This is a genomic window from Shouchella xiaoxiensis (genome assembly GCF_016907895.1).
Taxonomy (GTDB): Bacteria; Bacillota; Bacilli; order Bacillales; family Bacillaceae_D; genus Shouchella; species Shouchella xiaoxiensis.
The window spans coordinates 1-56,011 of record NZ_JAFBCV010000018.1 but is presented as its reverse complement, the minus strand read 5'-3'; the positions used below and the strand labels follow the sequence as shown (position 1 = coordinate 56,011).

Below are 56,011 nucleotides of genomic sequence, written 5' to 3'. Positions count from 1 at the left end.
GTTTTTGAAAAGCATGTAAGGTATGAGCTGTTAAAACAAGGGGCGGTTAAGCCAAATAAACTACACAAAACCGCAACGAACTATGTATCTGCTAAGGCACAAGCTTATATCTTACATGAGCTATACCAACAAGAATTTTTATCAGAAGCGGAGCAAGCGGTTGTTCGTAGAGGACGTAATGCGAAATCAAATAGCGTGCCCAAGAATACAGATATGACGACATATCGAAATTCAACAGGGTTCGAAGCATTGATTGGCTATTTATTTATTACGAAAGAAAATGAACGACTCGAAACAATTATGAACAAGGCTGTATTATTAATACATACGAAAGGGGAAGAGACGTAAGATGAGTAAGAGACCAGAAAGAAGTAGAGATCGCAAAGTAGATCATTCTGAAAGGCAAGAGAAAGATACAGGAGAATTTATTGTTGGTAAAAATCCAATAATGGAAGCAATTAAAGCGGGTCACGAAATCCATAAATTGTGGATTGGCGATCAGTCTCAAAAAGGGAATATGACAAAGTTAATTCAACTTGCAAAAGAGAAGAACGTTTTAATTCAAACAGCTCCAAAGCGGAAATTGGATCAGCTTGTTGGTCATAGCAATCACCAAGGAGTTGTTGCTTCAATTGCCGCCTACGAGTACGCATCAATTGATGACTTATTTAAGCAAGCAGAAGAAGCAAATGAGCAACCTTTCTTTTTAGTGCTAGACGAGCTGGAAGATCCACATAATTTAGGTTCAATCATGAGAACAGCCGATGCTGCAGGTGCTCATGGAATTATTATCCCTAAAAGAAGATCGGTCGGGTTAACGCAAACAGTAGCAAAAGCATCAACGGGTGCAATCGAATATATCCCTGTTGCGCGAGTGACCAATTTAGCTAGAACAATGGACGAGCTAAAGAAGCGTGGTTTATGGTTTGTTGGTACTGATGCGAAAGGAAATGAAGAGTATACAGAAACAGCTTATGATATGCCAGTCGCTTTAGTAATTGGTAGTGAAGGGAAGGGCATTACTCGTTTAATAAAAGAAAAATGTGATTTTCTTGTAAGCATCCCGATGCAAGGGAGAGTGACTTCTCTTAATGCTTCAGTAGCAGCAAGTTTATTAATGTATGAGGTGTTTAGAAAGAGAAGTAGGTCGAGTTAGGATGACAAACATTCTGCTGGTTGATGGCTATAACATGATTGGTGCTTGGCCAGAGCTGCAAAAGCTAAAGGACACGGACCTTGGGTTAGCAAGAGACAAGCTAGTAGATATGCTTGCCGAATATGCAGCGTATACAGGATATGGAGTAAAAGTGGTCTTTGACGCGCACATGGTGCAAGGAATTGGAAAGACTTACGATACACATCGTGTGGAAGTCCTTTATACGAAGAAAAGTGAAACTGCGGATGAACGGATTGAAAAACTTGTTATCGAATTAAAGCGCATCGACCGTACAATTCATGTAGCCACTTCTGATATGGCAGAACAATCTCTTGTATTTGGTAACGGTGCTTTAAGGAAGTCGGCAAACGAATTATTAATTGAGACAAGTATCGCTTCAAGGAAAATCGACAAATTGGTGCAAAAAACTCGAAATGCGCAACAATCGTCGAAAATTAAGTTATCAGAGGAAGTTGCTGAAATTTTTGAAAAATGGCGTCGAGGAGATAAATGAGTGGTTGACCTGCTGGAAAAGTGTGCTATATAATGTGAGTAACTTTTCACACAATTATGTCTACGTAATCGCGAGGAGTGATTCGTTTGGGTGCAGGTCTAGTAGGTGAAACATTAACGTTTAGAGAAAATCAGTTTGATGATTGGGAAGACGATTCACTAATTTATGCAGTTCGAACCGGTAATACGTTGGCATTGGAGCATTTGATTGGAAAGTATCGTAACTTTGTACGAGCAAAAGCAAGGTCGTATTTTCTTATTGGTGCTGATCACGAAGATATTGTTCAAGAGGGTATGATTGGTTTGTACAAAGCGGTAAGAGATTTTAATGGGGACAAGCTAGCTTCTTTCAAAGCATTTGCAGAGCTGTGCATTACCAGACAAATTATTACTGCAATTAAAACCGCTACAAGGCAAAAGCATATTCCGCTTAATTCCTATGTTTCTTTGGACAAGCCATTATATGACGAGGAATCAGACCGAACGTTAATGGATGTGATCTGTGGAAATAAGGTAACAGACCCTGAAGCGCTGTTAATTAATCGTGAGGAGTTTTCTTATATTGAAGGTAAGATGAGTGAAATCCTCAGTGAGTTAGAGCGTCAAGTATTAATGCTTTATCTAGATGGACGGACGTATCAAGAAATATCAATGGATCTAAAAAGGCATGTAAAATCTATTGATAATGCTTTGCAGCGTGTAAAACGAAAGCTGGAACGGTACGTTGAATTAAAAAGCGTCATCTTTTAAGCAAGGGCGGGGCAATAGCCTGGTCCTTTGTTTCTTATGGTTGGATTGACACTACTATACAGCTGTGCTAGAGTCAAAGAGTATGTGTAAAGTACGGAGGTGTGCATATGAGTCTAAAGCGAATACTCGCTTGTGAACTGTGTCATTCAAGAAATTACTCATATTCTACGGAAAAAATAAGTGACGCCCGACTTGAAGTAAAAAAATATTGTAAACGATGCAATGAACATACGATACATTCAGAAACAAAGTGAGAAACGCAATATTCACTTCTAATAAAATGGATTAAACGTCTTTAAGAGGCGTTTCTTTTTCGATATAGTGGACTGGTGGAGGTGTATGGATTCACATGGCTAACGATAAAAAAGGCCCTGTTTCTTTTCTGCAAGATGTAGGAAAAGAAATGAAGCGTGTTACATGGCCGACTAGAAAAGAACTGACGAGGTATACATTGGTCGTATTAGCAACTCTTGCTATTATGGTGGCGTTTTTCTTTTTAGTGGATGAAGGTATTTCATTCTTATTGCGCTTTTTACAGGGTTAGAGCTTGTTGATAGATAAAAGGAGGGAAGGACAACAGTCCTGAATAATGGAAAAAAACTGGTTTGTTGTACACACGTATTCTGGGTATGAAAATAAAGTAAAAGCAAACCTTGAAAAACGCGTAGAGTCAATGGAAATGATGGACCATATCTTTCGTGTCCTTGTTCCAGTTGAAGAAGAGACAGAGACAAAGAATGGAAAGACGAAGCAGATAACACGTAAAGTGTTTCCAGGTTATGTATTAGTTGAAATGATTATGACAGATGACTCTTGGTATGTTGTTCGTAATACACCAGGGGTAACTGGATTTGTTGGATCGGCAGGTGCTGGTTCAAAGCCAACTGCGTTAATGCCTGATGAAGTTGACCGGATTCTGAAACAAATGGGTGTGACGGAGCTTCATGTAGAAGTTGATTTTGAAATTAAAGAATCTGTTAAAGTGAAATCTGGACCATTTGCTGATTTTGTTGGAACAATTGAAGAGATTCAAATTGAAAAACAAAAGCTTAAAGTTCATGTGAATATGTTTGGAAGAGAAACACCGATTGAGCTTGAATTTGGACAAGTTGAAAAGATTTCTTAAAAAAACTTGCGTTCAAGGGTTTTTGGTGATAGAATCTTGATGTTTAGTATTCATGAATACTATGTAAGTCGGATGCAACGGCATCCGTCTTTTTGAGTGGGAGGGTATGAATTTGACATATCCGGCTAACCACATCACGGACTTAAGGAGGTATGTCACGTGGCTAAAAAGGTAATTAAAATGGTAAAACTACAAATCCCAGCAGGTAAAGCCAATCCGGCACCACCAGTTGGACCAGCACTTGGTCAAGCAGGTGTTAATATCATGGGATTCTGTAAAGAGTTTAACGCTCGTACATCTGACCAAGCGGGTCTAATCATTCCAGTTGAAATCACTGTATTTGAAGACCGTTCGTTTACATTCATCACAAAAACGCCACCAGCTGCAGTTCTTTTGAAGAAAGCAGCAGGAATCGAATCAGGTTCTGGTGAGCCAAACCGTACTAAAGTTGCAACGGTTAAGCGCGATAAAGTACGCGAAATCGCTGAAACGAAGATGCCAGATTTAAATGCCGCTTCTGTTGAAGCAGCAATGCTTATGGTTGAAGGTACTGCCCGCAGCATGGGTATTGTGATCGAAGACTAATTGGTTCGTTTGCTGAAGGGTTGCGCTCACTCTTGGGTTGCAACCTTTCAAATAGTGGGAGGACTATCCGTTAATACCACATACGAGGAGGAAATAGAATGGCAAAAAAAGGTAAGAAGTATGTAGATGCTCTTAAACTTGTTGACCGTGATGCGGCATACCAAGCAGAAGAAGCACTTGAGTTAGTAAAGAAAACATCTATCGCTAAGTTCGATGAATCAGTTGAAGTAGCTGTTCGTCTTGGCGTTGACCCTAAAAAAGCAGATCAACAAATCCGTGGTGCAGTCGTGCTTCCGCACGGTACTGGTAAAACACAACGTGTGCTTGTATTTGCAAAAGGGGATAAAGCAAAAGAAGCAGAAGCAGCTGGAGCTGATTTCGTTGGTGAAGATGATCTAATCAACAAAATCAACCAAGGTTGGTTTGACTTCGATGTAATTGTTGCAACTCCTGATATGATGGCACAAGTTGGTCGTCTTGGACGTGTGCTTGGACCAAAAGGTCTAATGCCTAACCCGAAAACAGGGACAGTTACATTTGATGTAACAAAAGCTGTTGAAGAAATCAAAGCTGGTAAAGTGGAATACCGTGTTGATAAATCCGGTAATATTCACGTGCCAATTGGAAAGGTTTCATTTGAGTCTGGAAAGTTACTTGAGAACTTCAAGACAATTATTGAAACTCTCCATAAAGTAAAACCATCCGCTGCAAAAGGTACGTATGTACGTAACATTGCTGTAGCATCAACGATGGGACCTGGCGTTCGTGTGGTCACTTCAGCTTTCGCTAAGTAATAGTTGACACTTATCTTAATATAAGCTAAACTATTCAATGGTAATTAAATAGTCATACCGTAGACAGTAGGTGCGTTTTTCGCTTAAATAACCTACCGAGGTGAGCAGATAGATCTCTAACATTCTTAGAGTACAGTGCCCTCGCGTGTCTAACGTGAGGGTTTTCTATATGGAGCCGATCGGTGTGCAATTAGTTGTACAGGAGGTGTAACGATGAGCAAAGTACTAGAGCAAAAACAACAAGTTGTATCTGAAATCGCATCTAAGCTTAAAGAGAGCAAATCAACAGTAGTTGTTGATTACCGTGGACTTAATGTAGCACAGGTCACTGAATTGCGTAAGCAACTACGTGAAGCTGGTGTTGAATATAAAGTCTACAAAAATACTCTTGTTCGCCGTGCGACAGCAGAAGCTGGTTTAACTGGATTAGACGAGCATCTTGTAGGTCCAACTGCTATTGCATTTGGCGCTGAGGACGTTATTGCTCCTGCAAAGGTCCTTAACGAATTTGCGAAAAAGAACGAAGCGCTTGAAATCAAAACGGGTGTAATCGAAGGAAATATTGCAAGTGCGGATGAAGTAAAAGCATTGGCTGAACTTCCATCTCGCGAAGGTTTACTTTCTATGCTTGCAAACGTACTTCAAGCACCAGTTCGTGGATTTGCAATTGCTACAAAAGCAGTTGCCGATCAAAAAGAAGAGCAAGGCGCGTAAGTTAGCAATATAAACTATATTTCATAATTGAATTAGGAGGATTTATAATGAGTAAAGATCAAATCATTGAAGCGATCAAAGAAATGACAGTTCTTGAACTGAATGACCTTGTTAAAGCAATCGAAGAGGAGTTTGGTGTAACTGCAGCAGCTCCAGTAGCAGTAGCAGCAGGCGGTGGCGAAGCGGCAGCTGAGCAAACTGAATTTGATGTAGTTCTTGCATCTGCTGGTTCTTCTAAAATCGGCGTAATCAAAGTGGTTCGTGAAATCACTGGCCTTGGACTTAAAGAAGCGAAAGCACTTGTTGATGGTGCTCCAGCTCCAATCAAAGAAGGCGTTTCTAAAGAAGATGCTGAAGAAATCAAAGGCAAGCTTGAAGAAGCAGGCGCTAGCGTAGAAGTTAAGTAATAACGACTTAACTTAATAAGAAGGTCCGTGGACTAGAGTCTGCGGACCTTCTTTTCCCATTAAAATAGGGGGGTGACGGTTTTGTCTGATCACTATTATACAAATAAACCGACATCAGAGAGTGATGAAAGAACGTGGGCATATCAGCTGAAAGGCGAGCGTTTTTCTTTTATAACAGATCGAGGTGTTTTTTCGAAAAATGAAGTCGATTTTGGTAGTAAGCTTTTAATCGAATCAATTGATCTACCTAAAGTGCAAGGAGCCATACTAGATGTTGGTTGTGGGTATGGGCCGATTGGATTAGCCCTCGGGAAGACAAATCCAGAACGCAAAGTTGTTATGATTGATGTAAATGAGCGCGCCTGTGAACTAGCAGAAAAAAACGCTCAAAAAAATGGCGTTGAGAATGCAGAAGTTCGTTTTATGGAAACTGGTATGCTAGAGTTAAATGAGCAAGAACTGTTTGCGATGGTGGTAACTAACCCTCCAATACGCGCGGGGAAATCGGTTGTTCATGGTATCTATGAAAGTGCGTACAAACATTTGCTATCAAAGGGAATATTGTTTGTTGTTATTCAAAAGAAGCAAGGTGCTCCGTCTACGAGACAGAAGTTGGAAGAGCTTTTTGGGGTAGCGAACGTTGAATTAATAGAGAAGAACAAAGGGTACTTTATTTTTTCGGCACAAAAAAATTGACTAGTTTTTTGGGTTATGATATTATTATTTAATGCGTATAACTGCCTAAATTGCCGTTTCCAAATTCATGAGAGTAAGCTCAGTGATTGAAACGGTTCATTTTTGGTTAAGCTAATACAATGCGTATTGTATATGAAAAAAGGTTTCTGATTTTCATACTATAAAGCTTTTTTTTCATTTTGTATAGTCTAACATGTTTTTTATGAAATGAAAAAGAGACAAAAGGATTGATCTATTTGTTCGTGTAAGCATGAACAAATGGTTGCTATTTAGATACTATAATGCGAGATTTAAGGGGTGAATCAGTTGACAGGTCAACTAATTCAGTATGGACGTCACCGCCAACGGAGAAGCTATGCGCGAATTAATGAAGTGCTGGAACTGCCAAACTTAATTGAGATTCAGACAGCTTCTTACCAATGGTTTCTTGATGAGGGTTTAAGAGAAATGTTTCAAGATATTTCTCCGATCCAAGACTTTACGGGCAATTTAGTTTTAGAGTTTATTGATTACAGTCTAGGAGAACCAAAGTATCCTGTTGATGAGTCTAAAGAACGTGATGTTACGTTTGCAGCGCCACTTAGAGTTAAGGTGCGTCTCATTAACAAAGAAACAGGCGAAGTAAAAGAACAAGAAGTCTTTATGGGTGATTTCCCTCTAATGACTGAAACGGGAACGTTTGTCATTAACGGGGCAGAGCGAGTAATTGTTTCACAGCTTGTTCGTTCGCCGAGTGTTTACTATAGCCAAAAGCTTGATAAGAATGGAAAGAAAGGCTTTACGGCTACAGTAATTCCGAATCGAGGCGCATGGCTCGAACTTGAAACGGATGCGAAAGATATTGTGTATGTTCGAATTGACCGTACACGAAAAATTCCTGTGTCTGTTCTTTTGCGTGCCTTGGGCTTTGGATCTGATCAAGAAATCATTGACCTCTTAGGGGAAAATGAGTATTTACGTACAACTCTTGAAAAAGATAATACAGATTCAACAGACAAAGCGTTGCTTGAAATTTACGAACGTCTGCGTCCTGGTGAGCCACCGACAGTTGAAAATGCGAAAAGTTTACTTGAATCTCGCTTTTTTGATCCAAAACGCTATGATTTAGCGAATGTTGGTCGCTATAAAATCAACAAAAAACTTCATATCAAAAATCGTCTTTTCAACCAACGCTTAGCAGAGAAATTGGTTGATCCCGAGACTGGTGAAGTACTGGCTGAGGAAGGTACGTTACTTGATCGTCGTACGTTAGATAAGCTCATTCCTCATCTTGAAAAAAATGTTGGATTCCGCACTGCTCGTACTTCTGGTGGAGTATTAGAAGAGTCTGATGTTGATATTCAATCAATTCGAATTTATGCCGCTGATGATTACGATGAAGAGCGCGTTATTTCTGTAATTGGTAACGGTATGGTAGAGCGTGATGTCAAGCATATTGCTGCTTCAGATATCATTGCTTCAATCAGCTATTTCTTTAACTTATTACATGGTGTTGGCGACACAGATGATATTGATCACCTCGGAAACCGTCGTCTTCGTTCTGTAGGGGAGTTGCTACAAAATCAGTTTAGAATTGGTTTGTCCCGTATGGAGCGTGTCGTTCGAGAGCGTATGTCAATTCAAGATCCAAACGTTATTACACCACAAGCTTTGATTAATATACGTCCAGTAATAGCATCAATTAAAGAGTTCTTTGGTAGTTCACAGTTGTCACAGTTCATGGACCAAACAAACCCGCTTGCAGAGTTAACGCACAAGCGTCGTTTATCAGCGCTTGGACCAGGTGGTTTAACGCGTGAGCGTGCTGGAATGGAAGTTCGAGATGTTCACTACTCCCACTATGGTCGTATGTGTCCAATTGAAACACCTGAGGGACCAAACATTGGTTTGATCAACTCCTTATCTTCTTATGCAAAAGTAAATGAATTTGGTTTTATGGAGACACCATACCGTCGCGTTGATCCTGAAACGGGTAAGGTGACCGCTCGAATTGATTACTTAACGGCGGATGAAGAAGATAACTATGTTGTTGCCCAAGCAAATGCAAAGCTAGCCGATGATGGCTCATTTATTGATTCAAACATCATAGCTCGTTTTCGTGGTGAAAATACCGTTGTTCCATTTGAGCGTATTGACTATATGGATGTATCGCCTAAACAAGTTGTATCTGCCGCAACGTCTTGTATTCCATTCTTGGAAAACGATGACTCCAACCGTGCCCTAATGGGAGCGAACATGCAACGTCAAGCTGTACCATTACTTGTTCCTGAAGCTCCGCTTGTTGGGACTGGAATGGAGCATATGTCTGCGAAGGACTCAGGTGCTGCTGTTGTATCTAAATTCCCGGGTGAGGTTGAGCGCGTAACTGCTAAAGAAATTTGGGTGCGCCGCATCGAAGAAGTAGATGGAAAAGAAACAAAAGGCGATTTAGATAAATACCGCCTACAAAAATTTGTGCGCTCCAACCAGGGCACAAGCTACAACCAACGCCCGATCGTTCGTGAAGGTGATATGGTTGATAAACGAGAAATTCTTGCTGACGGACCTTCAATGGAGCAGGGCGAGATGGCACTAGGTCGTAATGTGCTTGTTGGTTTTATGACTTGGGAAGGCTATAACTATGAGGATGCAATTATCCTTAGTGAACGCCTTGTAAAAGATGATGTGTATACATCTATTCATATTGAAGAATATGAATCAGATGCTCGTGATACAAAGCTAGGGCCAGAAGAGATTACTCGTGACATTCCAAACGTAGGGGAAGATGCCTTACGTAACCTAGATGAGCGTGGAATCATTCGGACTGGTGCTGAAGTGAAAGACGGCGATATTTTAGTTGGTAAAGTAACGCCTAAAGGTGTAACGGAATTAACCGCTGAAGAACGCTTGCTACACGCTATCTTTGGTGAAAAAGCTCGTGAAGTTCGTGATACCTCTCTTCGTGCTCCTCATGGTGGAGATGGAATTGTTCTTGACGTTAAGATCTTTAATCGTGAAGACGGGGATGAATTACCTCCTGGAGTTAATCAGCTTGTGCGAGTATACATTGTGCAAAAGCGTAAGATTAACCAAGGCGATAAGATGGCCGGTCGTCACGGGAACAAAGGTGTTATTTCGCGGATTCTTCCTGAAGAAGATATGCCTTATATGCCAGACGGAACACCAATTGACATCATGCTTAACCCACTAGGTGTACCTTCACGTATGAACATCGGACAAGTGCTTGAGCTCCATCTCGGAATGGCTGCTCGTAAGCTAGGTATCCACGTTGCCTCACCTGTATTTGATGGTGCGCGCGAGGAAGATGTTTGGGGAACGCTTGATGAAGCAGGTATGGCTCGTGATGGTAAGACTATTCTCTATGATGGACGTACAGGTGAAGCGTTTGATAACCGTGTCTCAGTCGGGATTATGTATATGATTAAACTGGCGCACATGGTAGATGACAAACTTCACGCTCGTTCAACTGGACCGTATTCACTCGTTACGCAACAGCCGCTTGGTGGTAAAGCGCAATTTGGTGGACAGCGTTTTGGTGAGATGGAAGTTTGGGCTCTAGAAGCCTATGGCGCTGCTTACACGCTTCAAGAAATTTTGACCGTTAAATCCGATGACGTGGTTGGTCGTGTGAAAACATACGAAGCGATTGTCAAAGGTGAAAATGTTCCTGAGCCTGGAGTGCCAGAATCGTTTAAGGTATTAATTAAAGAGCTTCAATCTCTCGGAATGGACGTTAAGATGCTTTCAAGTAACGAAGAAGAGATTGAAATGCGTGAACTAGATGATGAAGATGACCAAACATCAGAGAAATTAAATCTGAATTTGGAAACGAACGAATCACAAGCTTAAATGGTTAAGGGGAGAAGCCTGCGTTTCTTCCCCTTATCCGTCTTAAGATCGTATTTATGAAGTGTCACTAGGGTGTAAATTTTAAGGGAGGTTGGCCCCTTGATCGATGTAAATAACTTTGAATACATGAAAATTGGTTTGGCTTCACCAAACAAGATTCGTTCTTGGTCTCGTGGAGAGGTAAAAAAACCAGAGACAATTAATTACCGTACATTAAAGCCGGAGAAAGACGGTTTGTTTTGTGAGCGTATTTTCGGACCACAAAAAGACTGGGAATGTCATTGTGGAAAGTATAAGCGCGTTCGCTATAAAGGCGTTGTCTGTGATCGTTGTGGCGTTGAAGTTACACGTGCAAAAGTGCGCCGTGAGCGTATGGGGCACATTGAACTAGCGGCACCTGTATCGCATATTTGGTACTTTAAAGGAATTCCGAGCCGGATGGGGCTTGTGCTAGATATGTCTCCTCGTTCATTAGAAGAAGTGATTTATTTTGCTTCTTACGTAGTGACTGAACCTGGTGATACGCCGTTAGAAAAGAAGCAACTCTTATCTGAAAAAGAGTACCGTGCTTATTACGATAAGTATGGTCGCACATTCACAGCATCTATGGGTGCTGAAGCGATTCGCAAACTCTTAGCAGATATTGATTTACCAAAAGAAGTAAATGCTTTAAAAGAAGAGTTGGAGACAGCTCAGGGACAAAGAAGAACACGTGCGATTAAGCGATTAGAAGTTCTTGAAGCCTTCCGTAATTCTGGAAATGGGCCATCATGGATGGTGCTTGATGTATTACCAGTCATTCCGCCAGAGCTGCGTCCAATGGTGCAATTAGATGGTGGACGTTTCGCAACTTCTGACTTGAATGATTTATACCGTCGTGTGATTAACAGAAACAATCGCTTGAAACGTTTACTTGATCTTGGTGCACCGAATATCATTGTTCAAAATGAAAAGCGGATGCTACAAGAAGCGGTTGATGCGTTAATTGATAACGGTCGTCGTGGTCGTCCAGTTACAGGACCAGGTAACCGTCCATTAAAGTCTCTTTCTCACATGTTAAAAGGGAAACAAGGACGTTTTCGTCAGAATCTACTAGGTAAACGTGTTGACTATTCTGGTCGTTCAGTTATCGTTGTAGGTCCTAACTTAAAAATGTACCAATGTGGACTCCCTAAGGAAATGGCGCTTGAATTATTCAAGCCTTTCGTTATGAAAGAACTTGTCTCAAAAGGGCTTGCTCACAACATAAAAAGTGCGAAGAGAAAAGTAGAACGCGTTCAGCCAGAAGTGTGGGATGTCCTTGAAGAAGTCATTCGCGAGCATCCAGTGCTACTGAACCGTGCGCCAACTCTTCACCGTCTTGGAATCCAAGCGTTTGAACCGATTTTAGTTGAAGGTCGCGCGATTAAGCTTCACCCACTCGTTTGTACGGCTTATAATGCCGACTTTGATGGTGACCAAATGGCTGTACACGTACCTTTATCCGCTGAAGCTCAAGCAGAAGCACGTATTTTAATGCTAGCTGCACAAAACATCCTAAATCCCAAAGACGGTAAGCCAGTTGTTACTCCATCACAAGATATGGTTCTTGGTAACTATTATTTAACGATGGAAAATGCAAATGCTCGTGGTGAAGGCTCTGTTTTCAAAGATATGAATGAAGCATTAATTGCTTATCAGAATGGTTATGTTCACCTTCATACACGTGTTGCGGTTCCAGTTCATTCATTGAATAAGCCGACATTTAAGGAAGAGCAACAAAACCTGCTTCTATTAACAACAGTAGGGAAATTGCTATTTAATGAAATTATGCCAGATTCATTCCCTTATATGAATGAACCAACAAACACAAATCTTGAAGTAGAAACGCCAGACAAATATATGGTTCCAAGCAGCACGGATGTTAAGGCTTTATTTAAAGAACGGCCGATCGTGGCTCCATTTAAGAAAGGTTTCCTTGGTAACGTTATTTCTGAGGTGTTTAAGAAATTTAAAATTACCGAGACATCCAAAATGCTTGACCGCATGAAAGACCTTGGCTTTACGTATTCAACGAAAGCGGGTATTACGGTAGGGGTTTCCGATATCGTTGTACTTTCTGAGAAAAAGGAAATTCTTGAAGATGCCGATAAGAAAGTAGACCGCATCGTTAAGCAATTCCGTCGTGGTTTAATTACTGAAGAAGAGCGTTATGATCGTGTCATTTCTATTTGGAGTGAAGCGAAAGACGTGATTCAAAGTAAGTTAATGGGTACGCTTGATGAGCGCAATCCAATCTTTATGATGAGTGATTCCGGTGCTCGTGGTAACGCCTCAAACTTTACGCAGCTTGCGGGTATGCGTGGTCTAATGGCTAACCCATCTGGACGTATTATCGAACTTCCAATCAAATCTAGTTTCCGCGAGGGGCTAACAGTACTTGAATACTTTATCTCTACACACGGTGCTCGTAAAGGTCTTGCCGATACAGCTCTTAAAACAGCCGATTCAGGTTACCTAACTCGTCGTTTAGTTGATGTAGCCCAGGATGTTATTGTTCGTGAAACGGATTGTGGAACGGATCGTGGTCTAGAAGTTGCAGCAATTAAAGAAGGTACTGAAACGATTGAAAATCTTTATGATCGTCTTGTTGGACGCGTAGCGTTTAAGACGGTGCGTCATCCAGAAACAAATGATGTACTCATTCGTCGTGGTGAATTGATGGATGAGGATATTTCAAAACAAATCGTTGACGCAGGTGTTGAAGAAGTTACAATTCGCTCTGTCTTTACTTGTAACACACGTCATGGTGTTTGTAAGTCTTGTTACGGACGTAACCTTGCTACGGGTACCGACGTTGAAGTTGGTGAAGCAGTTGGAATTATCGCTGCGCAATCAATTGGTGAGCCAGGAACACAGCTTACAATGCGTACATTCCACACAGGTGGGGTTGCCGGAGATGACATCACGCAAGGTCTTCCGCGTATCCAAGAATTGTTTGAAGCTCGTAATCCGAAAGGTCAAGCGACAATCACAGAAATTGATGGTGAAGTTATTGATGTTAAGGATGGCGATAAGCGTGAGGTCACAATCCAAAATGCGCTTGAAACGAAAAACTATGCGATTCCGTATGGCTCCCGTTTAAAAGTTGTTGTTGGTGATAAGTTAATCGCAGGTGACACGCTCACTGAAGGTTCAATTGATCCAAAAGAATTATTAAAAGTAACGGGTATGGGTGGCGTTCAAGAATACCTCCTACGTGAAGTACAAAAAGTATACCGTCTACAAGGGGTAGAAATTGGCGATAAACACGTAGAGGTAATGGTTCGTCAAATGCTTCGTAAAATTCGTGTGGTTGATGCAGGTGATACAGGTGTTCTACCTGGTTCACTTATTGAGATTCAGAAATTCAACGACGCGAACAGCAAAGTATTGGTGGACAATACACGTCCTGCTACTGGTCGTCCTGTGCTGCTCGGAATTACTAAAGCATCGCTTGAGACGGATTCCTTCTTATCAGCTGCATCGTTCCAAGAAACAACTCGTGTTCTTACCGATGCTGCGATTAAAGGAAAAAGAGATGAATTACTCGGCTTGAAAGAGAATGTTATCATAGGTAAGTTGGTTCCAGCAGGTACTGGACTTCAGCGTTATAAAAACCTAGGAATTCATTCAGAGCATGATGAGAAAGCAAAGCCGGAAGAAGTAACGGTTCCTGAAGAAATGCTCGTTCAAGAATAAAATTTATTTTCACCGAGATAGGCTGTTGACACAGCCTATCTTACGGTGATACTATATCAAAGTGTGCCTGAGACCCTGTTGCTTTGGAGGATGGAATATGTCTTATGAAAAAGTAGAACAGGCAATGAATCCGATTATCGGAAAGAAACAGACACTTAAAGCATTACACGCTCGTCTAGTGAAAGAGCTATACGTGGCAGAGGACGCTGATCTGCGAATAACGCAGGAAGCGCTTGAAGTTGCGAAGCATACAGATGTTACGGTCGTGTATGTCGAATCGATGAAGCGGCTTGGAAAAGCATGTGGAATTGAAGTCGGCGCAGCCACTGTGGCGTTAAGGAAATAAAGAATTTGTTTAGCTTGCAGAGCTTAACAAACTATTCTTTTGCCTAAACATGAACCACCTGGATCAGTGGTCTTAAAAATCCGGAAGGGAGGAACTAAAAACATGCCTACTATTAATCAGTTAATTCGTAAAGGTCGCGTAGACAAAGTGAAAAAGTCTGATTCACCAGCGCTTAACAAAGGGTATAACAGCTTCAAAAAAGCTCAAACAAATGTGTCTTCTCCACAGAAGCGCGGTGTTTGTACTCGTGTTGGTACAATGACTCCGAAGAAACCGAACTCGGCTCTTCGTAAATATGCTCGTGTACGTTTGACTAACTCTATTGAGGTAACTGCATATATCCCAGGAATCGGCCACAACTTACAAGAGCACAGCGTTGTTCTTATCCGTGGCGGTCGAGTAAAAGATTTACCGGGGGTTCGTTACCATATCGTACGTGGTGCACTTGATACTGCTGGTGTACAAAACCGTATGCAAGGTCGTTCTAAATATGGAACAAAAAGACCAAAAGAGAAAAAATAATAAATCCTATAATGGATAACGTTGAAAGGAGGGGGACTCATGCCTCGTAAAGGTCCTGTTACACGTCGTGACGTATTACCTGATCCAATTTATAATTCCAAGCTTGTAACCCGCCTCATTAACCGTATTATGGTTGACGGGAAGCGTGGAACAGCTCAAACAATTTTGTATAATGCGTTTGATCTAGTAAAACAACGTAGTGGAAATGACCCAATGGAAGTCTTCGATCAAGCTTTGAAGAACATCATGCCTGTGCTTGAAGTTAAAGCACGTCGCGTTGGTGGTTCGAACTATCAAGTACCAATCGAAGTAAAACCAGATCGTCGTACGACTCTTGGTTTACGTTGGTTAGTAAACTACTCACGTCTTCGTGGCGAAAAGACAATGGAAGAACGTCTTGCTAACGAAATTCTTGATGCAGCAAACAACACTGGTTCTGCAGTTAAGAAACGTGAAGATACGCATAAAATGGCGGAAGCAAATAAAGCATTTGCTCATTACCGCTGGTAGGATTATTGAATATCTAATTGAGAAAGGAGAACGAACCTATGGCAAGAGAATTCTCCTTAAAAGATACGCGTAATATCGGCATCATGGCTCACATTGATGCCGGTAAAACGACGGCAACTGAACGTATTTTATTCTACACAGGTCGTGTGCATAAGATTGGTGAAACACACGAAGGTGCTTCTCAAATGGACTGGATGGAGCAAGAGCAAGAGCGTGGTATTACAATCACATCTGCTGCAACAACAGCTCAATGGAAAGACCACCGTATCAACATTATTGATACTCCTGGACACGTAGACTTTACGGTTGAAGTTGAACGTTCTTTACGTGTACTTGATGGGGCTGTAGCGGTACTAGATGCACAATCGGGCGTTGAACCGCAAACAGAGACAGTATGGCGTCAAGCAACAACATATGGTGTACCTCGTATCGTATTCGTTAACAAAATGGATAAAACAGGTGCAGACTTCATGTATTCAGTAGGAACGTTACGCGATCGCTTACAAGCAAACGCGCACCCAATTCAATTACCAATCGGTGCTGAAGATGAATTCACTGGATTCATTGATTTAATCGAAATGGACGCTCACATCTCAAAAGATGACCTTGGGCAAGATTGGGAAGTAACGGAAATCCCTGCTGAATATAAAGAGCAAGCTGAAAAGCTTCGTGAATCCCTTGTGGAAGCCGTGGCAGAGCTTGATGAAGAATTAATGATGAAATATCTTGAAGGTGAAGAATTATCGAAGGAAGAACTTAAAGCTGCAATCCGTCAAGGAACTTGTAACGTTGAGTTTTATCCTGTAATTTGTGGTTCTGCCTTTAAAAATAAAGGTGTTCAAGCTCTATTAGATGCGGTTCTTGCTTATCTACCATCTCCACTTGACGTTGCGGCTATTCGTGGTCATGTTCCTGACACGGAAGAAGAAGTAACGCGTGAGCCTGGTGATGATCAGCCGTTCTCAGCACTTGCCTTTAAAGTAATGACGGATCCATTTGTAGGGAAACTTACATTCTTCCGTGTTTACTCTGGTACACTTAACTCTGGTTCTTACGTGCGTAACGCAACGAAGGACAAGCGTGAACGTGTAGGTCGTATCTTGCAAATGCACGCCAATTCACGTGAGGAAATCTCAACGGTTTACTCTGGTGATATTGCTGCTGCAGTTGGATTAAAAGATACTACGACTGGAGATACTCTATGTGATGAAAAGAGCCTTGTAATCTTAGAATCCATGCAGTTCCCAGAACCAGTTATTCACTTGTCTGTTGAACCTAAATCAAAAGCAGACCAAGATAAAATGGGTATTGCTCTTGCTAAATTAGCAGAGGAAGATCCGACTTTCAAAACGCATACAGATGAAGAAACGGGACAAACGATTATCGGAGGTATGGGTGAACTTCACCTTGATATCCTTGTAGATCGTATGAAACGTGAGTTTAAAGTAGAAGCCAATGTGGGTGCTCCACAAGTTTCTTACCGCGAAACAATTCGTCAGTCTGCTAAAGTTGAAGGTAAATTTGTACGTCAATCTGGTGGACGCGGTCAGTTCGGACACGTTTGGGTTGAGTTTTCTCCTAACGAAGAGGGCGCAGGCTTTGAGTTCGAAAACGCTGTTGTTGGTGGTGCTGTTCCTCGTGAATACATCTCCTCTGTAGAAGCTGGAATTGAAGAAGCGCTTGATAATGGTATGATTGCTGGTTACCCAGTAATTGACCTTAAAGCGAAACTTTACGATGGTTCTTACCATGACGTCGATTCATCTGAGATGGCCTTTAAAATTGCCGCTTCAATGGCACTTAAAAACGCTAAATCAAAATGTGCTCCAGTACTACTTGAACCATTGATGAAAGTAGAAATTGTTATCCCAGAAGAATACATGGGTGACATTATGGGCGATGTAACAGCTCGTCGTGGCCGTGTTGAAGGTATGGAAGCTCGTGGTAATGCACAAATCGTTAAAGCGTTTGTTCCACTTGCTGAAATGTTTGGATATGCAACAAGCCTTCGTTCACGTACTCAAGGACGTGGAACGTATTCTATGTTCTTCGACCACTATGAAGAAGTACCTAAGAGTGTTTCTGAAGAAATCATTAAAAAGCAAACTGGAGCTTAATTGTTCTTCGTTGTTTTGAATGATAAGATATTGTAAGCTAGGAGAGAAAATGGTTGTATAATCAGCCGTCTATCTTATCCTAATAAACTATAACCGTATTTAAGGGAGGAAATGAATCATGGCTAAAGAAAAATTCGATCGTTCCAAAACACATGCCAATATCGGTACAATTGGACACGTTGACCATGGTAAAACAACTTTAACTGCTGCAATTACAACTGTACTTGCTAAGCGTTCTGGTAAAGGTCAAGCAATGGCATTTGACGCAATTGACGGTGCTCCTGAAGAGCGCGAGCGTGGAATCACAATCTCAACTTCTCACGTTGAGTATGAAACTGACACACGTCACTACGCTCACGTTGACTGCCCAGGTCACGCTGACTATGTTAAAAACATGATCACTGGTGCTGCACAAATGGACGGAGGAATCCTAGTAGTATCTGCTGCTGATGGTCCAATGCCACAAACTCGTGAGCACATCCTTCTTTCACGTCAAGTAGGTGTACCTTACCTTGTTGTATTCATGAACAAATGTGACATGGTAGATGACGAAGAGCTACTTGAACTAGTTGAAATGGAAGTACGCGACCTTCTTTCTGAGTATGACTTCCCTGGTGATGACATTCCAGTTATCCAAGGTTCTGCTCTTAAAGCACTTCAAGGAGATGCTGAGTGGGAAGAAAAAATCATCGAGCTAATGAACGCTGTTGATGAGTATATCCCAACTCCAGAGCGCGACAAAGATAAGCCTTTCATGATGCCAGTTGAGGATGTATTCTCAATCACTGGTCGTGGAACAGTTGCAACTGGTCGTGTAGAGCGTGGTCAACTTAATGTTGGTGACACAATCGAAATTCTTGGAATTAACGAAGAGAAAAAATCAACAACTGTTACAGGTGTTGAGATGTTCCGTAAGCTTCTTGATTATGCTGAAGCTGGCGATAACATTGGAGCTCTTCTTCGTGGAGTAGCACGTGAAGATATTCAACGTGGTCAAGTTCTTGCTAAGCCGAACACAATCACTCCACACACAAACTTCAAAGCTGAAGTTTATGTTCTTTCAAAAGAAGAGGGTGGACGTCACACTCCATTCTTCTCTAACTATCGTCCACAATTCTATTTCCGTACAACTGATGTAACTGGTATCTGCCAATTACCAGAAGGTACTGAAATGGTTATGCCTGGTGATAACATCGAAATGACAATTGAGCTTATCGCTCCTATCGCGATTGAAGAAGGTACTAAATTCTCAATCCGTGAGGGTGGCCGTACTGTAGGCGCTGGCGTTGTAGCTACAATTCAGAAGTAATAATTGATAAAAGAGGGTGGTTCATATCACCCTCTTTTATTTTTTTGAAGAAAGTATTGCAATATTAGGCGGAAGTCTATATAATAGTAGAAGTGTGCCCCGATAGGTGCATTATTTTATATTTAGCTATGAAATAATGGGGTATCGGTTATGTACACGTTTGACAGCGATGATGTGGAAGGTTGCTGACACACCCGGCCCCTTTGCCATGGGAGGGTGAGGAAATTTCCACGGAGTATGTCTATTTTAAAAATGGACGATAAAGGAGGGCTATTATGGCAAAGCAAAAGATTCGTATTCGTTTAAAAGCGTATGATCATCGCGTATTAGATCAATCAGCAGAGAAGATTGTTGAAACGGCAAAACGTTCAGGTGCTAGTGTATCAGGACCGATTCCACTTCCAACTGAGAAGTCTGTCTATACGGTACTTCGTGCGGTTCACAAGTATAAAGATTCTCGTGAGCAGTTTGAAATGCGTACGCACAAGCGTTTAATCGACATCGTTAATCCAACACCACAAACTGTAGATGCACTTATGCGTTTAGATCTACCGTCTGGCGTTGACATTGAAATTAAACTGTAAGACCCATATAAAATTAATTAATAGTAGGAGGTGTAACGGATGACCAAAGGAATCTTAGGTAGAAAAGTTGGAATGACACAAGTATTCGCCGAAAACGGTGAAGTCATCCCAGTAACGGTAATTGAAGCAGAGCCAAACGTTGTTCTTCAGAAGAAATCAGTAGAATCTGATGGCTATGAAGCAATTCAAATTGGTTTTGCTGATGCGAAAAAACCAAACAAACCAGAAACAGGCCATGCTGCTAAAGCAGAAACGGCTCCTAAGCGCTTCATTAAGGAAATCCGTGACGTTAATCTTGATGAGATCGAAGTTGGTCAAGCGATTAACGTAACAACATTTGCAGTAGGAGATATCGTAGACGTAACAGGTACGTCAAAAGGGAAAGGTTTCCAAGGTGCGATTAAGCGTCATAACCAATCTCGTGGACCTATGTCTCACGGTTCTCGTTACCACCGTCGCCCGGGTTCAATGGGACCTGTAGCGCCAAACCGCGTATTTAAAGGGAAGTTACTTCCTGGCCGCATGGGTGGAGAGCAAATCACAATGCAAAATCTTGAAATCGTTCGTGTTGACGAAGAGCGTAACTTGCTTTTAGTTAAAGGGAATGTTCCAGGTGCTAAAAAAAGCTATGTAACTGTACAATCTGCAGTTAAAGCGTAATGTTATAGAAAGGAGGCCATTCGAATGCCGAAAGTAACAGTTTTTAACCAAACAGGTTCTGAAGTTGGAGATATTGAACTTGCTGATGCAGTGTTTGGTATTGAACCAAATAAAAGTGTTCTTCACGATGCTGTAGTCATGCAACAAGCTTCACTTCGTCAAGGTACACATAAAACTAAAGGTCGTTCTGAAGTTCGTGGCGGTGGAAGAAAGCCATGGCGTCAAAAAGGAACTGGACGTGCGCGTCAAGGTTCGATCCGTTCACCACAATGGGTTGGCGGTGGAGTAGTATTTGGACCAACACCACGTAGCTACAGTTTCAAACTTCCTAAGAAGGTACGTCGTCTTGCAATTAAATCAGCATTGTCTTCTAAAGTACAAGGTTCTGAATTAGTTGTTCTTGACTCTCTTTCTTTTGATGCAATTAAAACAAAAACAATGAAGGAAGTACTAGTAAGTCTTTCAGTAGATTCTAAAGCTCTTGTTGTAACAGCTGATTACAATGAAAATGTTGCTTTGTCTACACGTAACTTACCGGGTATTACTTTCCTTACAGCCGACAGCGTAAACGTTCTTGATGTGCTTAAGCATGATAAGCTTATCATCACTAAAGACGCAGTCGAAAAGGTAGAGGAGGTGCTTGCGTAATGTCAAACGCACGTGATATCATTAAGCGCCCTGTCATCACTGAGAAAACTGCTGACTTAATGGAGAACAAAAAGTATACTTTTGATGTTGACGTTCGTGCGAACAAAACACAAATCAAAGATGCAATTGAAGAGATCTTTGAAGTGAAAGTCGACAGCGTTAATACTGTAAATTATAAAGGTAAATCCAAGCGTTTCGGACGTTATACTGGACTTACTCCTAAGCGCAAAAAAGCATTTGTACAACTAACTGCTGACAGCAAAGAACTAGACTTCTTTGAAGCGTAATTAATTAGAGAAGGAGGGAATCACACATGGCTATCAAAAAGTATAAACCGACCAGTGCCGGTCGTCGTAATATGAGCGGATCTGATTTCGCTGAGTTAACGACTGACAAGCCTGAAAAGTCGTTACTTGCCCCTTTACACAAAAAAGGTGGACGTAACAACCAAGGTCGTTTAACTGTACGTCATCAAGGTGGCGGACACAAACGTCAATATCGTATTATTGACTTCAAACGTAATAAAGATGGAATTCCAGGACGCGTTGCTACGGTTGAGTATGATCCAAACCGTTCTGCTAATATCGCATTGATTCATTATGCTGATGGTGAAAAACGCTACATTCTTGCTCCAAAAGGTCTTACAGTTGGTACTGTTATTGAATCTGGAGCAGAAGCGGATATTAAAACAGGTAATGCGTTACCACTAATTAATATTCCTGTAGGTACTGTTATTCATAATATTGAACTTCGTCCAGGAAAAGGCGGACAGTTAGTGCGTTCTGCTGGTACGGAAGCTCAACTTCTTGGTAAAGAAGGTCAATACGTACTTGTTCGTTTAAATTCTGGAGAAACTCGCTACATTCTTTCTACTTGTCGTGCAACAATTGGTCAAGTTGGGAATGTTGAGCATGAGTTAATCAACATCGGTAAAGCTGGTCGCTCACGTTGGAAAGGTATTCGTCCAACTGTACGTGGTTCTGTAATGAACCCGAATGATCACCCACACGGTGGTGGTGAAGGTAAAGCACCTATCGGTCGTCCGTCACCAATGTCACCTTGGGGTAAACCTACTCTTGGATTTAAAACACGTAAGAAAAACAAGCACTCAGACAAGTATATTGTCCGTCGTCGCAAAAAATAACGTGGTTTGCCTACGGTTCTCGTTTAGAACCGTGGTCGAATCTCGAAGGGAGGCACTCACATGGGCCGCAGTTTGAAAAAAGGACCTTTCGTCGATGATCATTTGATGAAGAAAGTTGAAGCGTTAAACGAAACAAACGACAAGAAAGTTGTTAAGACTTGGTCTCGTCGTTCTACAATCTTCCCTGACTTTATTGGCCACACGTTTGCTGTATATGATGGTCGCAAACACGTACCGGTATATGTTTCTGAAGATATGGTTGGTCACAAACTTGGCGAATTTGCTCCTACACGTACGTATAAAGGGCATGCCGCTGATAAGAAAACAAGACGTTAAGTAAGAAAGGAGGACAACTCTCATGGAACAAGCTAAAGCTGTTGCGAAACAAGTTCGCATTGCGCCTCGTAAAGTCCGTCTTGTAATCGATCTTATTCGTGGTAAACAAGTCGGTGAAGCAATTGCTATCTTGAAGCACACACCTAAGTCAGCTTCTCCTGTAGTTGAAAAGCTTCTAAATTCAGCAATTGCGAATGCAGAGCACAACTACGAAATGGAGCCTAATAATCTCGTTATTTCAGAAGCTTTCGTTGATGAAGGCGTAACTCTTAAACGTTTCCGTCCGCGTGCACAAGGTCGTGCTAGCCGGATTAACAAACGTACGAGTCACATTACATTGGTTGTAACAGAAAAGAAGGAGGGATAACACATGGGTCAAAAAGTAAATCCGATCGGACTACGTGTCGGCGTCATTCGTGATTGGGATTCTAAGTGGTTCGCTAGCAAAAAAGACTATGCTGATCTACTACATGAAGACATCGCGATTCGTGAGCATGTTGAAGGTCGTCTAAAAGACGCATCTGTGTCTAAAGTAGAAATCGAACGCGCTGCAAACCGTGTGAATATCACAATCTCTACTGCCAAGCCAGGAATGGTGATCGGAAAAGGCGGTTCAGAAGTAGAAGCACTTCGTAAGTCACTTAATGATCTTACAGGTAAACGCGTGCACATTAATATTTCCGAAATTAAATTAGCTGATATGGATGCGAAACTTGTTGCAGAAAATATCGCTCGTCAATTAGAAAATCGTATTTCTTTCCGTCGTGCAATGAAGCAAGCTATTCAACGCACAATGCGTTCTGGCGCTAAAGGAATTAAAACACAAGTATCTGGTCGCCTAGGTGGCGCGGATATCGCTCGTGCTGAGCATTATAGCGAAGGAACTGTTCCACTTCACACACTTCGTGCTGATATCGATTACGGTACTGCTGAAGCTGATACAACATACGGTAAAATTGGAGTTAAGATCTGGATTTATCGTGGTGAAGTCCTTCCAACGAAAGGAACGAACAAAGAGGAAGGAGGCAACTAATCATGTTAATGCCTAAACGTGTAAAATATCGTCGCGAACATCGCGGAAAGATGCGTGGTCGTGCAAAAGGCGGTACAGAAGTTCACTTCGGTGAGTATGGTTTACAAGCTCTAGAAGCTTCGTGGATCACAAACCGTCAAATCGAATCTGCTCGTATTGCAATGACTCGTTACATGAAACGTGGAGGTAAAGTATGGATTAAGATCTTCCCATCTAAGCCATACACTGCTAAGCCACTTGAAGTTCGAATGGGTTCAGGTAAAGGTGCTCCTGAAGGTTGGGTTGCCGTCGTAAAACCTGGAAAGATTATGTTTGAAATCTCTGGTGTTTCTGAGGAAGTAGCGCGTGAAGCATTGCGTCTTGCTGCTCATAAATTACCGATTAAATGTAAGTTTGTAAAACGTGAAGAAGTGGGTGGTGACTCAAATGAAAGCAACTGATATCCGCAACTTAACCACTGCTGAAATCGAACAGAAAACGCAATCTCTTAAAGAAGAGCTTTTTAACCTACGCTTTCAACTAGCGACTGGACAACTTGAAAATCCAGTTCAAATCCGTGAAGTCCGTAAAGGAATTGCACGTGCTAAAACTGTATTGCGTGAGCGTGAGCTCGGAATTAACAACGGCTAAAAAAGGAGGTTTGCTGCATGGAGCGCAACAATCGTAAAGTTTACCAAGGTCGTGTCGTATCTGACAAAATGGATAAAACCATTTCAGTTCTTGTTGAAACATATAAAAAAGATCGCTTGTATGGTAAACGTGTAAAGTACTCTAAAAAGCTTAAAGCACATGATGAACAGAATACAGCTAAAGAAGGCGATATCGTTCGCATTATGGAAACTCGCCCTTTATCTAAAGACAAACGTTTTCGCTTAGTAGAAGTTGTAGAAGAAGCGATTATTATTTAATAAGGCTACTGGTGAAAGGAGGTAACACGGTATGATCCAACAAGAAAGCCGTTTAAAAGTTGCTGATAACTCTGGTGCACGTGAAGTTTTGTGTATTAAAGTATTAGGTGGCTCAGGTCGTAAAACTGCTAACATTGGTGATGTTATTGTTTGCTCGGTAAAACAAGCAACACCAGGTGGCGTTGTTAAGAAAGGTGACGTTGTTCGAGCTGTAATCGTTCGTTCTAAGAGTGGCGTTCGCCGTAATGATGGTTCTTACATCAAGTTTGACGAGAATGCTGCTGTAATCGTACGTGACGATAAAAGCCCACGCGGAACTCGTATTTTCGGACCAGTTGCACGTGAACTTCGTGACAACCAGTTCATGAAAATTGTTTCTCTTGCTCCTGAGGTTCTTTAAGGAAAGAAAAGAGATCAATCAAAAGCTCAGGGAGGTGCAAATCGATGCATGTCAAAAAAGGCGATACAGTTATTGTCATTGCTGGCAAAGATAAAGGGAAGCAAGGTACGATTCTAGAAGCTTTCCCTAAGAAAAGCCGTGTACTTGTTGAAGGTGTTAACATGATGAAAAAACATGCGAAGCCATCACAAGATAATCCACAAGGTGGAATCTTAAACCAAGAAGCACCAATTCATTCTTCAAACGTTATGCTTGTTGATCCTAAAACAGGTGAACGCACGCGTGTTGGATATAAAGATGAAGATGGTAAAAAAGTACGTGTAGCTAAAAATCTGGCGAAGTTATTAAGTAGTCAGTTGTGTGAAAGGAGGACCATATAATGAACCGTTTGAAAGAGAAATATCAAAGCGAAATTGTTTCTTCTCTTACTGAGAAATTCAATTATTCATCTTCTATGGCTGTGCCAAAGATTGAAAAAATCGTTGTAAACATGGGTGTTGGTGAAGCTGTTCAAAACGCTAAAGTATTAGATAAAGCGGTTGAAGAACTTCAGTCAATCACAGGTCAAAAACCTGTTGTTACAAAAGCTAAGAAATCAATTGCTGGGTTCAAACTACGTGAAGGTATGCCGATCGGCGCTAAAGTAACTTTGCGCGGAGAGCGTATGTATGATTTTCTAGATAAATTGGTTTCTGTATCATTGCCACGTGTACGTGATTTCCGTGGTGTATCAAAAAAAGCATTTGACGGACGTGGGAATTATACTCTTGGTGTTAAAGAGCAATTGATTTTCCCAGAAATCGACTACGATAAAGTTGATAAAGTTCGTGGTATGGATATCGTAATTGTTACAACTGCACAAACAGACGAAGAAGCGCGTGAATTACTTACTCAAGTAGGCATGCCGTTCCAAAAATAATCTCTTAAAGAAGAGGAGGGAACACGTTGGCAAAAAAATCAATGATTGCAAAACAGAAACGTACACCGAAGTATAATGTTCAAGCTTATACACGTTGTGAGCGTTGCGGCCGTCCTCATTCAGTGCTGCGTAAATTTAAACTTTGCCGTATTTGCTTCAGAGAACTTGCTTATAAAGGGCAAATTCCTGGTGTGAAAAAAGCAAGCTGGTAAAACGATTGGGAAGGAGGTAAATAACAATGGTCATGACTGATCCGATTGCAGATATGCTGACACGTATTCGTAACGCGAACCTTGTACGTCACGAGAAACTTGAGCTTCCTGCTTCTATGTTGAAAAAGGAAATTGCTGATATTCTTAAACGTGAGGGTTTCATACGCGATTATGAGTACATTGAAGATAATAAACAAGGTGTTATCCGTATCTTCCTTAAGTACGGTACATCAAATGAACGTGTTATCACAGGACTAAAACGTATTTCTAAACCAGGTCTACGCGTATACGCGAAATCAACTGAGGTGCCTCGTGTACTTGGTGGTTTGGGAATCGCACTTGTTTCTACATCAAAAGGTGTATTAACAGATAAAGAAGCTCGTAAACAACAAGTAGGCGGCGAAGTATTAGCTTACGTTTGGTAAAATCTTTTTAATGAATGGAGGTGGAGATGAATGTCTCGCGTAGGTAAAAAACCTGTTACAATCCCTGAAGGGGTTACAGTAACGTTAGATAATAACCTTTGCACAGTTAAAGGACCTAAAGGTGAGTTAAGTCGTGAACTTCACCATGCAATTAAAGTGAACGTAGAAAACAACGAAGTCACTTTCGAGCGCCCATCTGATCATAAAGAGCACCGTGCTCTTCATGGAACAATGCGTGCGATTGTAAACAACATGGTTGAAGGTGTGACAAAAGGATTTGAGCGCGCGCTTGAGCTTAACGGTGTCGGTTACCGTGCTACTAAATCTGGTAACAAGCTTGTCCTTAACGTAGGTTACTCTCACCCAGTTGAGATTACTCCTGAAGACGGACTTGAAATTGAAGTACCATCTAATACAAAAGTTATCGTAAAAGGTATTAATAAAGAGCGTGTTGGAGCACTAGCTTCAAATATTCGCGCTGTACGTAAGCCTGAGCCTTACAAAGGTAAAGGGATTCGTTATGAAGGCGAGTATGTGCGTCGTAAAGAAGGTAAAACTGGTAAATAATTAGTTTCGACAAGAAAGGAATGACGTCTCATGATTACGAAGCCTAACAAGAACACTGGCCGTAAGAAAAGACACGCTCACGTACGTCGCTCTTTAAGCGGTACGCCACAGCGTCCACGTTTGAACGTATTCCGTTCTTCAAAGCACATTTATGCTCAACTTATTGATGACGTAAATGGCGTAACTCTTGCTCAAGCTTCTACGCTTGATAAAGAGTTAAAGGTTGAGAACGGTTCGAATAAAGAAGCAGCTCGTCAAGTTGGCGAATTAGTTGCTAAGCGTGCGATTGATGCGGGACACGATACAATCGTGTTTGACCGTGGAGGATACTTGTATCATGGCCGTGTAGCTGAACTTGCTGATGCAGCACGTGAAGCTGGTCTAAAATTCTAATAAGAAGGAGGGAAACTCTTTTATGCGTTCTATCGATCCAAATACATTGGAACTTGAAGAAAAAGTCGTCACGATCAACCGTGTTGCAAAAGTTGTAAAAGGTGGTCGTCGCTTCCGTTTTGCTGCTCTTGTTGTTGTTGGTGACAAAAACGGTCACGTTGGCTTTGGAATGGGGAAAGCTCAGGAAGTTCCTGAAGCAATCCGTAAAGCTGTTGAAGATGCAAAGAAAAACTTAATTGAAGTACCAATCGTTAACACAACGATTCCTCACCAAACAGTTGGACGTTTTGGTGCAGGTCGCGTATTGCTTAAACCTGCTTCAGAAGGTACTGGAGTTATCGCTGGTGGTCCTGTACGTGCCGTACTTGATCTTGCTGGTGTTGGCGACATTCTTTCTAAATCACTTGGTTCAAGCAACCCGATCAATATGGTTCGTGCCACTCTTTCAGGCTTAACTAGTCTTAAGCGCGCTGAAGAAGTTGCTAAACTACGTGGTAAATCCGTAGAAGAACTGTTAGGTTAAGGGAGGGATTACGATGGCGAAGAAATTAGAAATCACCCTTACACGTAGTTTGATCGGTCGTCCTAGCGATCAACGCGTGACAGTGAATACACTTGGATTGCGTAAGATGCACCAAACAGTGACACAAGAAGACAACGTAGCAATTCGTGGTATGGTAAATAAAGTGAAGCACTTAGTTACTGTTAACGAAATTGACGCGTAAATAGATGATTTTTAGCAACGAGGAGGTGTAGGAAGCATGAAACTTCATGAGTTACAACCAGCAGAAGGTTCACGCAAAGTCCGCAATCGTGTTGGTCGCGGAATTGGATCTGGTAATGGAAAAACATCTGGTAAAGGTCATAAAGGTCAAAAAGCACGTTCAGGCGGTGGCGTACGCCTCGGCTTTGAAGGTGGTCAAAATCCTTTATTCCGTCGTTTACCGAAACGTGGTTTCACAAACATTCATCGTAAAGAGTTCACTGTTGTGAGTCTTGATGTGCTTAATCGCTATGAAGCAGGTACAGAAGTAACTCCGGAACTTCTTATCGAAACAAAGGCAGTTAAGAACGTAAAACACGGTATTAAAGTGCTTGGAAATGGTAGCTTAGATAAAAACTTGACTGTGAAAGCAAACAAGTTCTCTGCATCTGCAGTTAAAGCAATTGAAGCTGCTGGCGGAACAACCGAGGTGGTTTAATGTTTAAGGCGATCTCCAACATCTTCCGTGTGAGAGATTTACGTCGTAAAATCATCTTTACGCTTTTGATGCTTGTCGTATTTCGAGTGGGAGCTTTTATTCCAGTGCCCGGTACGAACAGTGAAGCTCTTGATCTACTGTTTGGCGAAGCAAATGCGTTTGGTTTTCTAGATACATTTGGGGGCGGCGCACTGAGTAATTTCTCTATCTTTGCGATGGGGATCATGCCTTATATCACAGCATCGATCGTTGTTCAGCTTTTACAGCTGGATGTCGTTCCGAAGTTCGCGGAGTGGGCAAAGCAAGGTGAGGCTGGTCGAAAAAAGCTAACACAGGTAACACGATATGGAACGATCGTTTTAGGTTTTGTTCAAGCAATTGCAGTGTCAATTGGGTTTAACTCAATGATGTCAGGACCAGGTCCAGACCTTATTGAGAATCCAGGTGTCATGACGTATCTCTATATAGCGATTGTACTTACTGCAGGTACTGCTTTTCTAATGTGGTTAGGTGAACAGATTACGGCACACGGTGTTGGAAATGGAATCTCACTCATTATCTTTGCTGGTATCGCTGCAGGCGTACCGAACATGGTTAACACTCTCTATGTATCTGAGATAGAGGGAGCTGGAGACCAAATGTTCTTAGCTATCGTTACAGTGGCACTTCTGGCACTAGTCGTTTTATTGATTATTATAGGAGTAATTTACGTGCAGCAAGCACTTAGAAAAATTCCTGTTCAATATGCGAAACGTGTAGTGAATCGTAGCCCTGTTGGAGGACAATCAACGCATCTACCGATTAAAGTAAATGCGGCTGGTGTTATTCCAGTTATCTTTGCTTCAGCGCTGTTTTATTTTCCATCAACGATTGCATCGTTTGTTGGTCCTGAAGACGGTGGTTGGGCAGCTTGGGTCGTTGAAAACTTTGTTCCAGGTTCCTGGTTCGGAGGATCGATCTTTGTTCTTCTAATTATTGCGTTTACCTATTTCTATACGTTCGTGCAAGTGAATCCCGAAAAAATGGCGGATAACTTGAAACGACAAGGTGGTTATATCCCTGGCATTCGTCCTGGTCAAGCAACGCAATCTTTTATTACGCGAATTTTATACCGGTTAACGTTTGTGGGTGCATTATTCCTTGCAACCATTGCAACCATTCCGGTGGTCTTTATTGCTCTTCTTGGACTTCCACCTCAAGTTCAAATTGGTGGTACTGGATTGTTAATCATCGTTGGTGTAGCATTAGATACGATGAAACAAATCGAAGGGCAGTTAATAAAACGATCGTATAAAGGATTTATCAATTAAAGAGAGAACGGATTGGGTTTTAAAAACCCCCGTTCGTCTTTTGCTGAGTTGCAGGAAGGGGATTGAGATGAATTTAATTTTAATGGGTTTACCTGGCGTAGGAAAAGGTACTCAGGCTGAACAAATTGTAAATAACTATGGTATTCCACACATTTCTACAGGAGATATGTTTAGATCAGCGATTAAAAATGAGACAGAGCTTGGTTTAAAAGCAAAATCTTATATGGACGCAGGCGGACTTGTCCCTGATGAAGTGACTATTGGTATCGTAAAAGATCGCCTCTCTCAGGATGATTGTGAGAAAGGTTTCTTGTTGGATGGTTTCCCGCGTACAATTGCGCAAGCGGAAGCTCTTGAAGAGTTGTTAAGCACACTTGGGCGCGAGTTAGATCATGTGATAAACATTCATGTACCGGAAGAGCTTCTTGTTGAGCGCTTGACGGGACGTCGTGTTTCTCCATCGTCTGGTAAAACGTATCACGTGATGTATAACCCTCCAAAGGTTGAAGGCAAATGCGATTTGGATGGTAGTGACTTAATTCAACGAGACGATGATAAGCCGGAAACGGTCAAAAAACGTATTGAAGTTAATCAGCAACAAGCTCAGCCGTTAATTGACTTTTATGAGTCCAAAGGCTACTTAAAGCACATTGACGGAGACCAAGATATTAATGTTGTTTATAAAGACATTCAAGCACTTTTAGCGGAGACCCATGCATGATTGTCATTAAAACAGAACGAGAGCTTGAAATTATGCGTAAAGCTGGGCAGATTGTCGCATTGACACACGCCCACTTAAAACCATATATTAAGCCAGGCATTACAACTGGTGAACTTGATGCGATTGCTGAAGCGTTTATTCGTTCTCATGATGCAACGCCTTCGTTTCTCGGCTACGGCGGTTTTACAGGCAGTGTCTGTGCTTCTGTCAACGAGGAATTAGTGCATGGCATTCCTGGTAATCGAGTGCTTGAAGATGGTGATGTTATTAGCCTTGATATCGGCGCTTATTACAATGGCTACCATGGAGATTCTGCTTGGACTTATGGAGTCGGATCGATTTCGAAAGAAGACCAAGAGTTGCTTGATGCAACAGAAGAATCTCTATATAAAGGGCTAGAGCAAGCCCGTCCGGGAAATCGTTTATCAGATATCTCGCATGCGATTCAGACCCATGTAGAGCCTCTTGGATACTCAGTTGTTCGAGAGTATGTTGGTCACGGCGTTGGGCAAGACTTACATGAGGATCCTCAAATTCCTCATTATGGTCCTCCTGGCAAAGGTCCACGGCTTAAACCGGGAATGGTCCTAGCGATTGAACCGATGATTAATGCAGGAAGTCGTTATGTAAAAACACTTTCTGATAACTGGACAGTAGTAACAGTAGATAAGAAAAACTGTGCCCATTTTGAGCATACGATTGCAATTACTGAAACAGGCTATGAAATCTTGACGAAAGCATGAGTTTTCAGGTAAGATAGACTGTCTGTGTCATTCAGGATATGTTAGCATCTAGTCGAAGGGAGGAACTCCATTCATGGCAAAAGAAGACGTTATAGAAGTAGAAGGTACGGTTATTGAGCCGTTGCCAAATGCGATGTTTCGTGTTGAACTTGAAAACGGCCATAAAATTCTTGCGCATGTATCAGGAAAAATTCGTATGCATTTTATCCGCATTTTACCTGGGGATAAAGTAACAATCGAACTTTCTCCTTACGATCTAACACGCGGACGAATTACGTATCGTTATAAATAAAAACACTCTCCGTATATAAGGAGGTTTATACTATGAAGGTAAGACCGTCGGTTAAACCGATCTGTGAAAAATGTAAGGTTATTCGTCGAAAAGGCAACGTAATGGTAATTTGCGAAAACCCGAAACATAAACAAAAACAAGGTTAAACGATAAGGAGGTGCCAAGCCTATGGCACGTGTTGCAGGTGTAGACATTCCACGCGATAAGCGCGTTGTAATCTCACTTACTTACGTATTTGGCATTGGTAAATCAACAGCAGCTAAAATTCTTGAAACTGCTGGGATTGACCAAAACACACGCGTTCGTGACTTAACAGAAGAAGAGTTAGGTCGTATCCGTGAGACTGTTGAAGCGTATCAAGTTGAAGGAGACCTTCGTCGTGAAGTGTCCCTAAATATTAAACGTTTAATTGAGATTGGAAGCTACCGTGGTATTCGCCACCGTCGTGGTTTACCAGTTCGTGGTCAAAACTCTAAAAACAATGCTCGTACGCGTAAAGGTCCTAAACGTACAGTAGCTAACAAGAAAAAATAGATAGGAGGGAATTGAAAACATGGCTAAGAAAACGAATACTCGTCCAAAGCGTCGTCAAAAGAAGAATATTGACACGGGTATGGCGCACATCCGCTCTACCTTTAACAATACGATTGTGACGATTACGGATACACATGGCAATGCGATTTCTTGGGCAAGTGCTGGTGCGCTTGGATTTAAAGGTTCTCGTAAGTCTACTCCGTTTGCTGCGCAAATGGCTGCTGAATCAGCTGCTAAAACAGCAATGGAACATGGTATGAAAGTAATCGAAGTATCAGTTAAAGGTCCAGGAGCTGGTCGTGAAGCGGCTATCCGTTCATTGCAAGCAGTAGGTCTTGAAGTTAACATGATTAAAGATGTTACTCCAGTTCCTCATAATGGTTGCCGTCCGCCGAAACGTCGCAGAGTATAAGAGATTCAGTCATTGTATAGATTTCCTACTACTGTCTATAATGGATAAGACGAGATCTATTAAACAATGAAGGTAAGACCAATAGGCATTGCTCATGGGAAGTCCAAAAGGAGCCCCTTTGGGCAATCCTTGTGTTTGCCGGAGTTCGACGTTTTGAAGGAGGGTTTGTTTAATGATTGAAATTGAAAAGCCGAATATTGAGACGGTTGAGGTAAGCGAAGATGCAAGATACGGCAAGTTTGTCGTTGAGCCGCTCGAACGTGGTTATGGAACAACACTAGGAAACTCCTTGCGTCGCATTCTACTATCATCGCTTCCTGGTGCAGCAGTTTCAACGGTTCAAATTGATGGTGTCCTACACGAGTTTTCAACAATTGAAGGCGTAGTGGAAGATGTTACAACCATTATCTTGAACTTGAAAAAGCTAGCTTTGAAGATTTATTCAGACGATGAAAAAACGCTAGAAATTGATGTTCAAGGTGAAGGCATTGTTACAGCTGGAGACTTGACTCATGATAGTGACGTAGAAGTATTAAATCCTGAGCTTCATATCGCTACGCTTACAAAAGGAGCATCTTTCCACATGCGTCTGCAGGCGAAACGAGGTCGTGGCTATATTCTTGCCGAGGGCAACAAAAGCGATGATCAGCCTATAGGCGTTCTTCCGATTGACTCGATCTATACACCGGTAGCACGTGTGAACTATCAAGTAGAAAATACACGTGTTGGGCAAGTCACAAACTATGATAAACTAACCCTTGATGTGTGGACCGATGGAAGTACGCGCCCAGAAGAAGCAGTTTCTCTTGGTGCGAAAATCCTTACGGAGCACTTAAATATTTTCGTGGGCTTAACGGATCAAGCACAAAATGCGGAAATCATGGTTGAAAAAGAAGAAGATCAGAAAGAGAAAGTCTTGGAGATGACGATCGAAGAGCTTGATTTATCTGTTCGCTCTTATAATTGTTTAAAGCGTGCTGGAATCAATACGGTTCAAGAATTAACGCATAAAACAGAAGAAGACATGATGAAAGTCCGTAATCTTGGACGTAAGTCATTGGAAGAAGTACAAGAGAAGCTTGGTGAACTTGGTCTCGGGCTTCGCAACGAAGAATAAGGAATCGTTTTTTGTTTAAAGGAGGGAATTAGCATGGCATACGCAAAACTTGGTCGTACGAGCTCACAACGTAAAGCGTTGTTGCGTGATTTAGCAACAGATCTTATCATTAATGAGCGCATTGAAACGACAGAAGCGAAAGCAAAAGAATTGCGTCCGATCGTAGAGAAGATGGTTACTCTTGGTAAACGTGGTGATTTACACGCACGTCGTCAAGCAGCCGCTTTTGTACGTAACGAAACAGCTGACGAAGAGTCAGGTCAAAACGCAGTTCAGAAGTTATTTGCAGATATCGCACCACGCTTTGAAGAGCGTCAAGGTGGCTATACACGCATTCTTAAAGTTGGTCCTCGTCGTGGAGACGGTGCACCAATGGCAATCATCGAGTTTGTTTAATCAGCTCATGTAAGCGGCGATTAAGGGCAGGAGATAATGGGAGCAGGACGCTTCTTCACTCTATGCCCTTTTTTGTTATCCAAAAAGGGGGTAGCTGTCCTTGCTTTCGTTGCAAAACGTCATCTATCGCTATCAAACTAACATGTCACCTGTCTTAACAAATCTATTTTTCTCTGTAAAAAGAGGGGAACGGATTGCCGTAGTTGGCAGAAATGGATCAGGAAAATCAACATTGGCACGAGTGTTGAAAGGGTTATTGACACCGAGTGAAGGACAGATCGTGTACGAATCTCCTTTTTCAAGAGAAGACATCGGTATGTTATTTCAAAACCCAGATAATCAAGCAGTTTCTACGATCGTTGAGGATGATGTAGCGTTTGGCTTAGAAAATGCTTGTGTTGAAAGGGACGAGATTACGAATAGAATTGCGCATTATGCTCAAAAATTGGGTGTTTCTCACTTATTAAAGCGCAACATAAACGAGCTTTCTGGCGGACAAAAACAGCGAGTTGCGCTTACAGGCTTGCTTGTGTTAGAACCTAAGCTGCTGTTATTAGATGAAGCTTGTTCTATGCTAGATCCAGTGGGCCGAAAAATCGTACAAAAACACATTGGTCAGTTTCATTCAGAGGGGCATGCGATTATTTCTATAACTCACGATGTTGAAGAGATTCTATCTTCAGATCGAGTGTTGGGCTTAGTAGGTGGAAAACTGATCTATGATGGTTCTCCACATCAATTGTTTTCAAATAAAGACTATTTACACGAACTAGGTCTTGTTAAGCCGTTTCAATATGAACTAGTCGATCTTCTCGAAAATAAGGGGATTGACGTTAACGTAAGCCATGCTTTTTCAAATAAGGAGCTACTGCAGTTATTATGGACGTATCGTTTAAACAGGTAAACTTTCATTACGAAGCAGTGGGGCAGGATAAGATTGTTGGTTTAAATGATGTAACGTTTGAAATTCCTGCTAACCAAACAGTTGCCGTCATTGGCGAGACAGGTTCAGGAAAATCAACACTTGTGCAACATTTAAATGGGCTTCTCGTCCCGACTAGTGGAGAAGTCACTGTCGGTGGATTCAAGGTTTCCGCTAAAAAAAAACAGCGAGCTAGTGTAAAGCGAGACATTGGTTATCTGTTTCAATATCCAGAAGATCAATTATTTGCCGACACGGTTAAAGAAGAGATTGGATATAGTCTGCAATGGTTAGGGTTGCCCTCAGTAGAGATAGATAAACGAATCAATCATGTAATGGACGAAACGGGCTTAGATAAAGAATTGCAATCACGATCACCTTTTCATTTATCAGGGGGCCAACAAAGAAGAGTGGCAATTGCTTCAGTTCTAATCTTACGTCCCAAGCTACTGATTTTAGATGAACCAGGTGCTGGTTTGGATCCTGTTTCACGGATCGAAATGATGGACTTATTCATGAAGTACAAACAAACCAATCAGGCAAGTATTTGGATGGTTTCCCACTCAATGGAAGACGTCGCAGGTTACGCCGATTATTGCATTCATATGCATGAAGGAACAGTACGTGAAGTAGGTAAAGTCGAATCGATTCTAACACAGTCGAACCTCATTCTCCCGCAGGCCATGCAATTTGCCAAGGACTTAAGACCAGATCAGCAACCACCTTTTTTAAGATCAACTCAAGCATTAGTTGACTGGATTACGACTGATTTCATGAGTAAATCAAATGAGTAAATCAAATGAGTAAATCATCCATTACCGTTGGTCAATACATTTCGGGGAAGTCCATTCTCCATCAAGTAGAACCGAGAGTAAAATTGATTAGTACGTTTTTAATCGCTATTGTTCTGTTCAGTGTACAAACGTGGCAAGCTGTTGGCGTAAGTTCTTTATTTGTAGTCAGCCTAATGTTGTTAAGTCGAGTGTCAATTGTAGCTATGATAGCTTCCCTACGGATGGTTGCGGTTTTCTTAATCATATTCTCAGTTTTTCAAGTTAGCGCAGTTCGTGAAGGAGCCGTACTATTTACAATCGGATCATTTCCAATTTATCAAGAAGGCTTTTGGGAAGCTGGATTGGTTTTTTGGAGAACAATGCTTTTGTTTTTGTTAGCAATTCTTTTAACAGCAACAACAAAACCTTTTCAAATTACGAATGCAATTGAGCGTTTGTTAGGTCCTTTAAAGCGAATAAGGGTACCAGTATCTGACATAGCGCTAATGATGTCGATCGCTTTACGGTTTATCCCTATTTTAAAAAACGAATTGTTTTTAATTCGAAGAGCACAAGATGCACGCGGGTTTTATACAAATAAAAAATCAATTAGCAAACGAATCACATCTTTTATTCCTATACTTGTTCCTCTTTTTGTGCGATCCCTTAAGCGGGCTGAAGATCTTGCTCAAGCAATGGAGGCAAGAGGGTATAAGAGCAATGGGAAACGAACAATTTGGAAACAAACGAATTGGGCATTTTCGGATACGCTTGCTTTAAGTGTGAGTGTTGGAACCGCATGTTTGATCATGTGGTTGTAAGGAGAGAAAAAATGGCAAGATATGCTTGTAAATTATCTTATGACGGAACCGATTTTAGTGGTTATCAAGTCCAACCAGGTAAGCGAACGGTTCAACTTGTTGTTGAACAAGCGCTGCAAACAATTCATAAAGGGGTGCATACTCCAATTGTTGCCTCAGGTAGAACCGATGCCCGTGTTCATGCTTTTGGACAAGTTATCCATTTTGAGTCAACCATATCGATGGACACGACAAGCTGGAAGCAGGCGATCAATTCTCAGCTACCAGATGACGTGGTTGTTCTGAATGTTCATGGTGTTAACGATACGTTCCATGCACGGTATGATGCAGTAGGGAAAGAGTATCGTTATTATATTCATTATGGAGATGTTCCAAATGTATTTAGGCGCAATCAATCTGTTCACATTAAATGGCCGCTTGATGTCCCTGCAATGCAGACAGCGGCACAATACTTGATAGGAACGCATGATTTCTCAGCATTTTGCGCAGCGAACACGTCCGTAGAAGATAAAGTAAGAACCATTACCAATGTGTCGATACAACCCGTAGGCCAAGAGCTAGAGCTATCCTTTAGCGGTAATGGGTTTTTATACAATATGGTACGGATTATAGTTGGAACCCTCATTGAAGTAGGATCTGGCAAAAGAAAAGCGCGGGAAATTGAAGCGATTTTAGCGAGCTTAGATCGATCACAAGCAGGTAAAACAGCCCCGGGACATGGTTTGTACCTGTGGGAAGTTCATTACGATGAAGAACATTTTTCACGCTAAAAATAAAAAGAAACACCAGGACAAGTTTTTATAAAATTTATTGACTTTAAGAATCAAATATTATATGATGTTAGATGGTAATTCTAAAGACCCACTGCCCCGGGTTGCGGAATGAAATCACAATTATGCAAGTAAGACCATGTGCTAAACAGCCAGTTTTAAGCATGCTCTTGTTGCTACACGATAAAAAGTCTGATTCACATTATTAGGAGGTTCAATTATGCGTACAACATATATGGCAAAGCCAAACGAAGTTGAGCGTAAATGGTACGTTGTTGACGCTGAAGGTCAAACGCTTGGTCGTCTTGCTTCAGAAGTTGCATCAATCCTGCGCGGAAAGCACAAACCAACATTTACACCACATATTGATACTGGTGATCACGTAATCATCTTGAATGCAAGCAAAATCCACTTAACTGGAAACAAGCTTCAAGATAAAGTTTACTACCGCCATACAAACCACCCAGGTGGATTGAAAGAAACGAGAGCACACGAAATGCGTGCAAATAAGCCAGAGCGTATGCTTGAGCTAGCGATCAAAGGAATGCTTCCTAAGAACACGCTTGGCCGTAAACAAGGCATGAAGCTTCATGTATATGCAGGTTCTGAACACAATCAGCAAGCACAAAAACCAGAAGCTTACGAGCTTCGCGGTTAATCTTTAGGAGGTAATTGATAATGGCTCAAGTACAATACTACGGCACTGGCCGTCGTAAGCATTCTGTTGCGCGTGTTCGCCTTGTTCCAGGCGATGGCACAATCGTTGTTAACGGCCGTGACCTTGACGAATATTTTGGTCTTGAAACACTAAAGCTTATCGTTAAACAACCACTTGTTGAAACAGGTGTAACTGGACAGTACAATGTTCATGTTAATGTAAACGGAGGCGGCTTCACAGGACAAGCGGGAGCGATTCGCCACGGCGTAGCTCGTGCGTTACTTCAAGTAGATCCTGATAACCGCCCTACTTTGAAATCTGCTGGCTTCTTAACACGTGATGCTCGTATGAAAGAACGTAAAAAATACGGTCTTAAAGCAGCACGTCGTGCGCCTCAGTTCTCAAAACGTTAATATACTTGGTATATCAATGTTTACCCTCTTTGCTTCTATGGAGCAGAGAGGGTTTTTTATATACAAAATTGTATTTGAATACCCATTGAATACCCCGAGCTAAAAATTCATGTATTTCTTAAAAATTTCTGCTGTTTTCTCCTTTGCTTCATCGGTCACATGAGTGTAAATATCCATCGTAGTTTGAATATCTGTGTGCCCGAGCCGAGCTTGTACATCTTTGATGGAAGCACCAGCTGCAAACAACAGGCTGGCATGTGTATGCCGAAATGCATGAACATTAATCTTTTGCAGCTCCATATTCTTTTGATAAATCCGCTCCAGTTTTTCATTCAAGTAAGCCAGTCGGCAATAATCCATTTTGTGTTTTAACTGATTATAGACCGTAAAGACGGGTTGTTTATCATCAGATTTAAAAGGAGTGGAAAGCTCTAACAGCAGATATCGCTGTATTTGCCTGCTACGCCATTTCTTTAAGATGGCTAGAGTTTCATCGTCCACGCTAATAACACGCCGAGATGCCTTTGTTTTAGATGTCTGAAGTTGCTTTTTTCCGTTTGTGTGGGTCAATGTCTTTTTAAAACTGATTCTCTTATTTTGGAAGTCCACATCCGACCACTGAAGGGCGTATATTTCACCTTTACGTGCTCCTGTAAACGCAAGTAGTCGAAACATGGTGTAGGCCATATCATCGTTCTTAATCGACTCTAGGAAGATTCTGAGCTCTTCTCGTGTGTAGTAATACTTTTTTTCTTCCAGCTCGACATTATAATCGATGTCATGTTTCCGTTTTGGCAAGGTGACATAATCCATCGGATTGCGCTTAATAATGTCCATTTTCATAGCATATCGGAAGACGAGGTTTGCTTGTATCTTATAATCATTAAATGTTTTAAGCTCCTGGGCCCAAGCATTGATTGCTTTTTGACAATGTGAACGCGAAATGTCTTTCATTTTGTGAGGGCCGAAGACTGGAAGAATTCTATGACTGAATTTACTCTCCATCGCATATACCGTAGTTGGCTTTACTTCTTTTCGATGTTGTTTAAACCATTCCTCAAAGACTTCTTGATAGGTTATCTGAGCATTTTGACGAAGCCCGAGTTCATCGACTTCCACTAATAGTTTTGATAATGCGATATTTGCATCTTTTTTTGTCTTGAAACCTCGACGTGTAGTCCGTTTCTTCTTTCCTGAGAGTGGATCCTTACCGAGATACACATTAAACATATAAGCGGTAGTACCGTCTTTCTTTGTGTATTTTTTTATATTTGCCATAATAATTTTCCTTTCCAATACGCTGGCAGGCTATATACAGGAAAGAGAAGACTTTATTCAAAGATTAATTCAAGGAGGGTCCGAATTTTTTTGCGTTCTTCATCTGTTAAAAACGTATCCTTATAGTACAAGTCAACCTTCATATTAAGAAGATCATGAAGGTCAAATAATCTTCTTCTTAACTCGTCAACTGATAATTCTCGAATAGTTTGTTCTCCGTTCTCCATTTTAATTTCTTCGGTACTTGGGAGTGTCACATCGATAACCTTATTATCATTTTGAGACTTTTTACTAATTCCTTCGCACATGTTAGGGGCATTCTCAACATCTATATATGAGTTAGCGTAGCCAGCTAATTTCATAAGAAAAATATGTGAAACGCCTAATCCTGTAGCAAGTCTTCTTATTAAGTCGGGCTTGGGCAAATCTTTATAGCCATTCTCAATTTGAGATAAATATGAATCTGAGTAACCAGTTCGTTTTTTTAGGTCCAGTAAGGTTAAATTTTTTTCTTTACGGATTTCTTTAAGTTTTAATCCAAATTCTTTAGCGTTCATAAGAAACTACCTTTCATTTCAAATGTGTCTATTTAGATTATCGCATTAAATGTTTACTTAGTAAATATTTTTCTTACTAAAGTATTGTTAACAGTATGAGGTTATTATATACTTAAAAAGTAAAATATTACCAAATTATAAAGAGGTGAAAACATTCATGGAAGCTTACATGCCATTACAGGTTTCAGATGAGTTCAAGGAGAAGTACTATGAGTTATTTTATGAGCTTAGTAAAAATGCTTTCGAAGCAGCAAAACGAGATATTGGTGAGGGTAGATTTATGACCAAAAAACAATGCTGTGAATTCCTTGGAATTTCTTTTGGTCACTTGCAAAAATTAGAAAGGGTTGGTTTGCCAATAATAGAGTTGGAAGGTAAAGTGCTTCTCGATCGAGTAGACGTTATTAAATTTATGAATAAATATAAAAAAACGATAAGCTCAAACAACTAACTTATTCGCTGGCAGGCGAAGTTAAATTCATTTGTCAACAAGGTAAATAGTGGATATATAAAGTTTTGGTTCAGAGGTTCACAAGTAAAAACACGTATGATTTCACGACTGAAATCGTATGTGTTTTTTGTCGTACCAATGTTTTATTTTTGGATAGACTCAAAAGTAACTCACACACCTACTCATATATACAAATAAAAATTTACCTCTTGTGAATTCGGCAAATTTTCCTCTCACACTCCAATATATAAAATGGAATCCCGCCGTCTTAATTAAAAGAATTTTGGAAATAAATGATCAAGAGGTGAAATTTATGACTAAAATTACTGTAGAGGATTTTAACCGATTGTCCCCAAAAGATATTCGAGAATGGTTTGGGTTAGGACCAGTAACGCGAATTATCCGATATTTCCATGACGGCCAGTTCAAGCATCGAAAAGATGCTCTAAAAACTATAAATTTTTGGTTGAGGTTTCATCTAACAGAAGAAAATTTAGAAGCTATTTTTTGGGTTATTCCATTCTTAATTGAACAGTTTCCCGCTGAAAAGAAAGTCATTCGATACGAGATAGGAGTGACCTTGTATTTGTTTTTAGAAAACAAAGTAGTATACGATGATGAAACAATAGAGTTGATAACGGACTTAATAAAAAAGGAGAAAGACGAAAAAGTAAAAAGTAAGTTAGAATTTATAATACTAAGAAATGATTGGCAGCGAAAATTGGAACTTCTTAAGAAGAGTTATCGTTTCTTCTTATTAAAAGACAAATTAGACAGAACCATAGTAAAAGATAGCAAGTTTTATAAAGAAAAACTACCTTTTAAACCAAGAAGACAAGAGGAGGTAAAACCTGAAAATATTATGTGTGTATATTTTTTACAAGAAAAAGAAAAAGGATATATTAAGGTTGGCAAAACAAAGAACTTAAAAACAAAAATATTCTTTCCGTATAAAATGCCTTTCAAATGGGAAGTCATCCATGTAATTGAAAGTTTAAATGTAGACTCATTAGAGAAGTTCTTCCACAAGAAATACAAAGATAATTTAATCAATGGCGAATGGTTTAATTTATCCAATAAGGATATAGCAGAAATTAAAATGTTTCAAACAAAGTAGGTTTTAAAATGAAATAGAGTAAAGCGAATATATTAAAACTGTAGATAAGGTAACATGCATTTACTGTTCGATATTTCGCCATCATGAGTACCATTCATTATAAAAGACGACGTCTCGCTGTTAGGAAAGTGAATGAAATAAGTAGGTGTCCCATTACCAATAAATTTGAACTAAATAAGCAGATGCTTGATCATCAGAAGAGGTATTGTTTAAATACATCCAATTATATAAAGATTCACTTGGTATCGCTCGTTCCATAATCAACTTGATGTGGCGTGATAGTAATAAATTTATTTTTGTTGTGCAAGAGAAAAAATTTAGATCACTTATAGGTGATCTATTATAAGTCATTCAAATTATCATATAAAAACGAGGGATGTTGCCTTGGTTTTTTTCTTGGAAACAATAATTTTAAGAATCAATGGAGTGGTATGAATGATTTTAACCTATTTGTGAATCACGGGCAGGTTGAGGATAGCTAACATGTAACCTTATATTAATTATTCGTTGAAAGTGCTTTCTTCTGTTCCTGCTTTGTTCCTTTTTGGTTTAAAGTGTTCCTTGTTCGCCCGAAATGTTCCTTTTTTTGGTGCTGTTTTTGCATGTGCGGAAGTAATTTCAGCTTTTTTGCAAAACTTTGATCACGCAAATTTACGACTGATTTGCACATATGCAAGTAAATTTTCTTGCTTTGTTCCTTTTAAGACGCAGATGTTCCTGCAATGTCTCTGCTTTATCACACCGAATAGGAACAGCTAAATCTTAATGTACCAATGGGTCAAGCGATAGTGTTCCTTTGTTCCTTCTTTTTTTAATGAAATACTATAATAAAAAAAATATATAGATGTGTATTACACATATAAAAGATTTGTCTGAAAAACCAGGAACATAGGAACATTTCCAAGGATTAAGATTCTAAGGGAGTGATTTGTGGTTTTGGTGTTGAAAATTGCCGTAAGAAAACATAAGGTTTTGTTTGTGAGACTAATGGTGTTGCTTAAAATCGCTTGAAATGCCGATTACTACAATTATCCATCCATTGATATGAAAGTGTGTCTTAATGGGTTCCTACCTGTATCTTGGGATCAAGTCTTTGTCGTGTGAAGGGTTTTGGCTCTACGAAGTTAATTAAGACTATAGTTGTTCACTTTATTTGAGCGTGTCACAAACATCATTCGCATTAATCCTTGTGACATAACGCTATAAGTAATATATGTTTGAAAATTCAGTATAAATCTTTGGTATATAAAATTTGCTGCATTTCTGGTCGGATTTTCAAGGAGATATGTGAAAAAAAATTGTTGATGTGTGCGTACGGACTATCGATGCAAACTTCGGTAGGTTAATCAGCGTAAGTGGAACCTACGCACACGCTTATCAAGCAAATGGTACATACGGAATAGAAGTATGACAACGATTTGTCGTCACGTAATGAAGGGGTTATTTTGATTAGGGATGAAGCAAAGCGAAAGACCGAATGAGCACCCGAAACGAAGTGAAGGGCAAGGAGAGCATAGCTCGACGCAGTAAGGGGGACGGTCAGCTATGCTGACTGACGAGCGCAGCTTGTCATACGTCCCCCTTATGCTCTTTCCCCTACCGCATACCGAGACAAGCACCGCACCGTCCATAGTAGGCGTAACTACTGGTGAGACAGGCGGTACGCGACATCGGCAGATTCGCACACCAGAATACGTCGCGTATTCAGTACCGCGCAAACCCGCACCGTTAAGCGATTCGTCAAATACGCTGACACCTGTTCGAAGAACAGAGCGTATGACGAGATTGTTCGCACGTTTCCGCGCCGACATGCTCTTAGGAGGGGCGAGATTCGTAACGTAGGACGCCTGAAAAGGCAGCTGTCGCAAAGACATTCTGGGCGATAATCGGTAGGGGTACGTCTATGCCTTGTTTTGGACGTTTTTAATAAAAAAACTAACGTTTTAACAAAAAAAGTATCATTTTTGTTGTTAAAACGTACATAAATGTTTATATTAAGTTAAGGGGGGGGTTGAAATGTTTGCAGAGATAATCAAGATTATTGAGGGTGGCATGTCGAAAGACCAACAAAAAGTGATTAATTATTCAAGAGCTTTAGCCCAGAATTTAATTGAATCTGGAGATAGCAAGGTCGCAAATAAAATAGTTAAAATAATTGACTCTAATAACACTAACTTAGCTAGTTTAGACTCGCTTATTACAAAACCCTTTGATCGGGAAAGTAAGTTGGAGACCGTTGATGTGCTTTTGCCAATAGAAAGTACGGATTCTCTGATTTTCGATGTAAGGATTGAGGATGAAATAAAAGATTTCATTATGTCTTATTACAAAAAAGATATTCTTATTTCTAATGGGATTGAAACAAATAATAATTTATTGTTATATGGTCCACCTGGAACAGGAAAAACATCTGTAGCTAAGTATATAAGTTTTCAATTAGACTTACCTTTAGTCATTGTAAAATTAGATAGTTTAATTTCTTCCATGTTAGGCAGCACAGCGAAGAATATTAGGAAAGTTTTTGATTTTGCTTCAAGAAAACCATGTGTACTCTTTTTAGATGAATTTGATGTCATAGCGAAAATCAGGGATGATAAACACGAAACTGGGGAACTAAAACGTGTAGTAAATTCTCTTCTTCAAAATATTGATCAATTTAGTAATGAGAGTATATTAATCGCTGCTACAAATCACCATCAATTGTTAGACAAAGCTGTCTGGAGAAGGTTTGATAAAATTCTAATGCTAGATTATCCAGAAAAGATAATTCGTTTAAAGATTATTCAAGAATTTATTTCTGGTATAAAGAATAATATCTTGGAAGACAAAAAGAAGATAAATACTTTGACTTTATTATTCGAAGCAATTTCACCTGCAGAGATAAAATCAATTATTAATACAGCTAAAAAAAAATGTGTACTAAATAATAGAGAAGAATTAACATTTTATGATGTGCTTTATGAGATATATTTAAGAAACAATCCTTCAATTGGAGAAGAAGAAGAATTAGTAGGGTATTTACATGAGCATGGAGTTTCACAAAAGGATATAGTCGAAAATACGGGTTTATCAATGAGAAAAGTTAGAAACTCTGTTAAAAAGGAGGAATAGTTAATGAAAGAAGATAAGTATCGATTGATAAAATTTAATCAGAGAGAACAAGATAATACTCGGACAGAAGGTGGAGGCAAGGATAAGATTTATCCTTGGACATTAACCGGTGATGGATTAAAAGCTCATAGTGAACTACTTGGACAACAATTAAAAGAGATCCAAGAAAAGGTCAAACCAAGCATACTAGAATTTCCATATGTTCTAACGGTTAGTATTCTCGACGATGCTAAAGCGAAATCTCATCAAAGTAAATTAATTACTATGTTCAATGTAGATAATTCCCACAGTCAATTAGGAATGGTTAGTGAAAATAAACTACTTTTAAAGTTAGATCAGGAAGAATCTATTAAGCAAGCTACATTAAACTTGAAAAAACTAACTCAGAATCAAAATTCAATATCTGCTATAACTAAAATTGAAAGTTTTGAACCCAATGTTACTGTTGATGAAGAGGAAGACGTTTATAAGATAAACTTTATTGATTTTCATAATGACAAATTAAACCAAGATGTATTGGAGTATGTAGAGAAGGAGCTTAGAGAGAATAATATTAGTTTCGAGCGACAATCGTACAGTTTAAATCATAAAGTTCTAGAGGTGTCTGAGGTCACTTTAGATAAGTTAACGTTTATAAAAGAACTGCCTGTTAAAAATGTAGAACCTATGCCGACAGTAGGAAGTCCCTTTCTAGGGAAAGATGATGATAGTAGGTTTTCAAATGAGTTTATAATATATGATGAGAATAAAAATTATCCTGTATTAGGTCTACTTGATTCAGGAGTTACAATATTACCCCAGTTAGAAGGTTTTGTTCGAAAAGGTGATGGCTGTAATTACGATGAAACGGAATTAAATACGAATCATGGTACCTTTATTGCCAACCTTTTAGTGCATGGTAATCAATTGAACAATACTAAAGATTCTTCAATTGATGGTTGTATAATAGTAGATGTACCTATTGTACCAAGCCGTGGAGCTAAAGAACCTGAACTAATTAAAAATATTGAGAGAGCTATTAGTAATAATCGCGAAATAAAGATATGGAGTCTATCTGTTAGTATTAGTGGAGTAAGGACAGATGAGAATAAATTTTCAGACTTTGCTATAGCATTAGATAGGATACAAGATGAATATAATGTTATAATTTGCAAATCAGCTGGTAATGATGCTGATTCTTATATTATTGGCAAAGAGCCCAATAAAATTAGTATAGGTGCTGATTCCGTAAGATCTCTAACAGTTGGTTCAATATCTCGGAATTCTGATACTTATGGATTTTGTAAAGAAAATACCCCCGCGCCTTATTCAAGAACAGGGCGAGGGCCAGCAGATATCATAAAACCAGACTTAGTGCACTATGGAGGAGATGTATTTTCTACCTCAGCTTGTCCGACATCTATACAAGATTATGAAATAAAGGGTGAGAGATCATTAATTGCTGACGGAACGATAAGAACAGAACCAGGCACAAGCTTTTCTACACCTAAGGTCGCTAAATTACTCGCTGAATTATATTTAGGTTTAGATGTAGACATAGATGAATTTAATCCCTTGTTACTTAAAACATTAGCAGTACATTCAGCTGATTATCTTAATAATTCAGAAGTAGATGGTTTGGAAACTTTGAAAAGGTTAGGGTACGGTAAGCCGAGTAACTCAGAAGAAATCTTGTTTCAAGATTCCCCGTATTCTGCAACCTTGTTGCTAATGGGTAATATTAAAAAGAAAGCAAGAATTGATATAATGGACTTTCCTTTCCCGAGGAGTCTAGTAGAAAATAATTATTATAGAGGACAGATAAGAGTTACTTTGATTTACAATAATTATTTATGTAAGGAAATGGGCCCGGAATATTGTCAATCTGATATGGTGCTACGAATGGGGACATATGATAGGCTTGAAAATCGAGATACTACAAAGCCAACAATATTGAACCCTATAGGCAGAAAAGATTCTCAAAACATGCTAAATAAAAAAATTTATGGTAAAAAGAAAATAAAACTTAATACTGACTTTTCAAAAGAAAGAAATTTAATAGAATTCGGAGATAAGTATTACCCTGTAAAAAAATTCTCAGCTAATCTGGAAGAAGCTAAAGATTCTATTCAAAGAAAACATTTAACAAGTGATAAAAAGTGGTTTTTATATTTAGAGGGACAATATCGAGATTATATTTATAAAGAATTTAACCAAGATGACAGTAAATTATCAATGGATTATGCTATAGCTGTTACTATCATGGATCCCTCAAAGACCAAAGATATTTATAACGAAACGATTCGAGAGCTGAATTACCATAACTTTGAATACGATACTATTGATGTGAACAATTATGTTGATATTGACGTTGATTCATAAATATTTACCCAATCAGTTTAAATTTATGCTGAAACTTATTTATGAAAATTTTATACTTAATTAATGAACCCTAAACATTAATTTTTTCATTTTGGTTACAGATTAGTATCATAATTCTATAGTTATCATTTATAATAGTTAAGAAATTTTTTTAGTATAAATGGTATTTATTTGATAAAACTTTTTAATATATAGCCTGCCAGCGTAATTATTTTATACTTTTTTGAATACCCTTTGAATACCCTTTTCATGAAATTACTTAAAATCACACGTAATACAAGTAAAGGAAAACGTTGATTTAAAACGGTTTATGAATTTCTATATAATATAGAAGAAACCCGCCTATGAAAGAACGTAAAAAATACGGTCTTAAAGCAGCACGTCGTGCGCCTCAGTTCTCAAAACGTTAATATACTTGCTATATCAATGTTTACCCTCTTTGCTTCTTTTGAGCAGAGAGGGTTTTTTGGTTCAAGTTGGTGCAAATCAGCTTGAACCTCACAAAGAACTTAAGAGATTTAAAGCATCAGCATTTTGCTGATGCTTTTTTCTGGCATTGTTTAGGTACATTCGTTTGATTATTTGTCATCTGGGTATAGTATTAAAAGTGTTATTTTCAGAGGAGTTTTCTTTTAGTAAAGTTCAGTCCCTTGAAACTCAGTATCAATACTGGTTATGACTTCCAGATCTTATAGCCAAATTACTATTTTGAAACGTGGAGGAAAAAGAATGACGAAAGTTTCGTGGTCAAGATTAATGTTCTTTACAATGCTGATGTTTGTATTAACTTTGGCAGCATGTGGCAATGGTGATACTTCAGACGAAGAATCAACGGATAACTCGGATACTGATACAGAAGAAAGTGTTGACGAGGGCGCTGATGAAAGTGCAGAGTCTGAACCAAAAGTTACTGAATTTGAACCAGCATTTCCAGAACAAACAAGAGCACCTGCAGTAGAGACTGAAGCTGAACTTGATGTGGAAGTTGTTGCTGAGGGTCTTGGCGTGTCTTGGGGTATGGAAGAATTTGATACAAACCGCTTACTTGTTACGCAAAGAGATTCAGCAGAACTTCTGATTGTAGACCTTGAAGATGGTTCTGTTTCAGATCCAATCGAAGGTACACCAGAAGTAAATAGCGAAGGTCAGGGTGGTTTACTTGATGTAACCATTGCGCCTGATTTTGACGAATCAAGATTAGTATTTATGACGTTTGCTCAAGATATTGAAGGTGGTACTGTAACGGCTGTCGGTAAAGGTGTTTTATCAGAAGATGAAGCTTCACTTGAAGATTTTGAAGTAATCTTCCAAGCAGAACCAGCTTATGATGGTAATTTACACTATGGTGGACGTATTATCTTTGATGATGAAGACAACCTATTCTTAACAACTGGAGAGCGTTCAGATGATCCAATTCGCGAACGTGCACAAGACTTAGATGCTTACCTTGGTAAAGTCATTCACATTACACAAGATGGAGAAGCAGTAGATACGAATCCATTTATTGAAGATGAAGATGCACTAGATGGTATTTACAGCTACGGTCACCGTAATGTTCAAGGTGTGGACTTCCACCCTGAAACAGGAGACTTGTGGATTGTTGAATTCGGTCCACAAGCTGGGGATGAACTCAATATTATTGAACCAGGTAATAACTATGGTTGGCCAATTGTTTCCTATGGTATCGAGTACAGTGGTGAATTAATCAATGATGGTGTTTCAGAACACGAAGCGCAAGGCTTTGTTGAACCAAGATATTATTGGGATCCAACAAGTGCACCAAGTGGTATGTCATTCTATGATAACGACGCCATTCCTGAATGGGAGAACAACTTGTTCATCGGTGGTTTAGCGTCGAGCTATATTGTACGTGTCGTGATTGAAGATGACCTCATCGTTGGAGAAGAACGCTTACTAACTGACGAAGGCGAACGTTTCCGTGATGTTCTTGTAACGGAGGATGGCGCGCTTATTGCCATCACTGATGGCGGTATGATTTATAAGATTGCTGCAGCAGGTTAAGGTGACGCTGAATCATTTATTATTCTCTAAAAGCACCTAACCTTATATGTCGATGTCATTAACGTAAGGTGCTTGACAATAGTAAAGAAGCAGGTGTTCATGGAAATCCATGAATGTCTGCTTCTTTTTTTAGCTAAGAAAGTATAAAAATTCGTGTTCATGGTATTTTCTCAACTAACATCCTTCTTTTTTGTGTAAATTGGTCCAAGTCATGTCAAATTCTATCCTTTTTCATACAATCTTATCCGTATAACAATTCCGAGATGTTGATATAGATGGATTGAGCTTGATTGAGTGTGTATATGAAAATATCTAGATACTGCTCGAAACGTTAATCTACTTCAAAAGCCTTTCAGCAATTTTGCTAAAAGGTTTTTTATTATGTATTGCCCCTTGTAAACAAGGAGCAAATTGTTAAATTATCTCAGGCGAAGGTAACCTTGTCACGCTAAAGAAGCTCACTTCTGCGTTAGGGTCAATATTTACATCTTGATCACTTTGTACAGCAATGGCCACCGTGTCACCTGGATTTAAAAATACACTTGTTGATACTTGAAACGTGTTTTGGGCGGTGTTTGTAACAGTATTGTTTTCAGCAACGGTAATACCATTAACTTGAATATACAAAAAGTTCTCTGGACTCGTTTGTGTAATTGGATCGAGTAAAGTCGCTTGCAAACCAGCTTCTATTTGATAAATCCCGCCAATTTGTGTAATGAAATTAATCCCATCAAACCCTGCGTTTACAAGATATTGTGTGGCATCATAATCGACCGTAAAAATTCCTTGAGCTGGGATAGTGGTTCCTATATTTCTAACGGCTCTTAAAGCAGCAAAAATCTCACCGCCGCCACCACCAGTTGGTCCTGTTACGCCCGTAGCTCCGGTAATACCAGTAACACCCGTAAAGCCCGTAGCTCCCGTAGGTCCGGTGATCCCGCCGCCAGGCCCAGTAGCCCCAGTTGGTCCAGTCGGTCCAGTAATGCCAGAACCTCCACCGCCAGGTCCGGTTGGTCCAGTTATACCGGTGGCGCCAGTGGCTCCGTCTAATCCAGTAGCACCCGTAGCTCCAGTAATACCTGCCCCAGTGCCCGCTGGTCCAGTAGCGCCAGTCGGTCCTGTTGCTCCGTCTAATCCAGTAGCACCCGTAGCTCCAGTAATGCCTGCCCCCGTGCCACCGGGTCCAGTCGGTCCAGTAATGCCAATGCCTGTAGCGCCAGTCGGCCCCGTTGGTCCAGTAGGCCCAGTTGCACCAAAAGCACCAACGCTACACGGATCAGTTGGACATCCATTTAATGGAGTTCGTTGAAAACGTTGAATGGAAGGATCGACGTTTTGACATGTACAAAAATCTTTTTTACATTTCTTGCAACTCATCTTATATAGTCTCCTTTCTCACATGTGATTATGATATGTCTTATAAGAAAATAGGTGTTTTGAATATCGGGTTATTTATGTGCAGAAATGATTGTAAATGCATGAAGGAATTACTGTCCCTTCCGTTAGTATGATGGTGGAAACGACGCTCATACTAACTTTAAAAAAGGGGAAATGAGTAATGGGGTTCGTTGTATCAATGATGGATAAAAGCCGAGAAAAGAAATGGAATTTTGAACGTAAAATGCTGCGCAATATTAATATCCGTACCATGGAAACAAATATAAAAGAATGGATTCGGCCTGTAATGCCATTCCATTTTCAATCGTATCCTTTTCTGATGGATCAATGTTTGGATATGACCATTGATGCTTACTTGCTTGGAGCAGATTTCGGTAGGTTTGGTTATTACGGTGAACCTGTTAGACAAGCAAAACAAAGGTGTTTTGGAGAGCTGACGGAACTGTCTCATAGCTTGTGTGCAGCCTTATCGGGTTGGAACCAAACGGATTCACCTGAGCATATGTTAATTGCTACAGATATGCTCTTAGATCATTGGTGGGAAAAAGGTTTTCTCGATTCGTGTAAAGCTCATAAACTTCGTTTGCAATAGTATTCATATCTCCTTCTTGTCCACGTATATATAAGGTGAGGACAAGGAGGATTTGCTGTGAAACAATACAAATGGAGTTTTATCATTGGCGGTTTGTTAGTAGCTGCTGTTTTGGTTTGGGTTCGTTATGATGTGACGACTGAAAACTCGTCTTCGGTTTGGCATTTACCTCTTTCTGGTAAGGTGATTGTTCTTGATCCAGGACATGGAGGAATGGATGGCGGTGCGAGTAGTAAATCGGGAATACTTGAAAAGAAAATCACATTAGATGTAGCTTTAAAGCTGAGAGATTATTTGCAGGAAGCAGGGGCGCTAGTCATTCTCACAAGGGAAGAAGATATCGATTTAGCGGATGAAACCACAGCTAAAATTAGACAAAGAAAAGTGGAGGACTTGCGGAAACGCGTGGAGATCGTCAATGAATCTGATGCTGATTTCTTTCTCTCCATACATATGAACGCAATTCCTTCAGATCGCTGGCGTGGATCACAAACGTTTTATCATTTAAAAGATAAGAAAAATGAAGAACTAGCAGTCTTTATTCAAGAAGAGTTAAAGCGTAATTTAGAAAATACCGATCGCTATGCGAAACCAATTCATCACGTTTACTTGTTAAAAGAGGCGAAGATCCCAGGAGCTTTAGTTGAAGCAGGTTTTCTATCGAATCCTGCAGAAGCAGCATTACTTGAAAATGATGACTATCAAACGAAAGTAGCGGCTTCGATTTATGAAGGGATGCTCCGCTATGCGTCTGGTGAGAAGGCACCAAAAGCGAATCCGTATGAATGACAGCTTTGTTCAGTAAAGAAAGGAACTAGAGCCAAGCCGCTCTAGTTCTTTCTTCGTTTTATCTATGCTATACTTGTGGAAGTTAATCTGTTTTTTGGTAAAGGATGGTGACAGCGATGATTACTGATCAAGAAATAATGGAAGCGCTAAAACGGGTGAAAGACCGTGATCTAGATAAAAGCATTGTTGATTCAGGTGGAATACGTGAAATTAAAAACAAAGAAGGCAATGTTAGCTTAAAAGTGGCGCTTGCAAAAACGGGTACGGCTGAACAAATGCAAGTGCAGCAAGAGATAGTCAATGTGTTAAAAAGTGAAGGTGCTAATTCCGTTGGTTTGCGGTTTGAAACACTTTCTGATGAAGAATTGGAAGCTCTTGGCGGGGCAAAAGAAGAAGAGTTTACCGGACCTTCTCTACTAGCTCCAACAAGTAAGACAACCTTTATCACTGTTGCCAGTGGTAAGGGAGGCGTTGGAAAATCAACTGTATCTGTAAATACAGCCGTATCACTTGCACGCTTAGGCAAGAAAGTTGGCATTATTGATGCAGATATTTATGGGTTTAGTGTTCCAGATATGATGGGAATTGAAGAACGTCCAAAAGTAGTGGACAAGCGAATTTACCCGGTAGAGCGTTTTGGGGTCAAGGTTATCTCAATGGGCTTTTTTGTTGAAGACAATGCGCCTGTTATTTGGAGAGGACCTATGCTTGGGAAAATGATTAATCAATTCTTCTCAGAATGCGAATGGGGAGAGTTGGATTACCTTATTCTTGATTTACCACCAGGAACGGGGGATGTTGCGCTTGATCTACACTCGATGCTGCCAGAGTCAAAAGAGCTGCTTGTAACAACGCCTCATGCCACCGCTGCCTTTGTTGCTGCCCGAGCAGGCGCAATGGCCATTCGGACGCATCATGAAATGTTAGGCGTTGTTGAAAACATGGCGTACTTTGAGAGCAGCGTAACAGGTGAGAAAGAGTATGTATTTGGTAAAGGCGGCGGAACGCGTCTTGCAGAAGAAATGAAAACAGATCTTCTCGCGCAAATTCCGTTAGGTCAACCTGAGATTAACAAGGACGACTTTGCCCCTTCCATTTATGCGGAGGAGCACCCTATTGGGGAGATTTATCGCGATCTAGCCGAAGCGATTGTATTTAAGACGAGACATAATTAAGAAGAACCGTGCCTCTTTTAGAGGCACGGTTCTATTTATTCTTCCCCGTTTTCATTATTGGCAGATTCGCTTTTACCTTGCTTTTCAATCGCTTTGCTCATTAAATCAGTCATTTTCGCGGCAAAGTACGGGCTTTCCATCGATTCACTCATGATTGCCATAATTTGTTCACGATACTCTTTTGACTTCATTAATTCTAACGCTTGTTCCCCCATTTGCGGGTCTTTTAAAATATCCATCATCATTTGTTGGTAGCTAGGATCTTTCATTAATGATTTTAAAATTTTTTCGTTTTCTTCCTGCATGCTCTCAGCGAAGGCTTTGGCAAATTCAGGATCTTTCATTACTTCTTGCCAATAGGCCTTGCCTTCGTCAGATGTCAATGTTTCTTGAATGGTTTGCTTTACAAAAGCGCTGTCCATTACTAATTCTTCACGCATATCTTCTTGCGCGATTAACTCGTGAAATGCTTTCTTGCCTTCATCGGTTTTCAGAAGGTCAATAACCATCTTCTTTGTGCCCTCATAATCCGTATTTTGTTGAGCCTCTGTTTGAGCGCAGGCTCCTAACATAAACAAGGTTATTGTAGTAATCATAAGAACAGATATCCATTTTTTCATTTGCCTATTCCTTTCTCTTTTTTCAGCTTAGTAAATAGCCATAGTGTCTGTATTTAGACAGATAATATGCATATACTCACTGGTGTTTATGATGGAACGTTGCTACAATAAATACGGACTTAAAAAACTGGGGGATTGGCTTGTGAATAGCAGGAAAGTGGTATTTATATTTTGGTCAACTTTGCTAATCGGGAGTATTAGTGGGGGGACGGTAGGGATTTTATTAAATCTTGATGAATATGTAGGCGGTGGAGCTGCTAACTTTTTCGTCGGTTTAATTTGGATGTTAGGTATAAGCGCAGCTTTTACATTGGTTTCGCAAATGGGTTTTTTCGCGTATTTATTCGTTCATCGATTTGGACTTGGCTTATCTCGTTCACACGCATTATGGAACCGGATTCAGTGGATCCTAATCGTGTTTGTCTTTTTTGACTTAGTTTATTTTCGCTATATTGCGTTTGGCAGAGAGGATTCAATTTGGTCCTACTTCATTATTCCAACAGCGTTATTCCTTTATGCACTTCTTATTGCTTGGATAAAAGCAAAAGAAACGAATAAAGGAGCTTTTGTTCCCGCATTATTCTTTATGTTTGTTATTACAACCATTGAATGGATTCCGGCTCTTGTCGTCAATAATACAAACTGGTTATACCTTTATTTAACGCCAATTTTGATTGGGAATACGTATCAACTGCTTTTATTACATCGACTACATAAAAAAGACTGATTGGCTCAAGCCAATCAGTCTTTTTTATTCAACTTCTTCACTTGTGGCATCTGTATCACTCATCATCTCAGAAATCGTTGCAAATGAGTAATCTCTTTGTTCCAATGTTTTAAGGATAATTGGCAAAGCTGATTCTGTTTGTTTAACTGAATCTGAAGCATGAAACATTAAAATATCGCCAGACTGCGTTTCGTTTACAACATTGCTGACAATTTTATCTGTACCTGGGTTCTCATAATCATAGGAATTAACACTCCAATGAATTACATCAAGATTTTGTGCTTCTGCCAGCTGAAGCGTATTTGTATTAAACGCTCCGTTTGGAGGACGGATCAGTGTAGGTGTTTCACCTGTAAGCTCCTGCAGAACTTGCTTGCTTCTCTGCATATCTTGGGTGACTTCTGTATCAGAGAGGGACGGATAATTTTTATATTGGTAACCATGACTTCCGATTTGATAACCAGCATCAACGATTTCTTCTACTAATTCAGGATATGTTTCTGCCCATGAGGCCGATAAAAAGAAAGTAGCGTGTTCAACGTGATGATCTTTCAATACATTCAAGATGGGCGTTACATTTTTTTCGCCCCAGCTTATGTTAAACGTCAGCGCAAGCTTATTATCAGCATCATCAGCTTTATAAAAAGCTTGTGGTCCGGCAGGTGTTGAAAAAACAGAAATATAATTTTGTTGAAACACTAACCAACTCGCTACAAAAAAAGCCGTCACGCATATAAAAATTAATGGCTTGACTTTTCTTAGATTAACCACCCAAATTCCCTTCATGAATGACCGCTCCTTTTTCGTATGTTCTATAGACAAGATATGTTTGTCCAGAGAACTTATGAATAAAAGTTGTCCTTGTTGAAAAGAATATTCTATTAGGTAGTTTTGTACTTACAGGAGGCGTTTTATGCTAGGGTTATTGTTATCTGAGATTGAAATAAAAGAAGTGGAGTACATAGTAAAACGTGAATTAGAAGAGCTTCTGTTGGATTTAACAGATGAACGAATTGATGGGGTCGTAAAAAAAGTAATGATTGAGAAGTATGATATTATCTATAACATCTATAAAAAAGTTGCTCCGCCAAATCAACACGCTCAATATGCGATGTCATTAAACGATTTTGCAAAAAAGAAGTTCTAATTTCGTATTGACGTTAGTAGAAGGGGATGGTATATTAACAAATACCGCATTCATACAAAGTTAAATCGCTTAAAAAACTTTTTTTAAAAAAGATTTGACTTTCGGATTGAAGCAGTGTAAAGTATTAGAAGTCGCCAAGGAAACACGGCGCAAACGAGTTCTTTGAAAACTGAACAAAAGCCAAGCGTAATAAAGAGATACAAGGTATCTCGTCAATGAAAGTCGTAGAATAGTATTCT

70 protein-coding genes, 1 pseudogene and 1 other annotated feature (1 of these 72 cut by a window edge) are annotated in these 56,011 nt (G+C 40.1%); of the genes and pseudogenes, 66 read left to right on the top strand and 5 right to left on the bottom strand.

Annotated elements, in window-relative coordinates; genetic code table 11:
* The 55 genes from JOC54_RS20440 to rpsI (JOC54_RS20170) all read left to right on the top strand — a co-directional run.
* Positions 1-348, top strand: partial view of a Mini-ribonuclease 3 gene (locus JOC54_RS20440; protein ID WP_204468774.1) — the 3' portion only. Its footprint begins 66 nt before the window's first position; the window shows 348 of its 414 coding nt (coding positions 67-414); its start codon lies off the left edge, out of view; it ends in the stop codon at positions 346-348.
* Position 349: 1 nt separating this feature from the next.
* On the top strand, positions 350-1,156 hold the full coding sequence (gene rlmB / locus JOC54_RS20435) for a 23S rRNA (guanosine(2251)-2'-O)-methyltransferase RlmB (protein ID WP_081761146.1): 807 nt from the start codon (positions 350-352) through the stop codon (positions 1,154-1,156).
* Position 1,157: 1 nt separating this feature from the next.
* Entirely contained in the window at positions 1,158-1,670 is a 513-nt protein-coding gene (locus JOC54_RS20430) for an NYN domain-containing protein (protein WP_035421282.1), read from the top strand.
* A gap of 86 nt (positions 1,671-1,756) precedes the next feature.
* Positions 1,757-2,419, top strand: coding sequence for an RNA polymerase sporulation sigma factor SigH (gene sigH, locus JOC54_RS20425; protein ID WP_035421284.1), 663 nt, complete (start codon positions 1,757-1,759; stop codon positions 2,417-2,419).
* A gap of 107 nt (positions 2,420-2,526) precedes the next feature.
* Positions 2,527-2,673 (top strand): 50S ribosomal protein L33, encoded by a 147-nt coding sequence (gene rpmG, locus JOC54_RS20420; protein WP_081761147.1) that lies wholly within the window; start codon positions 2,527-2,529, stop codon positions 2,671-2,673.
* 95 nt (positions 2,674-2,768) lie between these two features.
* Complete coding sequence (gene secE, locus JOC54_RS20415) at positions 2,769-2,963, top strand: preprotein translocase subunit SecE (RefSeq protein WP_035421286.1); 195 nt, start codon at positions 2,769-2,771, stop codon at positions 2,961-2,963.
* A gap of 45 nt (positions 2,964-3,008) precedes the next feature.
* The gene (gene nusG / locus JOC54_RS20410) at positions 3,009-3,545 is read left to right on the top strand and encodes a transcription termination/antitermination protein NusG (protein WP_035441575.1); all 537 of its coding nucleotides are present in this window, start codon (positions 3,009-3,011) and stop codon (positions 3,543-3,545) included.
* 159 nt (positions 3,546-3,704) lie between these two features.
* A complete protein-coding gene (rplK, locus tag JOC54_RS20405) occupies positions 3,705-4,130 on the top strand; it encodes a 50S ribosomal protein L11 (protein ID WP_035421288.1) in 426 nt (141 codons plus the stop codon).
* Positions 4,131-4,228: 98 nt separating this feature from the next.
* Positions 4,229-4,924 carry a 50S ribosomal protein L1 gene (gene rplA, locus JOC54_RS20400; RefSeq protein WP_035421290.1) on the top strand — a complete coding sequence of 232 codons (696 nt, stop codon included), beginning with the start codon at positions 4,229-4,231 and terminating at the stop codon, positions 4,922-4,924.
* Between the two features lie 39 nt (positions 4,925-4,963).
* Positions 4,964-5,101, top strand: a sequence feature (ribosomal protein L10 leader region).
* Positions 5,102-5,137: 36 nt separating this feature from the next.
* Positions 5,138-5,638: a 50S ribosomal protein L10 gene (gene rplJ / locus JOC54_RS20395; RefSeq protein WP_035421292.1), complete on the top strand. Its 501-nt coding sequence runs from the start codon at positions 5,138-5,140 to the stop codon at positions 5,636-5,638.
* A gap of 47 nt (positions 5,639-5,685) precedes the next feature.
* Positions 5,686-6,045, top strand: a complete 360-nt coding sequence (gene rplL / locus JOC54_RS20390) for a 50S ribosomal protein L7/L12 (RefSeq protein ID WP_035421293.1) — start codon at positions 5,686-5,688, stop codon at positions 6,043-6,045.
* Positions 6,046-6,117: 72 nt separating this feature from the next.
* On the top strand, positions 6,118-6,741 hold the full coding sequence (locus JOC54_RS20385) for a class I SAM-dependent methyltransferase (protein ID WP_367617842.1): 624 nt from the start codon (positions 6,118-6,120) through the stop codon (positions 6,739-6,741).
* 306 nt (positions 6,742-7,047) lie between these two features.
* A complete protein-coding gene (gene rpoB, locus JOC54_RS20380) occupies positions 7,048-10,590 on the top strand; it encodes a DNA-directed RNA polymerase subunit beta (protein WP_204468770.1) in 3,543 nt (1,180 codons plus the stop codon).
* Positions 10,591-10,689: 99 nt separating this feature from the next.
* A complete protein-coding gene (gene rpoC / locus JOC54_RS20375) occupies positions 10,690-14,310 on the top strand; it encodes a DNA-directed RNA polymerase subunit beta' (protein ID WP_204468767.1) in 3,621 nt (1,206 codons plus the stop codon).
* 97 nt (positions 14,311-14,407) lie between these two features.
* Complete coding sequence (locus JOC54_RS20370; protein ID WP_204468765.1) at positions 14,408-14,656, top strand: 50S ribosomal protein L7ae-like protein; 249 nt, start codon at positions 14,408-14,410, stop codon at positions 14,654-14,656.
* A 102-nt stretch (positions 14,657-14,758) separates the two neighbouring features.
* Positions 14,759-15,178, top strand: coding sequence for a 30S ribosomal protein S12 (gene rpsL, locus JOC54_RS20365; RefSeq protein ID WP_035421298.1), 420 nt, complete (start codon positions 14,759-14,761; stop codon positions 15,176-15,178).
* Between the two features lie 39 nt (positions 15,179-15,217).
* Positions 15,218-15,688, top strand: a complete 471-nt coding sequence (rpsG, locus tag JOC54_RS20360; RefSeq protein WP_035421300.1) for a 30S ribosomal protein S7 — start codon at positions 15,218-15,220, stop codon at positions 15,686-15,688.
* Positions 15,689-15,726: 38 nt separating this feature from the next.
* Positions 15,727-17,805 (top strand): elongation factor G, encoded by a 2,079-nt coding sequence (gene fusA / locus JOC54_RS20355; RefSeq protein WP_035421302.1) that lies wholly within the window; start codon positions 15,727-15,729, stop codon positions 17,803-17,805.
* A gap of 118 nt (positions 17,806-17,923) precedes the next feature.
* On the top strand, positions 17,924-19,114 hold the full coding sequence (gene tuf, locus JOC54_RS20350; protein WP_035421305.1) for an elongation factor Tu: 1,191 nt from the start codon (positions 17,924-17,926) through the stop codon (positions 19,112-19,114).
* Between the two features lie 275 nt (positions 19,115-19,389).
* Complete coding sequence (gene rpsJ, locus JOC54_RS20345) at positions 19,390-19,698, top strand: 30S ribosomal protein S10 (protein ID WP_035345210.1); 309 nt, start codon at positions 19,390-19,392, stop codon at positions 19,696-19,698.
* A 39-nt stretch (positions 19,699-19,737) separates the two neighbouring features.
* Positions 19,738-20,358: a 50S ribosomal protein L3 gene (gene rplC / locus JOC54_RS20340; protein ID WP_035421307.1), complete on the top strand. Its 621-nt coding sequence runs from the start codon at positions 19,738-19,740 to the stop codon at positions 20,356-20,358.
* 24 nt (positions 20,359-20,382) lie between these two features.
* Complete coding sequence (rplD, locus tag JOC54_RS20335; protein WP_035421309.1) at positions 20,383-21,006, top strand: 50S ribosomal protein L4; 624 nt, start codon at positions 20,383-20,385, stop codon at positions 21,004-21,006.
* The gene (rplW, locus tag JOC54_RS20330) at positions 21,006-21,293 is read left to right on the top strand and encodes a 50S ribosomal protein L23 (protein ID WP_054794834.1); all 288 of its coding nucleotides are present in this window, start codon (positions 21,006-21,008) and stop codon (positions 21,291-21,293) included. Before rplD ends, rplW begins: the two co-directional genes overlap by 1 nt.
* 26 nt (positions 21,294-21,319) lie before the next feature.
* Positions 21,320-22,150 (top strand): 50S ribosomal protein L2, encoded by an 831-nt coding sequence (rplB, locus tag JOC54_RS20325; protein WP_035421311.1) that lies wholly within the window; start codon positions 21,320-21,322, stop codon positions 22,148-22,150.
* Positions 22,151-22,210: 60 nt separating this feature from the next.
* Complete coding sequence (gene rpsS / locus JOC54_RS20320) at positions 22,211-22,486, top strand: 30S ribosomal protein S19 (RefSeq protein WP_035421312.1); 276 nt, start codon at positions 22,211-22,213, stop codon at positions 22,484-22,486.
* Positions 22,487-22,508: 22 nt separating this feature from the next.
* A complete protein-coding gene (rplV, locus tag JOC54_RS20315; RefSeq protein ID WP_035421314.1) occupies positions 22,509-22,853 on the top strand; it encodes a 50S ribosomal protein L22 in 345 nt (114 codons plus the stop codon).
* 3 nt (positions 22,854-22,856) lie between these two features.
* Positions 22,857-23,519 (top strand): 30S ribosomal protein S3, encoded by a 663-nt coding sequence (gene rpsC / locus JOC54_RS20310; protein ID WP_035421316.1) that lies wholly within the window; start codon positions 22,857-22,859, stop codon positions 23,517-23,519.
* A 2-nt stretch (positions 23,520-23,521) separates the two neighbouring features.
* Entirely contained in the window at positions 23,522-23,959 is a 438-nt protein-coding gene (rplP, locus tag JOC54_RS20305; protein WP_035421318.1) for a 50S ribosomal protein L16, read from the top strand.
* Complete coding sequence (gene rpmC / locus JOC54_RS20300; protein ID WP_035421319.1) at positions 23,946-24,149, top strand: 50S ribosomal protein L29; 204 nt, start codon at positions 23,946-23,948, stop codon at positions 24,147-24,149. Before rplP ends, rpmC begins: the two co-directional genes overlap by 14 nt.
* Positions 24,150-24,166: 17 nt before the next feature.
* Positions 24,167-24,427, top strand: a complete 261-nt coding sequence (gene rpsQ / locus JOC54_RS20295) for a 30S ribosomal protein S17 (RefSeq protein ID WP_035421321.1) — start codon at positions 24,167-24,169, stop codon at positions 24,425-24,427.
* 31 nt (positions 24,428-24,458) lie between these two features.
* Complete coding sequence (gene rplN / locus JOC54_RS20290; RefSeq protein ID WP_035421323.1) at positions 24,459-24,827, top strand: 50S ribosomal protein L14; 369 nt, start codon at positions 24,459-24,461, stop codon at positions 24,825-24,827.
* Positions 24,828-24,871: 44 nt separating this feature from the next.
* Positions 24,872-25,207 carry a 50S ribosomal protein L24 gene (gene rplX / locus JOC54_RS20285; protein ID WP_204468763.1) on the top strand — a complete coding sequence of 112 codons (336 nt, stop codon included), beginning with the start codon at positions 24,872-24,874 and terminating at the stop codon, positions 25,205-25,207.
* On the top strand, positions 25,207-25,746 hold the full coding sequence (gene rplE / locus JOC54_RS20280; RefSeq protein WP_035421327.1) for a 50S ribosomal protein L5: 540 nt from the start codon (positions 25,207-25,209) through the stop codon (positions 25,744-25,746). The genes rplX and rplE overlap by 1 nt, the downstream gene beginning before the upstream one ends.
* A 26-nt stretch (positions 25,747-25,772) precedes the next feature.
* Complete coding sequence (locus JOC54_RS20275) at positions 25,773-25,958, top strand: type Z 30S ribosomal protein S14 (protein WP_011245027.1); 186 nt, start codon at positions 25,773-25,775, stop codon at positions 25,956-25,958.
* A 26-nt stretch (positions 25,959-25,984) separates the two neighbouring features.
* Entirely contained in the window at positions 25,985-26,383 is a 399-nt protein-coding gene (rpsH, locus tag JOC54_RS20270; RefSeq protein ID WP_035421329.1) for a 30S ribosomal protein S8, read from the top strand.
* A gap of 30 nt (positions 26,384-26,413) precedes the next feature.
* Positions 26,414-26,950 (top strand): 50S ribosomal protein L6, encoded by a 537-nt coding sequence (gene rplF, locus JOC54_RS20265; RefSeq protein ID WP_204468761.1) that lies wholly within the window; start codon positions 26,414-26,416, stop codon positions 26,948-26,950.
* Positions 26,951-26,980: 30 nt separating this feature from the next.
* Positions 26,981-27,343: a 50S ribosomal protein L18 gene (rplR, locus tag JOC54_RS20260; protein WP_035421334.1), complete on the top strand. Its 363-nt coding sequence runs from the start codon at positions 26,981-26,983 to the stop codon at positions 27,341-27,343.
* 22 nt (positions 27,344-27,365) lie between these two features.
* Positions 27,366-27,866 (top strand): 30S ribosomal protein S5, encoded by a 501-nt coding sequence (gene rpsE / locus JOC54_RS20255; protein WP_035421336.1) that lies wholly within the window; start codon positions 27,366-27,368, stop codon positions 27,864-27,866.
* A gap of 13 nt (positions 27,867-27,879) precedes the next feature.
* Positions 27,880-28,068 (top strand): 50S ribosomal protein L30, encoded by a 189-nt coding sequence (gene rpmD / locus JOC54_RS20250; RefSeq protein WP_035421338.1) that lies wholly within the window; start codon positions 27,880-27,882, stop codon positions 28,066-28,068.
* Positions 28,069-28,104: 36 nt separating this feature from the next.
* The gene (rplO, locus tag JOC54_RS20245; RefSeq protein ID WP_035421339.1) at positions 28,105-28,545 is read left to right on the top strand and encodes a 50S ribosomal protein L15; all 441 of its coding nucleotides are present in this window, start codon (positions 28,105-28,107) and stop codon (positions 28,543-28,545) included.
* A complete protein-coding gene (gene secY, locus JOC54_RS20240; RefSeq protein WP_204468758.1) occupies positions 28,545-29,855 on the top strand; it encodes a preprotein translocase subunit SecY in 1,311 nt (436 codons plus the stop codon). Before rplO ends, secY begins: the two co-directional genes overlap by 1 nt.
* Positions 29,856-29,922: 67 nt before the next feature.
* Positions 29,923-30,576 (top strand): adenylate kinase, encoded by a 654-nt coding sequence (locus JOC54_RS20235; protein WP_035421341.1) that lies wholly within the window; start codon positions 29,923-29,925, stop codon positions 30,574-30,576.
* Positions 30,573-31,319 carry a type I methionyl aminopeptidase gene (gene map, locus JOC54_RS20230; RefSeq protein ID WP_204468756.1) on the top strand — a complete coding sequence of 249 codons (747 nt, stop codon included), beginning with the start codon at positions 30,573-30,575 and terminating at the stop codon, positions 31,317-31,319. Before JOC54_RS20235 ends, map begins: the two co-directional genes overlap by 4 nt.
* A 73-nt stretch (positions 31,320-31,392) precedes the next feature.
* Positions 31,393-31,611 carry a translation initiation factor IF-1 gene (gene infA / locus JOC54_RS20225; protein ID WP_035395681.1) on the top strand — a complete coding sequence of 73 codons (219 nt, stop codon included), beginning with the start codon at positions 31,393-31,395 and terminating at the stop codon, positions 31,609-31,611.
* 32 nt (positions 31,612-31,643) lie between these two features.
* Entirely contained in the window at positions 31,644-31,757 is a 114-nt protein-coding gene (gene rpmJ / locus JOC54_RS20220) for a 50S ribosomal protein L36 (RefSeq protein ID WP_003333770.1), read from the top strand.
* Between the two features lie 22 nt (positions 31,758-31,779).
* Positions 31,780-32,145 carry a 30S ribosomal protein S13 gene (rpsM, locus tag JOC54_RS20215; protein ID WP_035421344.1) on the top strand — a complete coding sequence of 122 codons (366 nt, stop codon included), beginning with the start codon at positions 31,780-31,782 and terminating at the stop codon, positions 32,143-32,145.
* Between the two features lie 19 nt (positions 32,146-32,164).
* Complete coding sequence (gene rpsK / locus JOC54_RS20210; protein ID WP_035441578.1) at positions 32,165-32,557, top strand: 30S ribosomal protein S11; 393 nt, start codon at positions 32,165-32,167, stop codon at positions 32,555-32,557.
* 172 nt (positions 32,558-32,729) lie between these two features.
* Positions 32,730-33,674, top strand: a complete 945-nt coding sequence (locus tag JOC54_RS20205) for a DNA-directed RNA polymerase subunit alpha (protein ID WP_035421348.1) — start codon at positions 32,730-32,732, stop codon at positions 33,672-33,674.
* Positions 33,675-33,707: 33 nt separating this feature from the next.
* Positions 33,708-34,070: a 50S ribosomal protein L17 gene (gene rplQ / locus JOC54_RS20200; protein WP_035421349.1), complete on the top strand. Its 363-nt coding sequence runs from the start codon at positions 33,708-33,710 to the stop codon at positions 34,068-34,070.
* Positions 34,071-34,170: 100 nt separating this feature from the next.
* Positions 34,171-34,974: an ATP-binding cassette domain-containing protein gene (locus JOC54_RS20195; protein WP_204468753.1), complete on the top strand. Its 804-nt coding sequence runs from the start codon at positions 34,171-34,173 to the stop codon at positions 34,972-34,974.
* The gene (locus tag JOC54_RS20190) at positions 34,950-35,786 is read left to right on the top strand and encodes an ATP-binding cassette domain-containing protein (protein WP_204468751.1); all 837 of its coding nucleotides are present in this window, start codon (positions 34,950-34,952) and stop codon (positions 35,784-35,786) included. The genes JOC54_RS20195 and JOC54_RS20190 overlap by 25 nt, the downstream gene beginning before the upstream one ends.
* A gap of 5 nt (positions 35,787-35,791) precedes the next feature.
* Complete coding sequence (locus JOC54_RS20185; RefSeq protein WP_204468748.1) at positions 35,792-36,586, top strand: energy-coupling factor transporter transmembrane component T family protein; 795 nt, start codon at positions 35,792-35,794, stop codon at positions 36,584-36,586.
* An 11-nt stretch (positions 36,587-36,597) separates the two neighbouring features.
* Positions 36,598-37,356, top strand: a complete 759-nt coding sequence (gene truA / locus JOC54_RS20180; protein WP_035441579.1) for a tRNA pseudouridine(38-40) synthase TruA — start codon at positions 36,598-36,600, stop codon at positions 37,354-37,356.
* Between the two features lie 220 nt (positions 37,357-37,576).
* Positions 37,577-38,014, top strand: a complete 438-nt coding sequence (rplM, locus tag JOC54_RS20175) for a 50S ribosomal protein L13 (protein ID WP_035421353.1) — start codon at positions 37,577-37,579, stop codon at positions 38,012-38,014.
* A 20-nt stretch (positions 38,015-38,034) separates the two neighbouring features.
* On the top strand, positions 38,035-38,427 hold the full coding sequence (gene rpsI, locus JOC54_RS20170; protein ID WP_035421356.1) for a 30S ribosomal protein S9: 393 nt from the start codon (positions 38,035-38,037) through the stop codon (positions 38,425-38,427).
* 99 nt (positions 38,428-38,526) lie between these two features.
* Here rpsI (JOC54_RS20170) and JOC54_RS20165 read toward each other — a convergent pair whose 3' ends face one another.
* A complete protein-coding gene (locus JOC54_RS20165; RefSeq protein ID WP_204468746.1) occupies positions 38,527-39,705 on the bottom strand; it encodes a site-specific integrase in 1,179 nt (392 codons plus the stop codon).
* Between the two features lie 53 nt (positions 39,706-39,758).
* Complete coding sequence (locus JOC54_RS20160; RefSeq protein ID WP_204468744.1) at positions 39,759-40,262, bottom strand: helix-turn-helix domain-containing protein; 504 nt, start codon at positions 40,260-40,262, stop codon at positions 39,759-39,761.
* A gap of 157 nt (positions 40,263-40,419) precedes the next feature.
* On the opposite strand from JOC54_RS20160, the gene JOC54_RS20155 reads away from it, so the two are divergent.
* From JOC54_RS20155 to JOC54_RS20130, 6 genes and pseudogenes are all read left to right on the top strand, one after another.
* The gene (locus JOC54_RS20155; RefSeq protein WP_144557451.1) at positions 40,420-40,713 is read left to right on the top strand and encodes a hypothetical protein; all 294 of its coding nucleotides are present in this window, start codon (positions 40,420-40,422) and stop codon (positions 40,711-40,713) included.
* Positions 40,714-41,026: 313 nt separating this feature from the next.
* Positions 41,027-41,830: a GIY-YIG nuclease family protein gene (locus JOC54_RS20150; RefSeq protein WP_204468742.1), complete on the top strand. Its 804-nt coding sequence runs from the start codon at positions 41,027-41,029 to the stop codon at positions 41,828-41,830.
* 2,016 nt (positions 41,831-43,846) lie between these two features.
* Positions 43,847-44,941 carry an AAA family ATPase gene (locus JOC54_RS20145; RefSeq protein WP_204468740.1) on the top strand — a complete coding sequence of 365 codons (1,095 nt, stop codon included), beginning with the start codon at positions 43,847-43,849 and terminating at the stop codon, positions 44,939-44,941.
* Positions 44,942-44,944: 3 nt separating this feature from the next.
* Positions 44,945-47,302, top strand: coding sequence for a S8 family peptidase (locus JOC54_RS20140; RefSeq protein WP_204468738.1), 2,358 nt, complete (start codon positions 44,945-44,947; stop codon positions 47,300-47,302).
* Between the two features lie 332 nt (positions 47,303-47,634).
* Positions 47,635-47,712: pseudogene (gene rpsI / locus JOC54_RS20135) on the top strand (30S ribosomal protein S9); the annotation flags it as partial.
* Between the two features lie 319 nt (positions 47,713-48,031).
* Positions 48,032-49,324 carry a PQQ-dependent sugar dehydrogenase gene (locus tag JOC54_RS20130; RefSeq protein WP_204468735.1) on the top strand — a complete coding sequence of 431 codons (1,293 nt, stop codon included), beginning with the start codon at positions 48,032-48,034 and terminating at the stop codon, positions 49,322-49,324.
* Positions 49,325-49,738: 414 nt separating this feature from the next.
* On the opposite strand, the gene JOC54_RS20125 is transcribed toward JOC54_RS20130, so the two are convergent.
* On the bottom strand, positions 49,739-50,701 hold the full coding sequence (locus tag JOC54_RS20125) for a collagen-like protein (RefSeq protein WP_204468732.1): 963 nt from the start codon (positions 50,699-50,701) through the stop codon (positions 49,739-49,741).
* 181 nt (positions 50,702-50,882) lie between these two features.
* On the opposite strand from JOC54_RS20125, the gene JOC54_RS20120 reads away from it, so the two are divergent.
* The 3 genes from JOC54_RS20120 (at position 50,883) to salA (ending at position 53,278) form a co-directional block, all read left to right on the top strand.
* A complete protein-coding gene (locus tag JOC54_RS20120) occupies positions 50,883-51,314 on the top strand; it encodes a DUF2521 family protein (protein ID WP_035421360.1) in 432 nt (143 codons plus the stop codon).
* 57 nt (positions 51,315-51,371) lie between these two features.
* Positions 51,372-52,103 carry an N-acetylmuramoyl-L-alanine amidase CwlD gene (gene cwlD, locus JOC54_RS20115; RefSeq protein WP_051991930.1) on the top strand — a complete coding sequence of 244 codons (732 nt, stop codon included), beginning with the start codon at positions 51,372-51,374 and terminating at the stop codon, positions 52,101-52,103.
* 116 nt (positions 52,104-52,219) lie between these two features.
* Positions 52,220-53,278 carry an iron-sulfur carrier protein/transcriptional regulator SalA gene (salA, locus tag JOC54_RS20110; protein WP_204468730.1) on the top strand — a complete coding sequence of 353 codons (1,059 nt, stop codon included), beginning with the start codon at positions 52,220-52,222 and terminating at the stop codon, positions 53,276-53,278.
* Positions 53,279-53,313: 35 nt separating this feature from the next.
* Here salA and gerD read toward each other — a convergent pair whose 3' ends face one another.
* Positions 53,314-53,898, bottom strand: a complete 585-nt coding sequence (gerD, locus tag JOC54_RS20105; RefSeq protein WP_204468728.1) for a spore germination lipoprotein GerD — start codon at positions 53,896-53,898, stop codon at positions 53,314-53,316.
* Between the two features lie 142 nt (positions 53,899-54,040).
* Between gerD and JOC54_RS20100 the strand changes: the two genes are divergently transcribed.
* Positions 54,041-54,625, top strand: a complete 585-nt coding sequence (locus JOC54_RS20100) for a KinB-signaling pathway activation protein (RefSeq protein WP_035421376.1) — start codon at positions 54,041-54,043, stop codon at positions 54,623-54,625.
* Positions 54,626-54,649: 24 nt separating this feature from the next.
* Here JOC54_RS20100 and pdaB read toward each other — a convergent pair whose 3' ends face one another.
* Complete coding sequence (gene pdaB, locus JOC54_RS20095) at positions 54,650-55,411, bottom strand: polysaccharide deacetylase family sporulation protein PdaB (protein WP_035421364.1); 762 nt, start codon at positions 55,409-55,411, stop codon at positions 54,650-54,652.
* Positions 55,412-55,538: 127 nt separating this feature from the next.
* Between pdaB and JOC54_RS20090 the strand changes: the two genes are divergently transcribed.
* Positions 55,539-55,772, top strand: coding sequence for a hypothetical protein (locus JOC54_RS20090; protein ID WP_035421366.1), 234 nt, complete (start codon positions 55,539-55,541; stop codon positions 55,770-55,772).
* The last annotated feature ends 239 nt before the right edge of the window (positions 55,773-56,011 follow it).

Bases quoted from the DNA above. Each gene is read 5' to 3' on its own strand.
- rlmB (WP_081761146.1), top strand. From the start codon at position 350: ATGAGTAAGAGACCAGAAAGAAGTAGAGATCGCAAAGTAGATCATTCT.
- JOC54_RS20430 (WP_035421282.1), top strand. From the start codon at position 1,158: ATGACAAACATTCTGCTGGTTGATGGCTATAACATGATTGGTGCTTGG.
- rpmG (WP_081761147.1), top strand. From the start codon at position 2,527: ATGAGTCTAAAGCGAATACTCGCTTGTGAACTGTGTCATTCAAGAAAT.
- secE (WP_035421286.1), top strand. From the start codon at position 2,769: ATGGCTAACGATAAAAAAGGCCCTGTTTCTTTTCTGCAAGATGTAGGA.
- nusG (WP_035441575.1), top strand. From the start codon at position 3,009: ATGGAAAAAAACTGGTTTGTTGTACACACGTATTCTGGGTATGAAAAT.
- rplA (WP_035421290.1), top strand. From the start codon at position 4,229: ATGGCAAAAAAAGGTAAGAAGTATGTAGATGCTCTTAAACTTGTTGAC.
- rplJ (WP_035421292.1), top strand. From the start codon at position 5,138: ATGAGCAAAGTACTAGAGCAAAAACAACAAGTTGTATCTGAAATCGCA.
- rplL (WP_035421293.1), top strand. From the start codon at position 5,686: ATGAGTAAAGATCAAATCATTGAAGCGATCAAAGAAATGACAGTTCTT.
- JOC54_RS20370 (WP_204468765.1), top strand. From the start codon at position 14,408: ATGTCTTATGAAAAAGTAGAACAGGCAATGAATCCGATTATCGGAAAG.
- rpsL (WP_035421298.1), top strand. From the start codon at position 14,759: ATGCCTACTATTAATCAGTTAATTCGTAAAGGTCGCGTAGACAAAGTG.
- rpsG (WP_035421300.1), top strand. From the start codon at position 15,218: ATGCCTCGTAAAGGTCCTGTTACACGTCGTGACGTATTACCTGATCCA.
- fusA (WP_035421302.1), top strand. From the start codon at position 15,727: ATGGCAAGAGAATTCTCCTTAAAAGATACGCGTAATATCGGCATCATG.
- tuf (WP_035421305.1), top strand. From the start codon at position 17,924: ATGGCTAAAGAAAAATTCGATCGTTCCAAAACACATGCCAATATCGGT.
- rpsJ (WP_035345210.1), top strand. From the start codon at position 19,390: ATGGCAAAGCAAAAGATTCGTATTCGTTTAAAAGCGTATGATCATCGC.
- rplC (WP_035421307.1), top strand. From the start codon at position 19,738: ATGACCAAAGGAATCTTAGGTAGAAAAGTTGGAATGACACAAGTATTC.
- rplD (WP_035421309.1), top strand. From the start codon at position 20,383: ATGCCGAAAGTAACAGTTTTTAACCAAACAGGTTCTGAAGTTGGAGAT.
- rplW (WP_054794834.1), top strand. From the start codon at position 21,006: ATGTCAAACGCACGTGATATCATTAAGCGCCCTGTCATCACTGAGAAA.
- rplB (WP_035421311.1), top strand. From the start codon at position 21,320: ATGGCTATCAAAAAGTATAAACCGACCAGTGCCGGTCGTCGTAATATG.
- rpsS (WP_035421312.1), top strand. From the start codon at position 22,211: ATGGGCCGCAGTTTGAAAAAAGGACCTTTCGTCGATGATCATTTGATG.
- rplV (WP_035421314.1), top strand. From the start codon at position 22,509: ATGGAACAAGCTAAAGCTGTTGCGAAACAAGTTCGCATTGCGCCTCGT.
- rpsC (WP_035421316.1), top strand. From the start codon at position 22,857: ATGGGTCAAAAAGTAAATCCGATCGGACTACGTGTCGGCGTCATTCGT.
- rplP (WP_035421318.1), top strand. From the start codon at position 23,522: ATGTTAATGCCTAAACGTGTAAAATATCGTCGCGAACATCGCGGAAAG.
- rpmC (WP_035421319.1), top strand. From the start codon at position 23,946: ATGAAAGCAACTGATATCCGCAACTTAACCACTGCTGAAATCGAACAG.
- rpsQ (WP_035421321.1), top strand. From the start codon at position 24,167: ATGGAGCGCAACAATCGTAAAGTTTACCAAGGTCGTGTCGTATCTGAC.
- rplN (WP_035421323.1), top strand. From the start codon at position 24,459: ATGATCCAACAAGAAAGCCGTTTAAAAGTTGCTGATAACTCTGGTGCA.
- rplX (WP_204468763.1), top strand. From the start codon at position 24,872: ATGCATGTCAAAAAAGGCGATACAGTTATTGTCATTGCTGGCAAAGAT.
- rplE (WP_035421327.1), top strand. From the start codon at position 25,207: ATGAACCGTTTGAAAGAGAAATATCAAAGCGAAATTGTTTCTTCTCTT.
- rpsH (WP_035421329.1), top strand. From the start codon at position 25,985: ATGGTCATGACTGATCCGATTGCAGATATGCTGACACGTATTCGTAAC.
- rplF (WP_204468761.1), top strand. From the start codon at position 26,414: ATGTCTCGCGTAGGTAAAAAACCTGTTACAATCCCTGAAGGGGTTACA.
- rplR (WP_035421334.1), top strand. From the start codon at position 26,981: ATGATTACGAAGCCTAACAAGAACACTGGCCGTAAGAAAAGACACGCT.
- rpsE (WP_035421336.1), top strand. From the start codon at position 27,366: ATGCGTTCTATCGATCCAAATACATTGGAACTTGAAGAAAAAGTCGTC.
- rpmD (WP_035421338.1), top strand. From the start codon at position 27,880: ATGGCGAAGAAATTAGAAATCACCCTTACACGTAGTTTGATCGGTCGT.
- rplO (WP_035421339.1), top strand. From the start codon at position 28,105: ATGAAACTTCATGAGTTACAACCAGCAGAAGGTTCACGCAAAGTCCGC.
- secY (WP_204468758.1), top strand. From the start codon at position 28,545: ATGTTTAAGGCGATCTCCAACATCTTCCGTGTGAGAGATTTACGTCGT.
- JOC54_RS20235 (WP_035421341.1), top strand. From the start codon at position 29,923: ATGAATTTAATTTTAATGGGTTTACCTGGCGTAGGAAAAGGTACTCAG.
- map (WP_204468756.1), top strand. From the start codon at position 30,573: ATGATTGTCATTAAAACAGAACGAGAGCTTGAAATTATGCGTAAAGCT.
- infA (WP_035395681.1), top strand. From the start codon at position 31,393: ATGGCAAAAGAAGACGTTATAGAAGTAGAAGGTACGGTTATTGAGCCG.
- rpmJ (WP_003333770.1), top strand. From the start codon at position 31,644: ATGAAGGTAAGACCGTCGGTTAAACCGATCTGTGAAAAATGTAAGGTT.
- rpsM (WP_035421344.1), top strand. From the start codon at position 31,780: ATGGCACGTGTTGCAGGTGTAGACATTCCACGCGATAAGCGCGTTGTA.
- rpsK (WP_035441578.1), top strand. From the start codon at position 32,165: ATGGCTAAGAAAACGAATACTCGTCCAAAGCGTCGTCAAAAGAAGAAT.
- JOC54_RS20205 (WP_035421348.1), top strand. From the start codon at position 32,730: ATGATTGAAATTGAAAAGCCGAATATTGAGACGGTTGAGGTAAGCGAA.
- rplQ (WP_035421349.1), top strand. From the start codon at position 33,708: ATGGCATACGCAAAACTTGGTCGTACGAGCTCACAACGTAAAGCGTTG.
- JOC54_RS20190 (WP_204468751.1), top strand. From the start codon at position 34,950: ATGGACGTATCGTTTAAACAGGTAAACTTTCATTACGAAGCAGTGGGG.
- JOC54_RS20185 (WP_204468748.1), top strand. From the start codon at position 35,792: ATGAGTAAATCATCCATTACCGTTGGTCAATACATTTCGGGGAAGTCC.
- truA (WP_035441579.1), top strand. From the start codon at position 36,598: ATGGCAAGATATGCTTGTAAATTATCTTATGACGGAACCGATTTTAGT.
- rplM (WP_035421353.1), top strand. From the start codon at position 37,577: ATGCGTACAACATATATGGCAAAGCCAAACGAAGTTGAGCGTAAATGG.
- rpsI (WP_035421356.1), top strand. From the start codon at position 38,035: ATGGCTCAAGTACAATACTACGGCACTGGCCGTCGTAAGCATTCTGTT.
- JOC54_RS20165 (WP_204468746.1), bottom strand. From the start codon at position 39,705: ATGGCAAATATAAAAAAATACACAAAGAAAGACGGTACTACCGCTTAT.
- JOC54_RS20160 (WP_204468744.1), bottom strand. From the start codon at position 40,262: ATGAACGCTAAAGAATTTGGATTAAAACTTAAAGAAATCCGTAAAGAA.
- JOC54_RS20155 (WP_144557451.1), top strand. From the start codon at position 40,420: ATGGAAGCTTACATGCCATTACAGGTTTCAGATGAGTTCAAGGAGAAG.
- JOC54_RS20150 (WP_204468742.1), top strand. From the start codon at position 41,027: ATGACTAAAATTACTGTAGAGGATTTTAACCGATTGTCCCCAAAAGAT.
- JOC54_RS20145 (WP_204468740.1), top strand. From the start codon at position 43,847: ATGTTTGCAGAGATAATCAAGATTATTGAGGGTGGCATGTCGAAAGAC.
- JOC54_RS20140 (WP_204468738.1), top strand. From the start codon at position 44,945: ATGAAAGAAGATAAGTATCGATTGATAAAATTTAATCAGAGAGAACAA.
- JOC54_RS20130 (WP_204468735.1), top strand. From the start codon at position 48,032: ATGACGAAAGTTTCGTGGTCAAGATTAATGTTCTTTACAATGCTGATG.
- JOC54_RS20125 (WP_204468732.1), bottom strand. From the start codon at position 50,701: ATGAGTTGCAAGAAATGTAAAAAAGATTTTTGTACATGTCAAAACGTC.
- JOC54_RS20120 (WP_035421360.1), top strand. From the start codon at position 50,883: ATGGGGTTCGTTGTATCAATGATGGATAAAAGCCGAGAAAAGAAATGG.
- salA (WP_204468730.1), top strand. From the start codon at position 52,220: ATGATTACTGATCAAGAAATAATGGAAGCGCTAAAACGGGTGAAAGAC.
- gerD (WP_204468728.1), bottom strand. From the start codon at position 53,898: ATGAAAAAATGGATATCTGTTCTTATGATTACTACAATAACCTTGTTT.
- pdaB (WP_035421364.1), bottom strand. From the start codon at position 55,411: ATGAAGGGAATTTGGGTGGTTAATCTAAGAAAAGTCAAGCCATTAATT.
- JOC54_RS20090 (WP_035421366.1), top strand. From the start codon at position 55,539: ATGCTAGGGTTATTGTTATCTGAGATTGAAATAAAAGAAGTGGAGTAC.